The sequence below is a fragment of the Mediterranea sp. An20 genome, assembly GCF_002160055.1.
In the GTDB taxonomy this organism is placed as follows: Bacteria; Bacteroidota; Bacteroidia; order Bacteroidales; family Bacteroidaceae; genus Bacteroides; species Bacteroides avicola.
The window spans coordinates 57,672-115,342 of sequence record NZ_NFJV01000005.1 but is presented as its reverse complement, the minus strand read 5'-3'; the positions used below and the strand labels follow the sequence as shown (position 1 = coordinate 115,342).

Genomic DNA, 57,671 nt, shown 5'->3' with positions numbered 1-57,671 from the left:
GGAAACGTTTTGCCCAAAGTAGCCTACAAGGCCGAAATAGACCTCTCCGACGAGGGCCAAATCAAAATGCTGGATGCCTACGCCCGCCTCTTCCCCTTGAAAGACTTTACCATCACTGCCGGACAAATGCGCGTGCCTTTCACCATCGATGCCCACCGGTCGCCACACGAACAATACTTTGCCAACCGCTCTTTCATTGCCAAACAGGTGGGCAATGTGCGCGACGTGGGTCTGACTTTGGGTTATACGCTGCCACTCGACATGCCCATCATACTGGAAGGAGGACTTTACAACGGTACAGGACTGACCAACCAGAAGGTATGGCATAAAGACGTGAACTATTCTGCCAAGGCACAACTGTTTCCCACAGACGGTTTAAACCTGACCCTGAGCGTGCAGGGCATTGAACCGGAAGAAGTCTGGATGCACTCCTACGACATAGGTGCCTATTACGAGACAGGACGCTTCCACATCGAAGGGGAATACCTGTTCAAGCAATACTCTGATAACGCCTTTAAAGATGTACATTCGGTAGACGCTTTCATTAACTACGACCTGCCTCTGCGAAAGGTATTTACCAAGATGTCTTTCCTGGCCCGCTATGACATGATGACCGACCATAGCGACGGTGAAACCCGCGATGAAAGCACCGGAGCTCTCAGCATAACCGATTACAAACGTCACCGCCTGACGGCAGGTATCACCTTCAGCCTCAGCAAAGCGTTCCGTACGGATTTGCGCCTCAACTTCGAGAAATATTTCTATCCCGAAGGCAGCTTAGCCAAGGAATCGGAACAAGATAAGGTAGTGCTGGAATTAATGGTGCGTTTCTAAAGCATCGGTCAGCCACTTCTTATTATAAGTAGGCATTCTTTCTTCACTTTTCCGCGCCAGCACTTGCTTTTCTCATCCCAAACGGTTATTTTTGGGGATTAAAGGAAAAGAAGCAATATGGCAAACCCCATTCTACCCGGACTGACAGGGGCGGAACAGGAAGTGTTGTACCGCAAATTGTGGCAGTACAACGAGGGAAGGCCTTCTTATAAGGAGACAGGGGCCTATATTGTTGTGCTGCCCCGCCCCGGACATGTCAACTATTCCCTTTGGATTTACTCCCCCATCACCGAGCGGCAGTCTATCTTCTACATCTGCGAACTGACACCGGAAGCCGAAAGTTCTCTCCGGTTAGCCAGTTCGCTGTGTTTTTATGCACCGCGCCGGTTGTTTATGGTAAGCTACAGCGCCAAACACATGCAAAGCCGGGGTGACGACCTTATTCCGTTCGGCAAATACCGAGGACATTTCCTGCATGAGATTCTATCCGTAGACCCTGCCTATTTGTCGTGGATTGCTTTCAAGTTCACTCCCCGTATTCCTAAGCAGGAGCGATTCGTGCAGATAGCCCAAGTTTACCACACCGTACACCTTGATTTCCAGCAACGGCGGAGCCGGCAAGGTGTGCAAGGACGATTCTTGGGGAAAGAAGGCGACAAGGTGACAGACCTTTCACTGACCGTCTTGAAAGTACGCGTGGAGGATGACCCTTACAAGACACAAATAGAAGGTACTACAGCCTACTTCTATGTACGGCAAGTTCTCTGGCTGAAAGACCGGGCAGGCAATTACGTAACCTTCCGTATAGCTGCCCGCTCCGCCAGCCGTGAGTCGGGACACCTGCCCGCTTTGGAACACGCCTTCACTGCCGGAGAAACACTACATGTGGCATCGGCACGGATTGCACGCACGTATGTGACCAGAAATACAAGGTGGACAAGACTAAATTATGTAAAACTATCGTAAGAGTAACCAGCGCCCTTCTTAATTTTCTTCAAAACAGATGGAAAGGAAACGGAATGTACGTACCTTTGCAGGCAAAGCGAAAAATATATTCAAATCACCCTTATGCAGAAAGCCATGCAAAATTCCAACGACAACCAGGATATGAAACCAACGACAGACAGCGGGAAAACGGACCCGCTGAAGGTGATCTTCAACTACAACAACGTATTCTACAGCTTCTTCTACGACGATGCTGCCAGCTGCATCCACCGCTCACGCGAATACGCCATGAACTATGTCTACTCGGGCGAAATGGTGGTGGATGACGGCAAACAGCAAATACACGTGGGGAAAGGAGAATGTGTATTCATCCCTCGCGACCATCGCATCACACTCTATAAACGCTCTGCCAACGGAGAACGCTATTGCGGCATCTTCCTGATGTTTACCCGCAACTTTCTGCGCGAGAGGTACGCACAAGGCGGTCCCTACAAAGTACCGGACAATACACCGAAACTGGATACAGGTGTGCTCAAATTGCCACAGACGGTGGAAATAACCAGCCTTTTCGCTTCAATGACTCCTTACTTCGACCCGGAGGTGAAGCCGCAAGAAGACTTCATGCAACTGAAACTGCAAGAAGGATTACTCGCCCTGCTGCACATCGACCCACGGTTTGCTCCCACACTGTTCGACTTCAACGAACCCTGGAAAATAGATATTCTGGACTTCCTGAACCAAAATTACATGTACGAGTTCTCACAAGAAGAACTGGCCCATTACACGGGCAGAAGCCTGGCCACATTCAAACGCGACTTCAAGAAAATCAGCAGTCTGACACCGGAGCGATGGCTCATACACAAGCGGCTGGAAGTGGCCTATGAACTAATGAAGAAAGGGGAAAGGAAAATATCCGAAGTCTGCGACAAAGTAGGATTCAAGAATCAATCACACTTCTCCAACGCCTTTAAGAAGCAATACGGCATTCCCCCGACTGCCCTGATTCCATCCTATTGAAGCAAATCCATGAGCTTTTCAGCAATCCATTTTGAGCCTCACAACAACGACGTTGTGGGGCTTTTCTCTTACCTTTGCCCTCAGAATCAAAAAGAATTAAGCTATGACACATTTCATCCCCCGATTAAGCATGTTGCTGCTGGTCTGCCTGGCAAGTACAAGCCACATGACTGCACAAGAAAAACAAACCCTTAACACCAATAACATCATGGAAGAAAAACTGAATCTGACACAAGAGTGGGACAAGGTATTCCCACAAAGCAACCGGGTGAACCACACGAAGGTAACCTTTCACAACCGTTACGGAATCACCTTGGCTGCCGACCTCTACATCCCTAAAGACATTACAGGCCCGCTGCCTGCCATCGCCGTCAGCGGACCCTTCGGTGCTGTCAAAGAACAAGCATCCGGCCTTTACGCGCAGACATTGGCCGAACACGGATTCCTGACCATCGCTTTCGACCCATCCTTCACGGGAGAGAGCGGAGGGCAACCCCGATACGTAGCTTCACCGGACATCAACACCGAAGATTTCTGCGCCGCTGTCGACTACCTCTCTACACGCACAGATGTAGACCCCGAACGTATTGGCATTCTGGGCATCTGCGGCTGGGGAGGAATGGCCGTCAACGCAGCAGCCATCGACACACGCATCAAAGCCACCGTAGCCTGCACGATGTACGACATGAGCCGCGTCACTGCCAACGGCTACTTCGACGCCGCCAATAACGCCGATGCACGCCAATCTCTGCGCCAACAACTCAACGCACAACGCACCAAAGACTATGCCGAGGGTACGTATGCCCTGGCCGGAGGCGTGGCAGATACACTGCCGGCAGACGCACCTCAATTCGTCAAAGATTACCACGCATACTACAAGACTCCGCGAGGCTACCACCCACGCTCGCTTAACTCTAACGGCGGATGGAATGTGACCTCTTCCCTCTCCTTCCTCAACATGCCGCTACTGTCTTATGCCAGCGAAATACGCAGTGCCGTAATGCTGATACACGGTGAAAAAGCCCACTCGCGTTATTTCAGTGAAGACGTTTACAAACAACTGAAGGGCGACAACAAAGAGCTGCTCATTGTGGCCGGCGCCAACCATACCGACCTGTATGACAACTTAGAGAAGATTCCCTTCGACCGCATCGCACACTTCTTCCGCTCCCACCTGAAATGAAGTGATTTAAACTACTCTCCCCAATACGGATGCTTGTGTGCCGGACAGCTATTTCTGACAGACTCTTCCTACGAAGTAGCCAGGCAATAAGCAACGGACTGCCAAGCGCTAAGCAGTACGCTGCCAGGCGCTAAGCAATAAGCTCGTTATATATTAGAAGCGAGTCGCTGATTATCAGCATAATATAGATTGCTCCATTTCTATGGGCGGGAAAGTTTGAAACACTTCAATAAGAACCTGCACACGATTGCGGAAAGTAGACCGGATGTTCGTACAATGTGGAAGCATTGTACGAACAAAGAAGAGAGATTCATTCCCTGCATATCCGGCCAACTTTCCGCAAGCAGGAAACCACCTCCACCCTATCCTCCCCTCACACTATCCGTTTAGAAATCTTAATCTTCTGCAAGCGAACCCAAAAGAATTTCCCTTTTCGCAAAGAAATCCGTATATTTGCCCGCCAATAAGAAAAAAGAAGCAGTTCTGCGGGTTATTAACAAAACGGACGACTTATCAACCGTTTCCGCATTCTTTCTCCTTTTCAGTAGGCACAATGAGAAATAATTGCTTATTTCGCCCCCAGATAATAAAAGATAGATTATGGGAAAAATAATTGCCATGGCCAATCAGAAAGGCGGTGTGGGCAAAACCACCACCACCATCAACTTGGCCGCTTCGCTTGCCACACTGGAAAAGAAAGTGCTCGTCGTTGATGCCGACCCCCAAGCCAATGCCTCGTCGGGGCTGGGTGTAGACATCAAACAAGCCGACTGCACCATCTACGAATGTCTCATTGACGGCGCAGACGTACGGAAGGCTATCCACGGCACGGAGATAGACACCCTGAAAGTCATCTCCTCACACATCAACCTGGTTGGAGCCGAAATAGAAATGCTGAACCTGAAGAACCGCGAAAGAATCTTAAAAGAAGTGCTCGCCCCACTGAAAGATGAGTTCGACTACATTCTGATAGACTGCTCGCCTTCGCTGGGACTCATTACTGTCAATGCGCTGACGGCTGCCGACTCGGTCATCATCCCGGTGCAGGCCGAATATTTCGCGCTGGAAGGCATCAGCAAACTGCTGAACACCATCAAAATTATCAAGACGAAATTAAACCCCGGACTTGAAATTGAAGGTTTCCTGCTGACCATGTACGACTCGCGCCTGCGACAGGCAAACCAGATATACGATGAAGTGAAACGGCATTTTCAGGAGCTGGTGTTCAACACAGTCATACAGCGCAACGTCAAACTGAGCGAAGCACCCAGCTACGGATTGCCCACTATCTTGTATGATGCAGACTCGACGGGCGCCAAAAACCATTTGGCACTGGCCAAAGAACTGATAAGCAGAAACCAACAAAAGCCACTTTAAAGAACGATTATGGTACAACGAAGAAATGCACTCGGACGCGGACTCGATGCCCTGCTCTCTATAGATGAGGTGCAGACAGAAGGCTCTTCGTCCATCAACGAAATAGCCCTCGACAAGATTTCCGTCAATCCCAACCAACCCCGACGTGATTTCGACCCGGTCGCTTTGCAGGAACTGGCCGACTCCATCGCAGAAATCGGCATTATCCAACCTGTCACCCTGCGGCAGATGGGCGATGACACTTACCAGATTATCGCTGGCGAACGACGTTTTCGCGCTGCACAACAAGCCGGACTCCACACAATCCCCGCTTATATACGTACGGCCGATGATGAGAATGTGATGGAAATGGCCCTTATTGAAAACATACAGCGCGAAGACCTCAACTCAGTGGAAATAGCTCTGGCTTACCAACATCTTATAGAACAATACGGCCTGACACAAGAACGGCTAAGCGAACGAGTAGGCAAAAAACGAACGACCATAGCCAACTACCTGCGCCTGCTGAAACTGCCTGCCCCTATCCAGATAGGCATCCAAAACAAGCAGATAGACATGGGACACGCACGTGCCCTGCTGACATTGGATGATCCCAAACTGCAAGTAAAAGTATATGAAGAGATACTGACACATGGATACTCCGTGCGCAAAGTAGAAGAAATAGTCAAAGCCCTGAGCGTAGGAGAGGCCGTGAAAAGTGGCAGCCGGAAAATAGCTCCCAAACAAGCTAAACTGCCCGAAGAATTCAACCTGCTGAAACAACAGCTTTCCGGTTTCTTTAACACAAAAGTACAGCTGACTTGCTCAGAGAAAGGGAAAGGAAAAATCAGCATACCTTTTAATAACGAAGAAGAATTAGAACGTATCATCGGCATCTTCGATACGCTAAAGAACAAATGACAACGAACAGAAGCACATATCGCATTCTAATAGCCTTGCTATTCTGCTTCGTGCAAATGGCAGGAATGACTATGTATGGCCAAGACCGCCCGCGCGCAGCTCTTAAACGTGCCCACGCATTGCAGACAGACAGTCTGAATCCTGTATTGCACCTGCAAACCGACTCCATAGACAGTCTCAACACTCCTGCCCTTATGGAAACGGCAGACAGTCTGGCCGTAGCCGACAGCATTGCTGCTTCCAACAAAAACAAGATGCTGGAACTTACAGCATCGCCCAACCTCGCAGAACCGACCTCCCCCACCGATAGTCTGTCTAAGGAGATGAAACGCAAACTGTGGGTGCCTAATCCTGTCAAAGCAACGTGGTTAGCACTCATAATACCGGGAGGCGGACAGATTTACAACCGCAAATATTGGAAACTGCCCATCTTTTACGGTGGATTTGCCGGATGTGCCTATGCCCTCACATGGAACGGGAAAATGTATCGCGACTATTTCAATGCTTATCGGGATGCAGCCAACGGCAACTGGAACTCAACCAACATCACGGAACTGATTCCACCGTCTTACATGGAGCAAGTATCGCAATCGCAACTTATAGACCTGCTGCGCCGACGCAAAGACACTTTCCGACGATACCGCGACCTGAGTATCTTTGCTTTCATAGGCGTATACCTGCTGTCTGTCATAGATGCCTATGTAGACGCTGAACTGTCCAACTTTGACATTACCCCCGACTTGAGCATGAAAGTGGAGCCGGCTGTCATCGATACACAAACGACGTCGCGCGGGACTAACCGCTCCGTAGGTCTGCAATGTAGTTTCCGATTTTAAGAAATATCATATCATAACCTTAGAAAAACAACCGATATGCATTTAAAAGACATACGCAATCATCTGCTTACCGCCCCTTTGTTCATGCTGTATAGTGTACTGGCCATACAGCCTGCACACGCACAGGAAAACATGAATATCGTCATCAACGAAAATGGCACACAACATACAGATACCATTGATTTACCAGCAGGCATGACCTACCCGCTTGACAGCCTGCTCAATGACTGGAAAGCCAAAACTTATATTGATTTGGGGAAAGACTGCAGCACTTCCACCACCAACCCTCTCTTCAGCGATTCGGTGTATATTGACCGCCTGTCGCGCATGCCTGTCATCATGGAAATGCCCTACAATGACATCGTACGCAAATTCATAGATACTTATACTAACCGTTTGCGTGGACAAGTGGCATTCATGCTGAGTGCCTGCAACTTCTATATGCCTATCTTTGAAGAAGCTCTGGATGCATATAATCTTCCGTTAGAATTGAAATATCTACCCATCATAGAGTCGGCATTAAACCCTTCAGCCGTATCCCGTGCAGGTGCCACGGGTCTATGGCAATTCATGTTAGCCACAGGAAAACTATATGGTCTGGAAAGCAACAGCCTGGTAGATGAACGGCGTGACCCCATCAAAGCGACCTGGGCCGCTGCCCGATACCTGAAAGACATGTACGACATTTACAAGGACTGGAATTTGGTGATTGCTGCCTATAACTGTGGCCCAGGAAATATCAATAAGGCTATCAGACGGGCAGGAGGAAAAACGGACTATTGGGAAATATATAACTACCTGCCACGTGAAACCCGTGGGTACGTACCGGCATTTATTGCAGCCAACTATGTAATGACTTACTACTGCAAACACAATATTTGTCCGATGGAAACTAATATTCCCAAGTCTACAGACACCATTCAGGTGAACCAGAAACTCCACTTCGAACAAATAGCAGATATTTGCCATATACCCGTTGAAGAAATCAAAAGTCTGAACCCGCAATATAAACGCAACATTGTGCCAGGCGACAGCAAACCCTGCATATTACGACTTCCCACCGAAACTATCAGCACTTTTATAGACAACCAAGACACCATTTACGCGCACCGCAGCAAAGAATTGTTTAAAAATCGCCGCACGGTAGCCTCTGTCGATGCCAAGACGAGCAGCGGTAGTGGAAAAGTCGTCTACTACAAGATACGCAATGGAGATACATTAAGCAACATAGCCTCCAAATATGGCGTATCTGTCCGCCAATTGCGCCAGTGGAATGGCTTGCGCAATAACAAAATCCGAGCAGGAAAACGATTGAAGATTTACAGATAAACGGACTTAAGGCCACCTTCAAAGCAAGAGGCTGCCTCAGCATGAATTCAGACTGTCATTCTGCCTTGTCATACCGATGAGGGGAGGGAGTTTGCGATGTTGAGACAGCCTCTCATCTGTATCCGTTGCACCTGGCACAGACTGCTGAATAAAGTTTAAACTGGTTTTAAGAGAAGATTCGAACAATTGCCGACTCATTGGCTCAAGAATAGAATATTCCTTCTGACTATCTGAATTTCAAAGAGGTATATCCCTCATAGAGATTTACAAATCATACCTTATTTACGCTTCACGCATTTTCCGGCTCCTGTCTGTTTACTCCTTGTCTATTACAAGCCCGCTTCAGACGTATTAGAAATCCGGTGCTTATATATAAGAAGTCTGCTTCGTAAAAACAAGACAGAGAACCCAACAAGCAGATAATCCCCAAAGCAATCCACACCTTATCACAGTCAAGTGCAGCACAGAGGAAAAGCGTCTCATTAATAGAGAATTAAGGACCAAGCTAAGCGAAAGTAACCCATTTATATCAAACACAAGCGCAGAGGCACAGAGCATGTGAATTGGTCCTGCGTGAAAAGAGTTCACAAAAGTATCCCTCTTTCCCGTATGGCAGAGGCATTCCAAACCGAAAGCCTATACTGCACCATCATCACTCCAGAGCAGGCAAACACAAATGTTCAGTGCCTTTGCGCCTCCGTGTTCGATTATCCATTCAGCGGAGCACTTGCTTATCGTCCCTCAACGCTCAATATATCCTGGCACAGTCCATAGCCATACATCATCATGCGTGGTATATGGAAAGGCCCTTTAAAAATATTTCCCTTCGCCGGTTGAGCTACCGTGCCATCTCGATGCAGGTAACCGTACCATTCTCCATATTCCTTATCCGGGAAATGAGCGTATGTCCAGTCACTGACCCTCTTGTGCATTTCCAAATATTTTTCATCCTTCGTAGCCAAATAAGCATAAAGCGAGGCAATAATAGTTTCAGTCTGCGGCCACCAGAATTTCATATCCTGCGAATAGTCCTGTACAGGAAGATGTCGGCAATCACGGAAGTTGATAATACCTCCATACTGCTCATCCCACCCCCATTTCCACGACCAGTCAAGAATCTGCAGAGCCAATTCGGTCAAGCCCTTTTCCCAATTACGGTGACGAGCTTCTTCCAGCAAGAACCATGAGGTCTCGATACAGTGTCCGGGATTAATCAGACGACCGTTACACGTATCAATAAACTCTCCTTCCGGTCCTACCATTTCGAGCAGAGCTTCAAACTCGGGATGAACGAAGTAACGACGGATGGCATCAATAGACTCATCAATCTGCGCATCCAATTCTGGAGCCTGGATTGCTTCCCGAATACGCGATGCCGTATTGATGAGAATCATCGTGACAGAATGTCCCCGCGCCTGCAAAGTCGGCAAATACTTGGGTTCCAATATCCCCGGCGTATTCAAATAATGACGGATGCGTCCAAACAAATCCAATGCCTTTCGAGCATACAATTCATCGCCCGATGCTATGGCATATTCAGACATGGCAATGGCAGCAAAAGTCTCGGAGAATACATAACGCCGTTTGCGCAACGGACGGCCATCGGCTGTCACCTCAAAGAACATACGTCCATCCGTATCAGTACAATGCTGTTCTATAAAATCAATACAACTTTTAGAGGCTGCCAACCACTCCGGGTTCTTCTCGATGTGATTGTAGGCATAAGAGGTAATAAATCCGAACCTGCCTTGAAACCAGACTGACTTGGTGCTGTCTATCAGACTACCATCCCGGTTCACGCAAGTATATACCCCTCCGTTCTGCCTGTCTAAGCCATGTTTAAGCCAGAAAGGCAAGATGTCATTGGTCAGGCTCTCCCGATAAGAAGCAGCCCAGGCATTCAAATAATTGTCAACATTCATAACAGGAAAGTTTTAAAATTGGTTGCAACGCTCAAAGAATCCGATGGCTTCAAGTTGCTCCCTCATACGTATCTCCTCCTCATCGGTCATGTTCTGGAAAGGTGTACGGTTTTTGCCCAGATCAAGACCAATCAGTTTCATAATGCGCTTGCCAGCCACGATGTTTCCACGATAATTGCAAATGACATTGATAACTTCCTGTGCAAAGTTCTGACGTTCACGGGCCAATGCCAAATCTCCATTTTTCCAAGCATCCAAAATACCTACCAGCTCCCGACCGTTATAATTCGTTGTTCCTCCAATGCCACCTTGGGCACCTCCCATGGCCAGACAAGGCAATATGGTTTCATCTTGTCCATGCAGCATATCGTACTTGCCATTCTTATACAAACGGCACTGGTTGTATTCATACAGACTTTCAAAAGTATATTTGATACCGGCAAAATTAGGCACACGTCCGTCTACTGCCTCCAAGAACTTGACCATGGACAAATATGCGCCATTGAAAGCCGGAATATGATAATAGTAGAAAGGCAGGTCGGGAGCACCGGCAGCTATCTCCTCAACATATTTCACCAATTCTTCTACCCGATTGATTTTCGGAAAAGGAGGAGCCATGGCACCTACCCCCCAAGCTCCCATCTTCTGGGCATGCTCGGCCAGCTTACGGCTGGACTTGACACAACAACTGCCTACATGCACAATGACTTTAAAACCTTCCGGAGCTGCTTCCAGCCAACGCTCGGTCAACTTCATACGTTCTTCTTCGGTCAGCATATACCCTTCACCCGAAGAACCATTGATAAAAACGCCCTTCAGGCCATTCTTCTGCAACATCTTTGCGTATGTTCCGATAGGTTCATAATTCACTTCGCCATTCGCATAAAACGGAGTGAACGGCGCATCAATCAATCCGACAATTTTCTCCATAAACTTGTTGATTTTATAAGTAAACAAATATTATACAATAATTAGCATATAGAACAAGGGAAGCCTTTCTGAAGAAGCTGGCTGTTTTCATCATACGCGACATCCCCACTTACCACCCTATTCCATATTGTCTGTCTTCGGCCGCAAGAAGTAAAGCTGCAACCCCAAAGCTATCAATACCACTATACTAAGCAAAGCAAAGCCTTGCCCCAGATTACCTCCGTCTGTCCATTTTCCAAAAACCTCAGTAACCGCTGCTCCGGCAAACACACCAGTCATATTCATCAACCCATAAGCCGTACCGCGGTATTTGGCTGAGACAAACTGGCAAAGAATGGGCATGTTGTTTGCATCAAAAATGCCATAGCCTATCCCAAACAGTAGTCCCGCCCCTACTACGGCTGGCAAACTATGCCCGAACCCCAGCAGCAATAAAGCAGGAACGGTCAGACCTAACCCTATGGCACCTGTATAAACACGGCCACGTATGTTGCGCTGTACCCAACGGTCGCTCAATATTCCTCCCATAATCACTCCTATGAAAGAAGATACTGCTATGGTGATGGTTGAAATAGGTCCGGCTTCAGACATGGGAATACCCAAACTCTCCGAAAACAAGGTAGGAGACCAATTCTTGATGGCCCACCCCGGAAGACTGGGAGCTGCAAAATAGAATAGGATAATCCAGAAAGCCAGCGTGGAAAACAATACCCCCAAACCTGCAAACAAAGAAGGCTTCTTTTCCTGACTTTCCTTCACGCTCCGGGACACCACGGCATGATGAGGATTTTCATGAAGCAGAACAACCAGCAACAAGGAATAGACGACCCCGATAATGCCAAACCAATGGAAAGTGGAATGCCAAGAAAACAAAGCGGCGATTGTTGCACCAAAGCCACCAATAGCCTGTCCTACGTATAAGCCTGTCATGTGAATTCCAATGGCCAAGGAGCGGGATTTCCCTTCATGCCAGTCTGCGATGAGAGACAAAGCGGAAGGTATGTAAAGAGCCTCACTGATGCCCATTATGGCACGAAGCCAATAAAGTTGGTGGAAGGTTTCGGCATATCCCATCATCCAGGTAACAAACGACCAGACAAACAGGCTTCCCACTACCAGCCACTTGCGGCTGACACGGTCGGCCACCATACCGGCAACAGGGCTCAAGAAACCATATATCCACAAGAATATGGCCATCAATGCGCCAAAAGCCTCTGCTTTATTCAATTCCACAATATCCACTTTCATGGCTTCCTGCATAGTAGAAAGCATCTGGCGGTCCATATAATTCAACAGGGCAACTACCCACAAAAGACCTACTACAATCCAAGGATAAAATTTACTGTTCTTCATGGCCATACTCCATTATAATTTAACCTTCGCTATTAATTTCCTTATTTTACCCTGCCCGATAAGAGGAGCATGCGTATCTTCGGGATAAACAATCACATATTCTCCCGGACGAAGATCTATATAAGTGGTGGCCCGGTCAGAATACAAGGCACAATCGCCTTCTTCACTGTAAGATTTTATTTCCTCGGTTACGTCTTCCAAAGGCTTCCAGCCTATCCGTTCTGCCCCTTCCAAAAGGATGTGCACATCAATATAAGCCCGATGCACTTCCAAAGGCTGCTTATCGGCCGATACTCCATCGGCTGCTACATTGTTTATATACAGGTTATCACCGGCAATATCAATGCGCCCCAAGTCTGCATGAAGCAAATCGTGAGACTTTACATACTCAAAAAGAGTCCTGAACAAGGGATGAAGAGACTCTATCCGACTACTGTTTTTCAAATTAGATACTATCATTTTCCAAATTTTAATTATATTCAACCATTGCACGACAAAGATATGCCTAATTTTACAAACAGCCAAGAAAATAATTAATTATTTAATTTACAAAATCCATCATTAACGCTTGCGTTTAATTAATGGTACTCTGTCTCAATAAGACAACATCTCCGTAGTTTCACCATTGATGCACTGACACTGCATCTGTTATGGAAAACTACGGAGAGACAGTTGTTGTAAGCTGATGTTTAGAACCTGCAAAATTTTTCCTCGTAAAGATCTTATTCAGCCGCTTATCAGGTCAATTTTCAATCATACGGCTGCGCGCCATCAGGCAAGCTCCCACTACACCGGCTTTTTCCCTCAGTTTAGAAGCAATGATTACCGTGTCTTTGTTGACAAGATTCAGCGAATATTTCCGCACGGCAGTCTTAATGGGCTGAATAATATAATCTTCTGTCTGCGAAAGCGTGCCACCGATGACTACCATTTCCGGGTTGAAAATATTGATAAGTCCCGCTACATGCTTACCCAACTTTTGCCCTATCTCCTCCAGAATATCAATGCACAATAAATCTTCTCTACGGATAGCCTCCATTATCTCATCCAATGTCAACGGTGTAGACGTATTCAGCACTCGTTCCGACAGAATAGAACGCTCTCCACTTTTGATGCGTTCAATCAGAATGCGGTGCAAGGCCAATCCCGAAGCCTCCGTTTCCAGACATCCTTTTTTACCACAATGGCAAATCACTTCATTATCGAAGGCATTGATATGTCCGAACTCACCAGAAAATCCAGACTTGCCTACATACATTTTTCCGTCAATGATAATGCCCAGTCCCAATCCCCAACTGATATTGACAAAAAGGACATTCTTTTCACCCTTCACACCACCTTGCAGATATTCTCCGTAAGCCATCGCACGCGTATCGTTATCTATGCTTACCGGATAGCCTATCTTCCGACTCAGCACTTCTGCCAATGGCTGCTCAGAAAAATTGAATACGCTGTAACTGTATCCGGAATCAGGATTAACACGGCCGAAAATATTGATGCAGATGTTCAGAATCTTTTCAGCCTCCTGCTTATCCACCCGCTGAATAAAGGTACGAACCGTTTCACACAACAGGTCGAGTGATTCCGGAGTATTGTCAAATTTATAAGGCACATTCATCTTTAAATCCACCATGTCTCCCTTAAAATTGACAAGACCGATATCCAGGCAATAATTCTTTATATCTACCCCTACAAAATAGCCCGATTCAGGATTTAATCCATACATAATGGGATGACGGCCGCCTTCTGTTTCGAGCTTTCCATAATCTTTAATATAGCCGTCCTCACACATTTCGTTAATGAATTTAGCTACAGTCGGTACGCTTAAATTCAGTTCTTTAGACAAATCTACAATGGTAGAGCCGCCATTATATATATAATAGGTAATAATCTTTTTCTTCAAAATGGCATTCTTACTACCTTGTTCAATTTCTTTTAATAAATCATGTGCCATAAAACTTGTTTTGGTAATAACTTGGACAAATATACGCAAATATATTCACTTTAGAACATTTTATATCTAAAAAAAGGAATGGCAAAGTGATTTAAACTTTTTATGCACAACACCGGCACACCGTATACAGGGCGGTTCCTCTGATAAGCCCTTCGCTGAAAGCAGCCAAGCGATAAGCAGCCGGCTTCCAAACGATAAGCAGCAAGCCTGCTATATATATGAAATAGTATACTGATTATCAGCAGCATACCACTCAGCTTATTCATTGGTCGAAAAGCGCAAGTCCGTTCGACAAGGAGGTATTTTAACCCGATAAAGCATAACGACTTATCCGGCTTTTATGGAAGAAAGCGTTGCATGTATGAATATTTTATGTAAATTTGCCCGTAAAATTCTATCTGAACAACAAAAACTTATGCTGACTTTCCCCAATGCCAAAATCAACCTGGGACTGAACATTACCGAAAAACGTCCCGACGGATACCATAATCTGGAAACGGTATTCTATCCCATCCCCGTGACTGATGCACTGGAAATCATACCGGCAAAAACAACCGGCGGAACCTCGAAATGCACGCTGCATCTTTACGGCCAAACCGTTGAAGGCCGCCCGGAGGACAATCTCGTATGCAAGGCATACCACCTGCTGGATGCCGATTTTGATTTGCCTCCAACAGAGGTGTATTTGAGCAAACACATTCCTTCGGGAGCCGGATTAGGCGGTGGATCGGCAGATGCAGCTTTCATGCTGAAGATGCTGAATGAGGTGTTTGAGTTGGGAATAACAGAAAACGAACTTGAGGCCTATGCCACCCGTCTCGGAGCCGACTGTGCTTTTTTCATTCGCAACCGCCCTACCTTTGCCCAAGGCATAGGCAACATCTTTTCGCCCATCGAACTCTCACTGGCAGGCTACCGGATTTGCCTCGTCAAACCTGATATTTTTGTCTCCACGCGCGAAGCCTTTGCCCGGATCACTCCCCGGCGAGCCACGACCTCTCCGAAAGACATCATACGCCTTCCCGTGGAGGAATGGAGAAACTATCTGGCCAACGATTTCGAAGAAAGTGTCTTTCCGCAATTTCCGCCTATTGCCGAAATCAAGCAGGAAATGTACCGTCTGGGAGCGGTATACGCTTCGATGAGCGGCTCCGGTTCATCGGTTTTCGGATTATTCAAAGCAGGAACCGAGTTACCGGAAATGGACTTTGGAAAAGGGGTTTTCGTTTATCAGGGAGAATTATCATAACAAAAACATAAAGACACACCGATGCAAAAAGGCGGGAAAAGCACTCCGCATTCTTACATCGGTGTCGTCATTTTATCGTCACTTCTCTTAATACACCTCTACCTTATCGGCCAGTCTCTTGGCCTTATCCCGGAGGGCATCAAGATTGCCACCTGCCGGCGCATAGCACAGCACTACGCCCATACGCCGATTCAAACGGGTAGTCGGCTTACCGAAAATGCGCAAATACGTATCTTCTTCCTTCAACACTTCTTCTACGCCGCGGTAATTGGGAGTTTTCTGACTGGAAATGCCAGACAGTATAACGGCACTGGCTCCCATACGCTCCAGTTTAATGCCCGGGATAGGCAAACCTAACACAGCTTGCAGGTGAAGTTCAAACTCATTCAGGTTCTGAGTACCAGCCAACGTTACCATGCCAGTATCGTGCGGACGGGGAGATAGCTCGGAGAAGTACACTCCATGTTCATGGCTCAGGAAAAATTCCACTCCCCACAACCCTGCACCGGTCAAGGCGCGGGTCACTTTTTCTGCCATGTCTTGCGCTTCCTTCAGATGGGCAGGATCGATACGTGCAGGCTGGAAACTCTCCCGATAATCGCCATTCTTCTGTACATGCCCAATGGGAGGACAAAACAGAGTAGGCCCCTCCTTCTGTGTCACTGTCAGCAACGTGATTTCGCTGTCGAACCGGATGAATTCTTCCACAATCAACTCTTTGATGTCACCCCGGCTACCACTACATCCGTATTCCCATGCATAAGCCAAATCTTCAGGACCTTTCACTACAGACTGTCCTTTGCCGGATGACGACATCAAAGGCTTCACCACACAAGGATAGCCTATTTTCCCGGCAGCTTCCGTCAATTCCTCCAACGACTTGGCGTAAAAATAGCGTGCCGTTTTCAACCCCAGTTCCTTGGCTGCCAAATCACGGATAGCCTTACGGTTCATCGTGAAGTTAACGGCACGTGCACTGGGCACCACCTGTATGCCTTCCTGCTCAAAATCATACAACCGCTCAGTACGGATAGCTTCAATTTCCGGCACAATAATATCGGGACGATACTTACGGACCGCCCGTTCGAGTGCCTCACCATCGAGCATACTGAACACTTCACACTCGTCGGCCACCTGCATAGCCGGCGCCCCTTCGTATGAATCGCACGCTATGACATACTGTCCCAGACGCTGGGCAGCTATAACAAATTCCTTGCCCAGTTCTCCTGAGCCTAACAACAAGATTTTCTTCATACTAATTGAGTTATGAATACGACAAAAAAGTAACCGAAAAAGGCAGATACCCTCTCCGGTTACTTCAATTGGATTATTCTTACTGATGTTGTTCGCGCAACAAATCATTCACGGTCTTCACCGGATTGAAAGTGCTGAGGGGCACTTCAACAAAGACGGTATTCCAATCGCTCATTGCCCCGTTCCACAAACCAGGCAACTCAAGCGCCTTCAAGTCTTTGCCATTTTTCGACTTCCGCGAGATAAAGCCTGTGGCTTTGTCTACATAGCGGGTCAGGTCGAACTTATGTCCCTTATAGTCACGCACTGCACAAACCAAATCTACCGGATTGAAATGCGTGCCTTTCTCGAACATTTCCTTCTTCTGAGGGTCGTTCATGTCTATCTGCGAGCTTTCCAGTATCTGCAATGAGATTGTGCCGTCAGCATTATAAGCCAGGAACGGACCTCCACCCGGTTCGCCTACATTCTTTACCATACCGCAGACACGCATCGGACGGTTCAGTTTCTTCTTCAGGTAGATGACCAGCTCGGCATCTTCCAGATTCTTCACCTCTGGATTCTTGCAGTGAAGTTTCTTCTGAAGGAACTGAAGGATTTCCAACACCTGCTCGTGGGTGTACTTACCACTGTCCAGCAACTGGAGGTAGGCAAAAGCCTGCTGCTGGAGACCTACCAGCACACCGGCAATAACCTTCTTGTAGAGCACCGTGTCACCCTTCAGCTTGTCGGGCACCACATTGTCAATGTTCTTGATGAAGATGACGTCTGCATCCAAGTCGTTCAGGTTCTCTATCAGAGCGCCGTGCCCGCCCGGACGGAAGAGCAACTTGCCATTGTCGCGGAAAGGCTGGTTATTCATGTCTGCGGCAATAGTATCGGTACTGGGTTTCTGCTCGGAGAAGGAGATATTATAGTCCACCCCGTAATGTTTGGCATAGATAGCGGCTTTCTCATCCACCAATGCCTTAAACAAGGGACGGTGTTCGGGCGAAACCGTGAAGTGCACGTTCACCTTGCCGTTCTTGTTAGCAGCATAAAGGGCACCTTCCACCAGATGCTCTTCCACAGGAGTGCGGTTGCCATCTTCATATTTGTGGAACTTCAGCAGTCCCTTGGGCAGAGCACCATAGTTCAGTCCTGCCGCTTGAAGCAAGGCAGCCACCACTGCCTTGTAGTTACCGTCGGCCACCAACGAAGCTATATTCTTACCCTCAGCCTTCTGGCAGGCAGCATCCAGGTCTTGGTAGAAAGCAAAGTCCGTGATACGGTCGAAGAACTTCTTCTCAAAGTCAGTAGTAGGAACGTCATAATCCGCTCCCAGAAACTCGAACAGATTCTTAAACATGCGGCTGGCTGCACCCGAGGCAGGCACAAACTTCACCACCGTCTTATCCGTCTGTGTATAAGCCTCCCACGCATCCAAATACTTCTTCTGCTCGTCGGCGTCGGGAGCCAGGATTCCGTTGTCCACGGAAGCGGCAGCATAAAGTTTCAGATAGGGAAATCCCTTCTCAAAGCAGGCCAACTGCTCAGCAATCTGTGCCTCGCTGATACCTTTCTGGGCCAGCAAGTCTTTGTCTTCTTGTGTCATCATGATGTTGTACAATGTTTATAGGATGAAATTTGCCCAAAAGTACATATATTTCCTGATACAGACAAACTTTTAGAAAGAAGAAGTTGAACATGAAAGGAAAAAACCTGCATATTTGCCACATCTTATTACCTTGTTATGCAAGCGCGAACTCCTCTGGCAAACTGATGCCAGCTCAAAGCCCCCAGAGCTTTCTGCTTAAGAGCGGCACACCATGCACCAATGGCCTTACATCCATCTCCTGCCGGAAAATACGGAGAAGGGCATATTTTTTATACAAGAAGCCTGCTCCATGTAACAAGAAATTCATACCTTTGCACCATATTTACAATTTAGGTTACATACTATCTACTACACAATGAGCGAAAAAGCACCTTTCATGGTCTTCTCGGGCACCAACTCGAGATACCTGGCAGAGAAAATCTGCAATCACCTCAACTGTCCGTTGGGCAAGATGAACATCACCCACTTCGCCGACGGCGAGTTTGCCGTGTCTTACGAAGAGTCTATCCGCGGACGACACGTCTTTCTGGTACAGTCCACTTTCCCCAACTCGGACAATCTTATGGAGTTGCTCCTGATGATTGATGCCGCCAAGCGAGCATCAGCCAAGAGCATCGTAGCCGTTATCCCCTACTTCGGTTGGGCACGCCAGGACCGCAAAGACAAACCGCGCGTATCCATCGGTGCCAAGCTGGTGGCCGATCTGCTTTCAGTAGCCGGCATCGACCGACTCATCACGATGGATTTGCATGCCGACCAGATCCAGGGATTCTTCAACATCCCCGTTGACCACCTCTACGCTTCGGCAGTGTTCCTGCCCTACATCCAGTCACTGAATCTGGAGAATCTGGTCATCGCTACCCCCGACGTGGGCGGCTCGAAACGTGCCAGCACATTCTCAAAGTATCTGGATGTACCTCTGGTACTTTGCAACAAAACGCGCGAGAAAGCCAATGTGGTGGCCAGTATGCAAATCATCGGTGACGTACAAGACAAGAATGTTGTGCTCATCGATGACATTGTAGACACTGCCGGTACTATCACCAAGGCAGCCAACATCATGATGGAAGCCGGAGCACGCTCGGTACGCGCCATTGCCAGCCATTGCGTAATGTCCGACCCCGCTTCGTTCCGCATTCAGGAATCGGCTTTGACAGAAATGGTTTTCACAGACAGCATTCCCTACTCCAAGAAATGCGACAAAGTAAAACAACTGAGCATTGCAGCCATGTTTGCAGAAACCATCCGTCGTGTGATGAACAACGAATCAATCAGTTCACAATACATTATCTGACATAGAATCCTAACATAAAAAAGGGCGCATCATTCTTTCGTGATGCGCCCTTTTTTATGGATTGGCAAAACCGAAGTTATTCCACGGACGAGATACGCCCCATCTTATAAGTACCCTTCCGTGTAATACGCCCGTACTTATCTGTTTCCACAAAAGGCCCGTCTTTCTTTCCCTGCTTAAAGAAACCTTCGTAACGGCCTCCATCTTTGCTGGTCTGCACGCCGCTTCCTTCTTCCGCTCCATCTACAAATCCACCGCGGTATTCCGATCCGTCAGCCATCTTCAGAATGCCCTGCCCGTTGAACTTGTCGTCTTTCCATTCTCCTTCGTAAGAATCTCCGGCACTCCAGCGGTATGTGCCCTGTCCTTCGCGCAAGTTGTTTTTCCAGTCGCCTTCGTACACGGCTCCATTGGCCCATGTAAAGGTTCCGTAACCTTCCTTCAAGCCATTCTCAAAATGCCCCACATACTTGTCGCCGTTGGCATAATAGTAAATTCCTTCGCCCGTACGCTCTCCCTGCACATAATCACCCTCATAACGTTCTCCCGTATGGAAGAAATAGATGCCTTTTCCATCTTGTATGTCATTTACCCAACGGCCCACATATTTGTCACCATTGGCATATTCAAACGTGCCTTGTCCATTGCGAACATCAGCTTTCCACTCTCCGTCATATTTGCTTGAGTCATTCCAAACAAGGACTCCCTTGCCCTCTTTCTTGTCGTTTTTCCAGGTACCTACATATTCAGAACCGTTTTTCCATGTATAAGTACCCTGCCCTTCACGTTTATCATTCAACCAATTGCCTTTGTAAATATCACCATTATAATAATACATGACACCCTCACCGCTCTGGAAGTCCTGATACCACATACCATCATAGCGGTTGTTATTCATAAAGTAGAAAATGCCATGACCATGCTGCTGGTCCTGATACCAGTCTCCGTCATAACGTTCACCATCGGCAAAAGTATAAACGCCATGCCCTTGACGCTTGCCTTTGACATACTCGCCTTCGTAGACATCGCCGTTTTTAAAAACAGTCTTTCCTTTGCCATTGGGCCTGCGACCTTTCATCTCACCGGTATAAACCGAGCCGTCTTTAAACGTATATGAACCTATCCGAATTTCGGATGAAAAAACTCCTTTCAGTTTTCCCCAAAAACCTTCCTTTTCCTGCGCCTGCAAGGGGGATTGAGCCGCACACAAACAAGTGAGGGTAAACGCCAATATATAAATTTTTCTCATAATCAATGAAATTCAAGCTTTTTCCGGTATATCTTCTCAATAGACGAAATTTGCGAGGACAAAGTTACAACTTATCCTCAATAATCGGGATGGAACCACTCCTTTTAGGGATTTTTTTCTCCACACACCACGACTTTTAAAGTTTCTTTACATAAATACTTCTGCGCCAAATCACGCAGTTCCGAGGGAGTTACCGTGTTTATAGCTTGAGCGACCTCAGCAAAATAAGACCTGCGAAGGCCGGAAACCTGAAGGAAAATCCAAGCATCGGACAGAGAAAATACCGACTCATAACTGCGGCATGTGTCTCCCAACATATAATGGCGTACCCGTGTAAGTTCGTCGTCTGACACCAGTTCCGTCTGCAAACGATCCATCTCAGCATAGACTTCATGCACCAGAGGTCGCACATACTCACACGCCGTATCGGCAGCAATATTCAGGACTCCCTCGCCGATATAAGGCAAAAGTCCGGCAGAAATGCCATAAGTATATCCTTTGTCTTCGCGTATGTTAGACATAAGACGGCTTCCGAAATACCCGCCGAAGAGAGTCAGCAAGACACGGAACTTCAAATAGTCGGGATGGTGCTGGCTCAGCGACAATGCCCCCATGCGTACAGCGCTCTGGGCCGCCCCTTTACGTTCGATAAAGAAGTCCGACCCGGTAGCGGAAACGGGTTGAAACTCCAGATGCCCAGCACGCTTAAAACCGACTCCGAAAGGTTCGGCACCAAAACGTTCCTCTACCAACCGCAGGCTATGTTCATCTATGCGCCCTGCCAGATAAACCGTACAATTGGAACTATGATAATAGCGTCTGTAAAAACTCCTCAATACATCGGGGCAAATACGGCGGTAATCGTCTTCACAAAGTTGGTGTCCCAGAGGATGGGCAGAGCCGAAAAGCACGTGCATCAGTCTGCGGCTGGCCTGGGTATCGGCTTTAGAAGAGTTGACTTGGAATTGCCGGAGATTAGTTTCCAGCACCACCTCGAACTCTTTCTGCGGGAAAAGAGGCTCCTTAACAATAGATTCCAGCACATCAAGCGTCTGCGGCAGATATTTGCCCAATGAATAAAGAGTAAGATAGGTATATTCGGCAGCACAAGCCAACTCCAGCCAGGCACCGTAATAATCAAGTCTTCTGGCTATCTCATCGGAAGAGAAACGGTCGGTGCCTTCGCGCAGCATACGGTTGGTAAAAAGTGCCTGCAAAGGTTGCTCCTGATGCCAACGCCCGCCTTCAAACAACAAATCAATGCGCACCACATCGCTCTCACCGGCATTCAACACATATACAGGAATACCGTTGGGCATATCGTAGCGAAGGGGTTCACGCACTACGAAAGATGCGGGAGCCTGAATATCCGGTGGGGTAGTTCTGTCTAAAATACTGCTCATGGCCTTGTTCCGAATGAGATCATGTGAATTTTTTCTTCCCCCTTGGCATTGCATCCGCATTCGATACGCACATCTTCTTCCAACCGTGTGTCATAATCAGAATCATTACTGAATAAGGGAATATAAAATTTATCCGTCTCTTTATCTGATTCTAATAACCTTTTATCTATTTCTCCCCAATTCTCTACCCGCGCATTGTTCCTTTTATTTTTCTCCTGTTTCTCCCGGATTATTTCAGCCATATCAACAGCATTTTTCGTAGACAAATCTTTGTTGGAATCCAATATTCCCTCTGTGCCTTGCTTTCTATCTTTCCAGATATGGTTCATGACTTTCAATATCTCAAAAGACAAATAATCTGGTTTGAAACGCAGGGTTCCAAAATCGCGCCGCTTGGTCGCATCATCAATTAACGGATCCGCTATGTGCTTCATAGCAACTTCTATCTCCGTATTATAATTGCGGAAAAGCATCTCCAGTTCATGCAACAGGTCAAACTTGGCAGGTTCTTTATAAAACTGTTCCAGATACAAATCCTTTGGCAATAACTGCAATTTCAGGAAATGTTCTTCCGAAGGATATGTACCGGGAGCTTTCTCAAACTTCATCTGCATGGCTAATGTACAGACCTTATTGCGATACAAGTGACGGATAATATCCATCAGCAAGCGCCGCTGACATTCCTTGTCTATGCGTTCTACGCCTTTCACCGTTTTCCACGAATACCATAAAGAGCCTACTGAGACCAGGAAGCTAAGGATGACCAATACATTCCATTGATCCAATCCCGTACTGATCCACAACTCATATATAGTATCTCCTACAGTTATCAACATTTCCAACATGCCATTACATTATTTTATCCAATTCCTCAATACCTTGTTTCACATACGTCCTCCCCCAATCTTGCGGTTTATACACCTGACCGTCACACGAGAGCAAATCCACATCCAGGCGGATGATTTCGCCTGCGCGCTCCTGGCGCGTCGACCCAGCTTCGCGCTCGATGCTCTTCAGGAAGAAAGATACATCAGCTGGATTCATTTCCGATTCAAAACGAGCCACCTGGTTGGCAAAGAGAGAGGCACGTTGCAGGTTCAGCGGCAAGGTATCGACTTCATGCGAAAAGCGGATACCCGGAAAGCACTCCGACAACCGCTTGCGGGCAAATGCCAAGTTGACATGCCGCTGCTCGTTGCTTCCTATGCAAACTGTATAAATCATTTTCCTTCGCAACGGTATTCTTATTCGAAAAACTCATCCAACCCCTCTACAGGTTCATCGCCCTCGAAAAGATTCTTGCCAGCCACATCGTCCGCACAAGGGTCGTAATCGGGCGGGAGCTGGAAAGTTTCGTTCTCGTCATATCCCAGACTCTTGTCGGCAAAGACCTTGTTCATAAACTTCGTCCAGATAGGCAGAGCCGTCGAAGCGCCCTGGCCATGCAGCATGGTGTCGAAATGGATGTCGCGGTCTTCGCCGCCAAACCAGCAGCCGGACACCAGCGAGGGGGTGAATCCCATGAACCATCCGTCGGAGTGAGCATTGGTCGTACCCGTCTTGCCCCCCATATCAGCTTTGATGCCATAGCGGCGGACACGCCCTCCGGTCCCCTCGTTAATAACGGCGCGGAGCATGACAAGCATCTTGTAGGCGCTGGAAACACTGATAACTTCCTGCATATCGGGCGCAAAAGTAGCCACTACGTTGCCTTCGCTATCCTCGATGTGGGTAACAAACAGGGGCGCCACGCGGATACCTTTGTTGGGAAAGGCCGTATAGGCACTCACCATTTCGCCTACAGACACCTCGCAAGGACCAAGGCAGAGGGAAACAGAAGGGAAGATGTCTTGGTTGCGGAGACCGAAGTTGTGGAGCAGGCGCTTCAGTTCGTATGGATTGAGCTTGCTCATCAGGTAAGCGGTTATCCAGTTGTCGGAATTGGCCAAGCCCCACTTCAGGGTGACCATCTCGCCCAAGCGTTTATGATTGGCATTACGGGGTGTCCAAGGTATGCCATTTTCATCCATCAGCGTATATTGCACGTGCCGCACTTCATCACAGGGCGAGAATCCGTTCTCCATAGCCAAGGTATAGACATAGGGTTTCACCGTAGAACCTATCTGGCGGCGGCCCACCATGGCCATGTCATACTGGAAATAATGATAGTTAGGTCCGCCGACATAGGCTTTGACATGTCCGTTGTGTGGATCCATAGACATAAAGCCTGCACGCAGGAAATACTTGTAGTAACGTATGGAGTCCATCGGTGTCAGCACGGTATCCTTCACCTGAGCGTTGTTCTCCCAGGTGAAAACAGACATCTCCTGCGGAGTATTGAAGGCCCTCTTGATTTCCTCTTCACTCTTACCCAACTTCTTCATCGTACGATAGCGATCGGATTGCCGCATGGCGCGGTTCAGTATTTCGTCCACCTGCTCCGGGGTAAGATTCCTGGTATATGGTGCAGTCTTCGATTTCTTCTTGTCACGGAAGAAATATCCCTGCATCTCACTAAGGTGCTCACTGACGGCCTCTTCTGCATACTGTTGCATGCGCGAGTCGATGGTAGTATGGATTTTCAACCCGTCTGTATAGAGATTATAGGGCTTGCCGTCTTTCTTCAGGTTTTTGTTGCACCAGCCATAGAGGGGATTGGTTTCCCAGTCGATGGAGTCTTCATAGAACTGTTGCCGCTGCCATCCCCGGTAATTGGCACGGTCGGGTTTCTTGGCTGTCATCACGCCACGCAGGTATTCGCGGAAGTAAGTGGCCAGGCCTTCTTTGTGGTCTACCCGGTTGTAGTGCAACGTGAGAGGCAAAGCCTGAAGCGAATCACACTCGGCCTGAGTGAGGAATCCGGCCTTGCGCATCTGGTCGAGCACCACATTGCGGCGTCCGCGCGTCTGTTCCTTGCGGCGCAAAGGGTTGTAAAGCGAAGGGTTCTTGCACATGCCCACCAGCGTGGCAGCCTCTTCAGTCTTCAGGTCGCGGGGCAGGCAACCGAAGTAAGTATGTGCAGCGGTTTTGATGCCCACGGCGTTGTTAAGGAAGTCAAACTTGTTGAGATACATCGTAAGGATTTCCTCCTTGGTATAGTAGCGCTCCAGCTTGACGGCAATAACCCACTCGATAGGTTTCTGGAAGAGGCGTTCCATCACGTTGTCCGCACTGGGCGAATAAAGCTGCTTGGAAAGTTGCTGGGTGATGGTACTACCCCCACCGGCGTTTTTCTGCATCAGGATACCACGCTTGAAGATGGCGCGGAACAGAGCCTTGGCATCAATGCCCGAATGACGGGCGAAACGCACATCTTCCGTAGCAATAAGAGCATGAATGAGATTGGGAGACAACTCGTCGTAGCCCACATAGACGCGGTTTTCCTTGCTGTAAGAGTAAGTACCCAGCACCTTGCCGTCGGCAGACAGGACTTCCGTAGCAAACTTATAGTTAGGGTTCTCCAGGTCTTCCACCGGAGGCATATAGCCTATCCATCCTTTTGAGATAGAATAAAAAAGCACCACGCACGCCAAGACGCACAGAGCGAGGAATATCCAGAGGGTCAGTATGATTTTCTTTATCATTGTCTGTCATTGTTGTTTTTAACCGGACAAAGATACAAACTATTTTCTGAATACCCAAAACGGGAATGGCGATTTAAGCGCCCGCACATCCGGCTGTTTGCTTCTTATATAGATGCAGTCTGCTTCCAAGCTATAAGGAAGCCGCTCCCAAAGTATAAGAAAGAACAGAGGAAAGCATCGGCACATCAGGAACAGAGCACCCCCCTCCGGCATCACACATCTGAAACATCCCGGTAACACATCGCTCCCCCGACCATGCTTGGAACGACAGCAAAGAAGCATCACCAACACATATATCTATAGTACAGAAGAAACCGATGTGTGAAAGCAAAAGACCAACTATCGTGGGATGATGGTGAAAAGAAAGACAAGACATTTCGAGCTTTAATCCGAGACTTTGTCTGCTCATGGCCAAGGCTTTGCAAAAGGAAGGATTTTCCTTGCCCCAACACACCAATTCCCGCCAAAAAATTTCCATATTCCAAAGGAAATACGTACCTTTACGCTCTCGAAAAAAGACAATCACACCAACAATATGGAAAACAGAAGTTTAGTCACCATCGCCAAACACAGCAAAGAGAAAATCCTCTACATGCTGGACATGGCCAAGGAATTTGAAGCACGCCCCAACCGCCATCTGCTGGACGGGCGGGTCGTAGCCACCCTATTTTTCGAACCCTCCACTCGCACGCGCCTCAGCTTCGAGACAGCCGCCAACCGCTTGGGCGCCCGTGTTATCGGCTTTACCGACCCCAAGGCCACCAGCTCGTCGAAGGGCGAAACACTGAAAGACACCATCAAGATGGTAAGCAATTATGCCGACATCATCGTTATGCGACACTATCTTGAAGGGGCCGCACGCTACGCCAGCGAGGTGACCAACGTACCTATCGTCAACGCCGGCGACGGAGCTAACCAGCACCCCTCGCAAACCATGCTGGACCTCTATTCTATCTACAAGACGCAGGGCACGCTGGAGAACCTCGACATTTGCCTGGTAGGCGACCTGAAATACGGACGAACCGTCCACTCCCTGCTAATGGCCATGCGCCACTTCAACCCTACGTTCCACTTCATCGCGCCCAAGGAATTGCAAATGCCCGAGGAATACAAAATCTATTGCCGTGAGCATGGCATCCGCTTTGAGGAACACACGGACTTTACCGAAGAGACCATCAACCGGGCAGACATCCTCTACATGACGCGCGTGCAACGCGAACGCTTTACCGACCTGATGGAGTACGAGCGTGTGAAAAATGTCTACATCCTCCGCGCCAAAATGCTGGGCCATACACGCCCCAACCTGCGCATCTTACACCCGCTTCCCCGCGTAAACGAAATCGCCTACGACGTAGACGAAACCCCGCAGGCTTATTACTTCCAGCAAGCGCAAAACGGCCTCTATGCGCGACAGGCTATCTTGTGCGACGTACTGGGCATCACACTCGACGACGTGCGACGGGACACTATCCAATAAAAGACTCATCATGAAGAATGAAGAATCGGTGCGTGGCATCGGAAGCTATCCGCGCAGAGAATTTCTTCATTTCGCACGATATTCTTCATTCTTCATTTTATTTGATTCTTCATTCATCATACTTCATTTAATTTAGACTCTTATGAACGACAAGAAAGAACTACAGGTAGCCGCACTGGAGAACGGCACTGTCATTGACCACATACCCTCCGAGAAACTTTTCACCGTGGTGTCTCTCCTCGGCTTGGAGCACATGAGCAACAACATCACTATCGGTTTCAACCTCCAAAGCAAGAAACTGGGCAAGAAGGGCATCATCAAAATTGCCGACAAGTTCTTCACGGATGACGAGATAAACCGTATAGCTGTCGTAGCTCCCAACGTCAAGCTGAACATTATCCGTAATTATGAGGTAGTGGAAAAACGCGAGCTCACCTTGCCAGACGAACTCATCGGCATTGTGAAGTGTGCCAACCCACAGTGCATCACCAATAATGAACCTATGCCTACGCGCTTCCACGTCATCGACAAAGACAAGTGCATCATCCGGTGCCACTATTGCGAAAAGGAACAGGAAAGGAAGGACATCACGCTGCTATGAAACAAGACTGGAAACCAGGCACCATGATATACCCCCTGCCCGCCGTTCTGGTGAGTTGTGGAAGTACACCCGACGAGTATAACCTCCTGACCGTGGCATGGACAGGCACGTTATGCACCAACCCGCCGATGTGCTACATTTCCGTGCGCCCCGAACGCCATTCCTACGACATCATCCGGCGCCGCATGGAGTTCGTCATCAACCTCACCACCACCGACATGGCACGGGCCACTGACTGGTGCGGCGTGCGCTCCGGACGAGACTACAACAAGTTCCATGAAATGGGGCTCACCCCTGGCCGATGCACCGTGGTCAGTGCCCCCTTAGTGGAAGAATCTCCGTTGTGTATCGAATGCCGCGTCAAGGAAATCCTTTCGCTCGGTTCGCACGATATGTTCATAGCCGACGTGGTAAACGTGCGCGCCGACGAACGCTACCTCAACCCAGATACTGGCAAGTTTGAATTGTCCGAAAGTCACCCGCTGGTTTACGTACACGGCAATTATTACGAACTGGGCAGCCGTATCGGTAAATTTGGCTGGTCGGTAGAAAAGAAAAAAGACCGTTAACCCCATGCGCACCTCACCATTTCTGTTAAACCTCTGCCTGCTCCTGCTATGCTCTCCTCTCCTGTGGGGGCAAACGAAGCCGGGAAATGACGGGAAAAAAGAAGAACAACCCGTCACCGCCAACTTCGGCGCAAAAGCGGGCTTCACCGCTGCTCTCTCGCTGCTGAATGACTTCAGTATAGGCGGTACGCCTGTCGAGCAGGTGCAAAACAACTACAAAGTGGGGTATTTCGCCTCGTTGTTCATGCGCATCAACTTCGGCAAGCATTTCCTGCAACCTGAAGTTTCGTACAACGTCAACCAGTGTGACGTGTCATTCAACAAACCCGGACTACCCAGTGCAGCCGGGTCCGTTGCAACCACAACGGCTTCCATTGAGTCGAAGATACACAGCATCGACATACCTGTCATCTATGGGTATAATTTTATCAAGACGGGCCCCTACGCCATGTCGGCGTTCGGAGGTCCTAAAATACGATATATCTGGCGGGACAAAAGTGACGTCACATTCAGAAACTTCGACCAGACCAACATCCACGAAGAACTTCGGCCGCTCAATCTGAGTTTTACATTGGGCGTGGCCGTCACAATATCACGCATCTTTTTCGACTTCCGCTACGACATCGGTTTGCTTGACATGTCCAAAGGAGTAACTTGCCAACCGGCTGATGAAAGCGAAACAGATAATACCATCCGCTTCCGCCGACGCGACAACATACTGAGTTTCTCGCTGGGGGTATTCTTTTAATGGCATAAATTCCCGCCGATTCTTTCCCGGAATTCATTAATTTATCCTACCTTTGCAAACGAAGCGGAAAAGAAAAATTAGCGGGGCAAAACCCTACAGCTACGGATGACAGGCTCCTACAGTCTGCACCTGCCGCCCGCTACTGTTTATTGTTAAATTATTCATTTAATATCCATACAAATGAAAAGAGACGACCTGATTTTCGACATCATCGAAAGAGAACACCAACGTCAGTTAAAGGGCATCGAACTGATTGCCTCCGAGAACTTTGTAAGCGACGAAGTAATGCAGGCCATGGGCTCCTGCCTGACCAACAAATATGCCGAAGGCTATCCCGGCAAACGCTACTACGGCGGATGCGAAGTGGTGGACGAAAGCGAACGCTTGGCCATCGAACGTATTAAGCAGATATTCGGCGCCGAATGGGCCAACGTGCAACCCCACTCGGGCGCACAGGCCAATGCTGCCGTTTTCCTGGCTGTACTCAACCCGGGAGACAAGTTCATGGGCCTCAACCTGGCTCACGGCGGACACTTGTCGCACGGCTCTCATGTCAACACTTCCGGCATTCTCTACACGCCTTGCGAATACAATCTGAACAAGGAAACAGGCCGTGTAGATTATGACCAGATGGAGGAAATCGCCTTGCGCGAACGCCCCAAGATGATTATCGGCGGAGGTTCGGCTTACTCCCGCGAATGGGATTACCAACGTATGCGCGACATTGCCGATAAGGTGGGCGCCATTCTTATGATTGACATGGCTCACCCGGCCGGACTTATTGCTGCCGGCCTATTAGACAACCCGGTGAAATATGCCCACATCGTCACTTCTACCACCCACAAGACATTGCGCGGACCCCGCGGAGGCATTATCCTGATGGGCAAAGACTTCCCCAATCCCTGGGGCAAGAAGACACCAAAAGGTGAGGTGAAGATGATGTCGCAACTGCTCGACTCTGCTGTCTTCCCCGGCATACAAGGCGGACCGCTGGAACATGTCATCGCAGCCAAAGCTGTAGCTTTCAACGAGATTCTGCAACCGGAGTGGAAAGAATATGCCACGCAAGTGAAGAAGAATGCCGCTGTATTGGCTCAAGCACTCATCGACCGTGGATTCAGCATCGTCAGCGGAGGTACGGACAATCACTCGATGCTGGTGGATCTCCGCACGAAATATCCTGACCTGACGGGTAAGGTGGCAGAAAAGGCGCTCGTATCAGCCGACATCACGGTGAACAAGAATATGGTGCCATTCGACACCCGTTCGGCTTTCCAAACATCGGGTATCCGCCTGGGCACGCCTGCCATCACCACACGCGGCGCCAAGGAAGACCTCATGCTGGAAATTGCCGAGATGATTGAAACAGTCCTCAGCAACGTAGACAACGAGCAAGTCATTGCACAAGTCCGTGCCCGCGTCAACGAAACGATGAAGAACTATCCGCTTTTTGCCTATTAAATGAAGAACTGACAATGAAGAATGAAGAATTTGCAGGCCATCCATCCGGCTGCGGTTCTTCATTCTTCGTTTGTTTGTTCATCATGCTCCGTTCTTAATTCTTTATTTGACAAGTGAAACGCACAATCTACATTTGCCTCTCCTTGCTGGTGATAGGGGGTATCACCTACTTCTCCTTGCCCTACTACGCCCGCCAGGCACTTATCCACCTGATGCCTGTCGTAGACGATTTAGAGACTTTCCACCACGACACCGTGCGCCATAATTCTGCCAACGTCTGGCACTGGCCCCACGACAGGCAATACAATCAATACCGACTCACCGCGGATGATGCTGCCTACCTCGACTCACTGCACACCCTCTCCTTCCTTGTCATCCGTCATGATAGCATTCTATTCGAATCGTACCGCGATGGGTGGAACGACACCCTGACCTCTAACCTTTATTCTGCCACCAAAACTATCGTTGGCCTGCTCACTGGCATTGCCCTCGATGAAGGAAAAATACAAAGCCTCGATGATCTTGTATCGAGCTATATACCTACCTATACCCAAGGGCGCCAGGCCGATGTCACCCTGCGCCACCTCCTGACCATGAGCGGGGGCATGGCATGGGACGAAGCCTATGCCTCGCTCTTCTCCGTCACCACTCACGGATACTATGGCAACGACCTCTACGAACTGGTAACCAATCTGGATGTAACAGAAGAACCTGGCGTGCAATTCTCCTACCGCAGCGGCGAGACCCAGTTATTGGCATTCGCACTCGAAGCTGCCACGGGACAGACCTTAAGCAAATACGCCGAAGAAAAACTATGGAAACCGATGCAGGCCGAACGTGATGCCTACTGGCTGCTCGACAAAGAAGGAGGCGATGAAAAAGCCTTCTGCTGCTTTCACACCACAGCACGCGACGCTGCCCGCTTCGGACGACTCTTGCTCCACCATGGCAATTGGAACGGAAAACAATTGGTGTCAACTGGCTATATGGACGAACTGATGCACCCCGCTTCCTACCTCCGCGACCAGTGGGGAAAGGACTCTCTCTCCTATTACGGACTCCAGACGTGGCTCTTCCCTTACCGGGGCGAGCAGATTCCTTGCCTCCGGGGAATGTTGGGACAATACATCTTTGCCATCCCCTCACGCCAGGCCATCGTTGTCCGCTTGGGAAGAAAACGGCATGATGTCTACTGCGGACCTTTCACCGTAGACATGACACGCTATCTGGACATTGCCATGAAGATATTGGATGCCGATTCACCGTTACACCTTTAAACTCCCTACAAAACAAGCTGAAACAAATAAGCAAGTATGCAAAATGATTTATCGGAGTATTTGTTGTCGAGGATATTTCACGCCCATCTTACAGTTTACCACTCTCCCCTGAAAATGAGGAGAAAATAGCATTTCTTACCAAGGGGTTCAGAGCATCTTTCATGGATACGGCATACCCTAGGCATTCCGGAAAAAACGTTTATACTTTGGAAGCCGACTCCCTATAGCTGGGAAGTCGGCTTCTAAGCGCCTGAAAACAAACTAGTTTATTAGGGGAAAGGCACTCTGAAGGAACAAGTTTGTATTTCGAACATATAAATATGAAATTGTTTACTCCCCATTATTACAAACTTGAACCTATATCCCGTTGGTCAAAAAACAATAATCAGCTACTCCATATTTTGATACATCGATAGCGAACAGCCTACGGCTTTCTTGAAATAGACCCCGAAGAACGATTGGTTGGGAAAATTCAACATATCGCTTACTTGCAGCACCGTGTACTGCCGGCTTCTCAGCAGGGCTTTTGCTTCCAGTATAACGTAATCCTGCACCCAATCTTTCACATGACGACCGCTGGCGGCAAGCACCATCTGCGAGAGGTACTTGGGTGATAGGCACAATTTGTCAGCATAAAAACCGATATTACGCTCAGAAGTATAATGTTCCTTGAGCAGTTGCATGAAACGTTCGAAGATACGGTCTTTCCGTGAGGATGGAAAAGCGGCGATGAGCGCATCTCCCTCTATGTGAACGAGGATATAAAAGACGAGGAAGACATACGCAACCTGCTTATAAAGACATTGGACGGTAAACAGTTGCGCATCGGTGATATAGCCCGTGTGGAACGGGAGTATTCAGAACCACAACGCAACGGTTTTTTCGTGAATGGTAAACCAGCGTTGGCCATTTGCATGGCATTGGAGCAGGATGCCATTGTGCCCGATGTGGGCAAGGCTGTGGACGCTCGTCTGGCAGAAATAACAAGGGATATTCCAGCTGGTTTTCATACGGAGAAGATATTTTTCCAACCCGACAAAGTGGATGATGCCATATCATCGTTCATGTGGAATACATATGAGAGAGTATTTGTTGCTGAATATCAGCAATATAAGAAAATAAAGGTACAAAAATCCGGCAAAGGAGAAACGGGGTATATAAGCTGTCTTTTGAGAGAGTGAGTGGAAAGGAAGAAGATGCGTGCGAAGATGAAGATTTAACAAAAACTTAACAATCAGTAGGCATTTTTGTCTTTTTACGCAGGTCTGTCGGAACGGGGGCAAAACAGCAGAGGACTTGTCGGGGAATTATTGATTATCGGTGAAAACCATAGCTTTATGTGTGTTATGAAGCAATAGAGGTACAAATGGCGTATGAAATAAGTCTTAAAACTCTGATTTTTGCTCTGCGAAGAAGGTCATTGATAGGAAATTCACTACCTTTGTATTTGGATTGTGGATTGGAGCAACTTTATTCAAGACATACGAAATAAAAAGTGCATTCGAGATGCAATGTTTTTATAGTTTTTGCATTTTTATAATAGCTAACAATTAAAAAGATAAAAATGAATACGAAAGACTTTTTCGGAATACTGCTTATGGCTATGTTTGCAGTGGTAGGACTAACAGCATGTAGTAACGATGATGAGCCTAAAGATTCTGTCAAAGAGATTAGAATGCAGATTTCAGCAGAAACAGGCGTGATGTATGCATGGGGCGACGACAAGAAGGAGAATCCCATCGAGTGTATGCTTGTCATGTCGGAAGATAATCCTGGAGTATGGGAACCTCTCGGTTTTGGAAAAATTGAAGGTTTTACCTACGAAAGAGGGCATGAGTATTATCTCTCGGTAAGGCGGACAATCCTTGCAAATCCACCTGCGGATGCTTCCGACCGTACTTATTCGCTTATCCGTATTCTTGAGGACAGAGTTGTCACGGAACCAGAAGTTCCGGTTGATGAAGAGATAACATCGGAAGAAGATATCGAATACCATGATTTGTGTCCTTTCGAGAAGTACGCAACCAGCAAGGGATATATTGTCGATGCGAATGGTAAAATATTCTATGATGACGGTTATGGCTCATCGCTGCCGTCATACGACAACGCCCGTATTTGGTTGGAAGATGTCCTTGACAAAGGAGACCCCAATTGGGTGAAATTCGAGTCCGTGCCTTACATGGCAATGTATTCGTTTGTTCTGTCTCCGTTCACCGATGACATTCGATTGGTAAGCAACGGTTCACATGGTCCGATGTTTAAGGATGTTGTACCCGAAGATGAGTTTACCCGTATTCAATCCATGCAATCCGGTGAAGAAGTCCGTTACGCACTCATCCTTGCCAATGTTTATAAAAAGGGACTTCAAAAGTTGGAATTTACAATAAAAAAGCAATAACCATTATAGGGTGACTCCACCTCGCCCTCTTTCAATCTTCCAATCATACCGACCTTCCGCGACATCGCCAACCTCTTTGAGTGTATGGCGATGTTTTATTTCGTCAAAGGGCTGTCTCTCCGCATAGTCACAATACCATGGAAAGAAAAAATGCTTATTCTTCTTTTCGTTCGTTTTATTTGTGTACATTTGCATCAAATAAAAGTTGTTTGACAGAAATACACCACACATCACAGAATTTGTGACTATTCCCAAGTCATTACCTCGTTCTATGAGAAATACTCATAAGTAGCTCATTTTTAATATATTCCTATTTTAATATCGTTTTTTCTTCATAAGAACGACACTTTTTATATTTTTGCGGATACATAAAAATAAGATATAAATATATGCATCAAGGTAGAATTATTATAATTACCGGTTCTCCCGGAACAGGAAAGACTACAATAGCGTCAATTGTTGCACACGAATCTGATTTTGCAAAGTCTGTACATATGCATACAGATGATTTTTATCATTATTTGAGTAAAGGTGCAATACCCCCACATTTACCTGAATCACAAGAACAGAATTTGGTTGTTGTCGAAGCATTTTTAGAAGCCGCAAAACGTTATGCGCATGGTGGGTATGATGTAATTGTAGATGGAATAATAGGACCTTGGTTTTTAGCTCCTTGGATGAAGATTGTACAGGAGGGGTATGAGGTTCACTACATTGTATTAAGAGCAGACAAAGAAGAAACGATGAAACGCGCAATTGAACGAACGAAATTAAGCAAAGAAGCAAATATTGAGTTAGTAGAAGTAATGTGGGAGCAATTCGCCAAGATTGGTGATTATGAATCATTTGTAATAAATACAACTGATTATTCTATTGGAGAAACCGTTTCAATAATAAAAGAACATATAAAGGGGAAAAAGCATTTACTTACATTATAAAAGAGAATATCACCGTGAAAGCCCGTTGCTCTGTGTAGAGTTGATTTTCAATGACTTTTATCGCTGAATATCAGCTACATGAGAAAATAACGGTACAACTATCAGTTAAGGAAAGGTGGGAGTGAAAAAATTGCTTTGAGGGAATGAAAAGTTTAGGAAAGACTTGAGTTTGAGCTGTAATATTTAACTAAATATTGACAGTTGATAAGTGTTTTTTGTAGGTGGTGGACGCCTTGAGGTAAAAATGTCGGCTAATACGAATTTAGGTGACTAACAATCCACCAAGTGAATAGAGAACGAGGAACCTACAAGCACAATAGCTTCAAATATCATTCATGGAGAGTGTGTATTCACCTGATTATTACTACTTTTGCAGAGAGAAAAAAATACCTAAAATAAATCGCGTTTATGAAACTTTCGGGGCTAAATCTGCATCTAACGAGGCAAAATAAAAAAAAACGAAGTATGACAGACCCACCAACTAACGAAAGGGATTTTGCCTCGCTCATAAAGCAGCACTCCCGAATTATCAACAAGGTCAGCTATTTCTATGCTACCGACAAATTGCCGTTTGATGACCTTCGGCAAGAAATCTATGTCAACATCTGGCTGGGATTAAAACAGTTCCGAGGTGACAGCAAAATATCTACATGGATTTATCGGGTAGCAGTAAATTCGGCACTCATGGCCTTGCGTTCGTCAAAATCAAACATAGAAACCGTATCGGTTGATTTTGGTCTGCTCGACCTCTCTTCCGAGAATGACGATGCGCAAAAGGAGAATCTTCAAGTTCTACACTCACTAATTAATAGACTTGAAGATATGGAGAAAGCTATCATACTCCTTTGGCTTGATGAGTATTCGTATGATGAAATAGCTGATACACTTGGCATTAAACGCAATACTGTTGCAGTTAAAATCCACCGTATTAAAGACAAACTTTCAAAACAGATGTAATATGAAACTCAACGAACTTAAAAAAAGCATGTCAACGCTTGAGCAGGTGCTCGCCAAGACAAACACCGATATAAAGATAAACGTGTCAGCCTCCAAAACAGCGCAGACCAAGATACTAAAAGAATTCCGCAAGGCATATACATCTTTGCTCTTACTAGCTATTATATTTGTGGCTGCGGCAATCTACAACATCAATCCAATCGCGTTTCCTCTCTATCTGAAAATATACCTGTCTTCGTTCCTCGCTATCGGTGCAATATGGTACATTTATCTGTACCGCAAATTAAAGAGCATCAACATAGCCGTCCTCTCTCCCAAACAACTTTTTTCAAAAACTGCAACTATCAAGTTGCTGACTTTATCGGGTGAAATATTCATCGGCATGTGTCTTGTTTTCTTTTTCGCCCTTCTTTTGCCGAGCGTATGGACTTTTCACCGTATTGGCTTCTGGATAATGACAATTGGACTGATTTTAGGCATTGTTTACAGCATATTCCATTATTGGCCGCAATACGTAATACTGTTCCGTGACCTCAATTCCATAAAGGAATAAATCCAGTCTATTTATACTCTTCAAGTAAGCCGCTCACAATCCGAGCGGCTTTCTTATATCGTAAACCACCTATTTTTGCAGGATGTGAAAGATGCGTGAAACCGCCATGTTTCACAACAATCATCTGACATACAACAAATTAATACAGCGTGAAAGCGTGAAGGATATAGGCAGAAAATCTTATATAGAGAGTGTGAAACATCGGATGCAAAGGCATAACCGCAACATCATACACCGCAAAGGGACATCTGGAGCATCAGAAAATACTGAAAGTGACACCCTCTTATTGTCAGGAGAGGAAGCGCTACCACCAGTCATCTGAAGAATGCCAACCTGCATCCGGGCGACGTAAAATGGCACTTTAGCAGCGTAAAGTGCCATTTTAGCCACATAACTCTAAGGTTTACTTACCTCAATTTCCAACCGGAACTATTTTTCCTGTATTTCCCATAAATGAGCATAAAGCCCTTTCTTCTGTCCCGCAATTTCAAACAGCCGGGCCAGACCTTCTTTTTTTTCTGTCTTGTTCATTGTGAAATGTTATTTTGAGATGATTCTGTATCCAAGTAACGAACTGAACTTATAGCACAGCCAAGGGATGCGACCTAATACCTGTCCAAAGAAGAATCCCCAGCGTGAGCGGAAAAACTTCATGTAATTGGCTTGGTCGATGAGTTGTAAGGCCGGCTCCCATTGCTCCACCAAATGTCCGTCGCTCAATCCCGACCGGATTTGTGCTTCGTGATGGCGGAGTGAATCCGGTTTTACACCGTGCCGGCTCATCATCGTACCGCACACATCAAACCACAGTTCACCTCCTCCGAAACGACTTGCTACGTGGTGCAGAAAAGCTCTTACCTGCTTCTCGTAAAAATACATCAGCACACCCTCCACAATAAAGATAAAATCCGCATCGGGATGTTTCTGCCGCAAGTCATCCATCCATTCGGTTTCCAACAGCGAAGCCGCGATATATACATTGCCTGGCTGTTCGGGTATCAACCCACGGCGTAACACAATGACTTCCGGCAAATCCATGTCATAAAACACTGCTTTCTCATTTCCTATTCGCTGGAAACGGGTATCCAATCCGCATCCTACGTTTACAACTACCGGGCAGGAATGAATGTTGATGAACCGTTTTACGGCACAGTCGAAATACCATCCGCGCACCACACACCCAACTTCACTCAGCCTTGCTCCGTCGAATTGGGAATAATCGTATTCCAGACTGTCTGCCAACTGTTCCGCAGCTTTGTCATTCAGAATGGGATTGGTACGACGGCTTTCTTTCGCTCTCATGTATAGCGGAATAAGCAGTGTTTCCGCTACAATGTTTTTAAATTCATGTTTCTGTTTCATTGTATGTATTGCAATTTAATAGTGAACTTTCGATTGAGTGAGAGCAAAGCGGCTTTACTTGCTTTGCCGAGCGTGAGAAAGGAGTGCAATAGTGAACAATATTCAGAATGGTTCATAAAAAAGGAGGGAACCTCCGTGAAGATTTCCTCCTTTCCAGCCGTCCTATGGCGGCTGTATCTCTATATGTCCGTTGTCTGTCTCTCATATTTTAATGATTGCCCTCCAACCCTGGATTTCAAAAAGAATATAGTCATGCAAGATGGCTTCCATCTCCTGCCTGGCTACTGAATGCATCAGCAGTTCCTCAAACATCGTGAACATCCATACCGTATGCAGGTGGATAATGAAATCGGAAACTGCCGTGTTGATTTCAGGATGTCTCTGCTGCATGGACGAGAACCATGCCTTGACCACTTCCGTAGAACGGTCAGTATAGTTTTCGCGAAAATGCTCCAACGAAGAGCCCTGTGAGCGGAACAGCAGAATTTCCATCAGTTCGCGGTGCGTGTCAACCAGTGAAACATATTCATCAATACATGCTCTCAGATACTTTTCCGACCGCATCATCATAATGTCCTCGCCCCGTATGCCGTGATGTTCCTGCAACATGGCCTCCAACGCATATAAAACCGGATGAACTACTTCACAGAACAGTTCGTCTTTGTTTGCGAAGTAATTGTAGATATTACCCACCCCTACACCAGCCAGCCCGGCTATTTCGCGCATGGTAGTTTTAGAATATCCCTTCTGCCCGAATTGCAGCTTGGCAACCGCCAATACACGACTGCGTATGTCTTCTTTCAGCACTTGCATTTGCAACAAACGATGTATTTTGTTTCTGCAAAAGTACAAGGCTTGAAATTATCCGACAATACCCATTTTAAGGGATTTTGCATTCTCCATATACATCCTCCCCGACTCCAGTACCGGTTACGTAGAGTCTACCGGCACCCTGCAAAAAAGAATGGCTGAATCATCAGCCCATCAGGTACACTGCCCTGCGCCCCATAGCTTTCTTGACTACACTCACCAATATCCACGAGAAAGCAAATATCAGTAAGGCCGAGGCCGGTATCCGCAAGCATACGGGCAGGGCAAACGTCTGGATAATCTGGTAACACAGCCCTACGAAGAAATAATGTACCATGTAAATGCCAAAACCACAGAAAGTAAGGTTGGCTAACATTCTTCCAGCCTTCGATTCGGCCGGAAGAGAAACGTGCTTCAACAGCAGGAACCAAGCTGCAGACATGCAAGCCACGTTGATAGTATTATAGGTCCAGAACAATTCTATCATCTCCGGCGTCTTGTCTGGCAGCGACATGATGTAGCCATAGCCCAGATAAGTGACCAGGAAGCCTGCTACCAACAAGACCAGTGCCACGGGCCATGTCCGGCTCCAACTCCAGTTGACGTGATAACGCAGGTAATGCCCCAATAGCAGATAGCCATTGAAACCTGCAAAATAATAGAAAAGCCCAAAGGAGTTCCACGTACAGGTGCCGAAAGCATAAGTGCTGACAAACTGATGGAAGTAAGGCAGGAACGTGCTGAGTCCCCATAAGCCCAGAACCACCTGCATCTGCCGTTTCGTGGCACGCTCCACCCAAGCCGAGAAGATGGGCATATAGAGGTAGAGTCCTATCAGCATGTAAATGTACCACATGTGCTGCGCAATGAAACTGAACGTATAAGGAATGCGCAGGATATTGGCCAGACTGGATTGGAAAGACTGACTGTCGCTCTCTGCCCAGATGAAGCACGTATAGACAATGCTCTTGTCCAGCCCCAACAACCCCGTAATCCACGGGAAAAGGTAGTAGAGCACAGACCAAATCAGGAAGGGCCACAGCACACGCAGGATGCGTTTCTTGTAAAATGCCCCCATCGATTGACGGACAGGAAACATCAACGCTCCAGTTATCATCACAAACAACGGCACGCAAGGGCGCACAAAAGCCATCCAACGCTCACCCCACGTCAACATGGCAGGGTCTACGGGACCTCCCACATCGGCGTTGGCATAGGTAGCCGTAGCATAAAAAGGGTCTGCAGCATGGCAGCACAACAAAAAGAAAAAAGCAAACAGCCGGACCGCATCCAACCAAACGATTTGTTTCTTCATTTCAACATTTTTTTCTTGGTGACAAAGATAAGAATTCTAATTGAAACGCAATGTATCTTCAATCAACAGAAAAATCAGAAAAGGCATATCAAGTCTGTTGTTCACTTCCAGATAAAAAGAAAAGCTAATGCTGACGTACCAAATGCAAGCGATGGTCGATGCAAGGCGGTAATTCCTCTTCATAATGTGTCACCATCACCAAAGTTTTGTTTTGTCTGCGACAAAAGGCTTCAATAACCTGACGCGCCAACCAACGCCGTCCACTATCCAAACCGTGTAAAGGTTCGTCAAGAATAAGCAACTCCGGGTCTTTGACAAAAGCACGTGCCAACAGACAAAGGCGTTGTTCTCCGCTGCTGAGAGAAAGAAATGGCCGGTCCTGCAAAGCACTGACACCTAACGTATCCATCCACCACCGGCATACATCCAGCTCGTCTGCCTTAGGACGGCGATAAAGTCCGATGCTGTCGTGCAAACCACTGGCCACAATATCCACAGCCGGCAAATTTTTCTGATAAGCACGGTGCATTTCAGGGCTGACATAACCAATATGCCGCTTAATATCCCAAATGCTTTCCCCTGAACCGCGCTGACGTCCGAAAAGTCTGATATCACAAGCATACGACTGAGGGTTATCGGCACAGACAAGACTGAGAAGAGTAGACTTTCCGGCTCCGTTCTCTCCACTCAATGCCCAATGTTCTCCACGATGTACAGTCCAATCCAAATCTCTCAGAATAGTACGGTCATCGTAACGGATACTGACCCGGTTAAGCAGTATCACTTCTTCCGACATATAATCCGTATGCCTATAGGGCAACTCTGCAATACGCCTGAAAAGGTCTCTGTCTGCTGTTTCCGGTAATACCCGGCTGCATTGCCGATAGACTTCTGCGGGCAGTTTCTCTCCCACCCGTTTTCCTCCGACAGGAACTACATGAGTGATAAAAGACGGAATATCACGCTCTACAGAAAGTACCAGCACCAGTTGCAACGAACCGAGCGTAGAAAGCCGATTCAGCAAATCGGTCAACAAAGCACGGGCAGAAGCATCTAAGCCAATGAAGGGATTGTCCAGAATCAGCACCCGAGGCATGGTAAGTAAAGCCTTGGTCAATTGAAATTTGCGCAATTCACCACTGGAAAGAAGTATGACCCGCTTGTCCAGCAAAGGGCGCAGGCCGAACATATCGAAAAGGGTACATACCTCTTCCGTCTCTTCATAATTGCCCAGCAAATCGCGCACCAGCGGAGCTTCTTCCTGGTCGTGCGCATTCCACCGCTGCTGGTAATAATAGTTGGCATCGGCACTGCCATAAGTGTCACGAAAAGCAATATACCTGATGTTTTCATAAACAGTCTGCCTTTCCGAAGGACGGAAATCATAACAGACACTGCCACTGAGCAATGGATATCTGCCGGTCAGCAAGTCCACCAACAAGCTCTTGCCTGCACCGTTAGGTCCGACAATAGCCACGTGTTCAGCGGGCTTCAGTTCCAGGCTGACAGGAGCCTCCAATCTCACCTGAGGATTGCGTGCCACGGCATCGGTCAACGCGATAGTGTATCTTTGTTCAGTCATATCTATGGTTTGCTAAGTGCGCGCAAAGATACGGAGTAATCAGACAAAAGCAACAAAAAGACCAAAATAGTTCGCCGATTGCGTGAGATTGCCTATCTTTGCCCACCCCTAAGGCAAGCTTTAGGGAAGTCAACCAAGTATTAACCCATAATAAAAAAGAGGAGAAAACTATGCCCATGCATACATGGTTCGAATGCAAGATTCGATACGAGAAGACAATGGAGAACGGAATGAACAAGAAGGTGACGGAACCTTATCTGGTGGATGCCCTGAGCTTTACGGAAGCCGAAGCACGCATCATCGAAGAAATGACCCCGTTCATCACGGGCGAGTTCATCGTATCCGACATCAAACGTGCCAACTACAGCGAACTGTTCCCCTCGGACGAGGAAGCTGCCGACCGTTGGTTTAAATGCAAGCTGGTATTCATCACACTGGATGAAAAGAGCGGAGCCGAAAAAAAGACCTCTACACAAGTATTGGTACAGGCAGCAGACCTGCGCGATGCTGTAAAGAAACTGGATGAAGGCATGAAAGGCACGATGGCCGACTACCAGATAGCCTCTGTGGCCGAAACCGCCATCATGGATGTCTACCCCTTCAGTGCAGAGAAGGATGACAAGCCGGAGGTACAGTCATGAGCAGCATTGCCGACAACCTGAAACAAGTTTGGAACGAGCTACCCCAGGGAGTACGGCTGGTAGCTGTTTCCAAATTCCACCCGAACGAAGCCATACTGGAAGCTTACCGAACCGGACAACGCATCTTCGGCGAAAGTAAGGTACAGGAAATGACAGCCAAGCACGACAGCCTGCCACAGGACATTGAGTGGCACTTCATCGGACACCTGCAAACCAATAAGGTGAAGTACATAGCCTCGTACGTGTCGCTCATCCACGGCATCGACTCACTGCGCCTGCTGGTCGAGGTAGACAAGCAGGCTGCACGGGTGGGGCGCGTCATCGACTGCTTGTTGCAGATACACATCGCACAGGAGGAGACCAAGTTCGGCTTCACACCCGATGAATGTCGCGAACTGTTGGACGGAAAAGAATGGAAGAGTCTGACCCATGTCCGTCTTTGCGGACTGATGGGCATGGCTACCAATACCGGTAATTTAGCACAAGTGCGGCATGAGTTTGACTCACTGCACCAATTGTTCCGGGAAATACAGAACAATCAGATGAGCGGCACATCCTGGTTCAGCGAGCTGTCGATGGGCATGAGCCACGACTACCACGAAGCCATCGAAGCGGGAAGTACGCTGGTGCGCATAGGTACACACATCTTTGGCGAGAGAGACTACTCCGCTGCAAAATAACCCTGCGGGGCAGGACGATACGGCTGAACAAGCGCTCTCTCCTGCCCGCCATCTCTTGCACAAAAGCACAGAACCATAAAAACATACGACAAAAAGTCGGCATAATAAAGTTTTTAATTACCTTTGTGCTACTAAAACCAGAAGACTATGACTACAGATGAATTCTTCACGAGAGAAGAGAAAAAGCAACTCTTCGCCCTCTACCGCAAACTGCTGCAACTCTCGGGTGATACGCTGCAGAAGGAAGACTGCCGCAACCTGAAGCAGCACCTCATCCGTTCTATGCAGACCCGCCCCGCCCCGCGTGACGTGTTTGGGTTGAACCCCATTGTCAAAGATATGCAGACAGCCGTCATCGTGGCTGAAGAAATAGGTATGAGACGGGCCTCCATACTGGGTATCATGCTACACGACCCCGTGCGCTGCGGAGCCTGCACAGCTGAAGATGTAGGACGTGAATTCGGCGAGGACGTGGCAGGTATCATACGAGGACTCATCCGCGTGCAAGAGCTTTATACAAAAAGCCCCAGCATTGAATCGGAGAACTTCCGCAAGCTGCTTCTGTCGTTTGCCGAAGACATGCGCGTCATACTCATCATGATTGCCGACCGTGTCAACATCATGCGCCAAATAAAAGACGCAGCCGACGACGAGGCACGGCGCCGCGTAGCTAATGAAGCAGCCTACCTCTATGCTCCTTTGGCACACAAACTGGGACTGTACAAGCTGAAGTCTGAACTTGAAGATCTGTCGCTGAAATATACCGAGCACGATGTCTACTACCACATCAAAGACAAGCTTAACCAGACCAAGGCGGCACGCGACCAATACATAGCCCGCTTCATCGAGCCTATTCGACGCAAACTTGAAGAAGCCGGTCTGCACTTCCACATCAAAGGCCGCACCAAGTCCATACACTCCATCTATCAGAAGATGAAAAAGCAGAAATGCCCCTTCGAAGGAGTGTATGACCTGTTTGCCATACGTGTCATACTCGACTCGCCTCTCGATAAAGAAAAACAGGAGTGCTGGCAGGTTTACTCCATCGTCACCGACATGTACCAGCCCAACCCTAAACGGCTGCGCGACTGGCTCTCTGTGCCTAAGAGCAATGGCTACGAATCGCTGCATATCACCGTCATGGGGCCTGAAGGACGCTGGGTGGAGGTTCAGATACGCACCGAACGCATGGACGACATAGCAGAGCGCGGACTCGCCGCCCACTGGCGATACAAGGGTATCAAGGGAGAAACGGGTCTCGACGAATGGCTGACCTCCGTGCGCGAAGCTTTGGAGAACTCAGAAACTGACCTTGAAGCCATGGACCGCTTTAAGCTGGAGCTGTATGAGGATGAAGTATTTGTCTTCACCCCCAAGGGCGACCTCTTCAAGCTGCCCAAGGGAGCTACGGTGCTCGACTTCGCCTTCCATATACACACCTCGCTCGGATGCCGCTGCACAGGTGCCCGCGTCAACGGCAAGAACGTGCCCCTGCGCCATCGCCTCCAGAGCGGCGACCAGGTGGAAGTGATGACTTCGGCTACACAGACCCCCAAACAAGACTGGCTTGCTATCGTCACCACCTCGAAAGCACGCACGAAAATACGCCAGGCTCTCAAAGAAATGACTGCCCGGCAGACTGCTTTCGCCAAGGAAACTGTAGAACGGAAATTCCGCAACCGCAAACTGGACTACGATGAAAGCCTGATGATGCGCCTCATCAAGCGCATGGGCTACAAGGTGTCTACCGACTTCTACCAGGCCATAGCCGATGGTAGCCTCGATGTCAACGCCCTGCTTGACCAATATCAGGAGATGCAACGACGCGAAGCCGACACGCACGACACCATAAGCTATCGCAGTGCCGAAGGGTATAGTCTGCCAATGGCACAAGCCGATGAGGGAGGAACAAAGGAAGATGTGCTCGTCATCGACCAGAATCTGAAGGGATTAGACTACCGTCTGGCACGCTGCTGCAACCCTATTTACGGCGATGAGGTCTTCGGATTTGTCAGCGTCAACGGCGGCATCAACATCCACCGCACCGACTGCCCCAACGCTCCCGGCTTGCGCCAACGCTTCGGCTACCGCATTGTGCGTGCCCGCTGGGCAGGCAAGGCTGCAGGTGCCCAATATCCCATACGGCTCCGGGTGGTTGGACACGACGACATAGGCATCGTCACCAACATCACCTCCATTATCAACAAAGAAGAAGGCATTACCCTGCGCAGCATCAGCATCGACTCGCACGACGGGCTCTTCGGAGGTACCCTCACTGTCATGGTAGCCGACACCGGACGGCTTGAAGCTCTTCTGCGCAAACTACGCACTGTCAAAGGAGTCAAGCAGGTAGAACGAAGCTGACACAGAACGGGACGGTTCTCAAGCGGCTCTGCGTCTGTGATGAATTTAATATCCACGGCTATCAAGCTATTTGGTTTGCTTGAGCAATTATCCTATACAAGAAGGGAGGCAACTATTCAATAGATATGTATCTACCGGATAGCAGCCTCCCCTCTTTCTTTCACATTTTTCACATACCAAACCGACGAAAGTCCGAAAGAAATCCTATCTTTGCACCTGACTAACTAACAGAACCAACCCAATGGACCAACTCCAAGACATCAGGGACATGCTCCGCGACAACCGGGTAGACCGCGCCATCAGCGCCCTCAACGCCCTCATAACGGGTGACTTCCCTCATAAGGATCAAGCCTACTACTTGCGCGGCAACGCCCGACGCAAACAATCGGACTGGAAAGGCGCCCTCGACGACTACCAGCGTGCTACAGACCTCAACCCCCAAAGTCCTGCCGCCGAAGCACGGCGTGCCCTCATCGACATCCTGGAGTTCTATAACCGAGACATGTACAACCAATAATATAATAATGTAACAAGATTATGGCAAAGATAAAAGGAGCAATCGTGGTAGATACCGAACGCTGCAAAGGCTGCAACCTTTGCGCCGTGGCCTGCCCCCTACATGTGATAGCCCTCGCCAAAGAGGTCAATCTGAAAGGATATAACTACGCCCGACAGGCACTTGACGATACGTGCAACGGCTGCGCTTCGTGCGCCACCGTGTGCCCCGACGGCTGTATCAGCGTATATAAAATAAAAGTAGAATAAACAACAGCAATATGGATATGGCAGAAGAAGTAGTATTGATGAAAGGAAACGAAGCCATCGCCCACGCCGCCATCCGCTGCGGCGCCGACGGATATTTCGGTTATCCCATCACCCCCCAATCAGAAGTACTGGAAACCCTCGCCGAACTCAAACCCTGGGAGACCACCGGCATGGTCGTTCTCCAGGCCGAAAGCGAAGTGGCTTCCATCAACATGGTCTACGGCGGAGCCGGCAGCGGAAAAATGGTCATGACCTCCTCCTCCAGCCCCGGCGTCAGCCTCATGCAAGAAGGAGTCTCCTACTTGGCCGGAGCCGAACTGCCCTGCCTCATTGTCAACGTCATGCGTGGCGGACCCGGACTGGGTACCATACAACCCAGCCAAGCCGACTATTTCCAGACCACCAAAGGTGGTGGCCACGGCGACTACCGCCTCATCACCCTCGCACCTGCCTCTGTGCAAGAGATGGCCGATTTTGTGGGGCTTGCCTTTGACCTTGCTTTCAAGTACCGCAATCCCGCCGTCATTCTCGCCGACGGTGTTATCGGACAAATGATGGAAAAGGTCGTACTCCCTCCCCAACGACCCCGCCGCACCGAGGAGGAAATCATCGCCCAATGCCCTTGGGCCACTACCGGCCGCGCCCACGGACGACGCCCCAACATCATCACTTCCCTCGAACTCCGACCCGAAGCCATGGAAGTAAACAACCTCCGCTTTCAGGCCAAATACAAACAGATTGAAGAGAATGAAGTGCGCTTCGAGGAAATACAATGCGATGATGCCGATTATCTCATCGTAGCTTTCGGTTCTATGGCACGCATCGGACAGAAGGCTATGGAACTGGCCCGTGAGCAAGGCATACGTGTAGGCATCCTGCGTCCCATCACCCTTTGGCCTTTCCCCACACATGCCATTGCCAGACTGGCCGACCGCGTGAAAGGCATACTCGTCACCGAGCTTAACGCCGGACAGATGGTGGAGGACGTTCGCCTGGCCGTCGACGGGAAAGTCAAGGTAGAACACTTCGGACGCCTTGGAGGAATCGTCCCCGACCCCGACGAAATAGTAGAAGCTCTCCAGTCGAAAATCTGCCAATAAAGCCAAAGACATGGATACCGACAAGATAAGAAACATTCTGAACCTCTGCTTCATGCTGCTCGCCCTGCTCGCTGTCATCTTCTACTTCACGAAGACCGATGACCAGCGATTCTTCCTCTACACCTGCGGGGCAGCCATCGTAGTGAAGATTGCCGAATGCTTCATACGTTTCACCAAAAGATAAGGAACCGAGATATGACCAAAGAAGATATCATCAAACCCGAAAACCTGGTTTACAAGAAACCGACACTGATGAACGACAACCCCATGCACTACTGCCCGGGATGCAGCCACGGCGTGGTACACAAACTCATAGCCGAAGTCATTGAAGAAATGGGCATGGAAGATAAAGCTATCGGCATTTCGCCCGTGGGCTGTGCTGTCTTCATCTACAATTACCTCGACATCGACTGGCAAGAAGCTGCCCACGGACGGGCTCCTGCACTGGCCACTGCCATCAAACGTCTCTGGCCAGACCGGCTTGTATTCACCTATCAGGGCGACGGCGACCTGGCATGCATAGGTACCGGCGAAACCATCCATGCCCTGAACCGTGGCGAGAACATTACCATCATCTTCATCAACAACGCCATCTACGGCATGACCGGTGGACAGATGGCCCCCACAACCCTCGTGGGACAAAAGACCTCCACTTGTCCTTATGGCCGCGATGTCCATCTGCACGGCTACCCGCTGAAGATAGCCGACTTGGCAGCCCAGCTCGAAGGAACCGCCTATGTCACCCGTCAGAGTGTGCAATCTGTCCCTGCCATCCGCCGCGCCAAGAAAGCCATCCGCAAGGCTTTCGAGAATTCCATGGCTGGCAAGGGGAGTAATCTGGTAGAAATCGTATCAACCTGCAACTCCGGTTGGAAGATGTCACCCGAAAAAGCCAACAAGTGGATGGAAGAGCACATGTTCCCCTTCTATCCATTGGGCGACTTAAAGGATAAATAACGTGTTAAAAACAGCAACGACAATGAAAGAAGAAATTATCATAGCAGGTTTCGGCGGACAAGGCGTCCTCTCCATGGGCAAAATTCTGGCCTATTCCGGTCTGATGGAAGGCAAAGAAGTGACTTGGATGCCCGCCTACGGTCCCGAACAGCGCGGTGGTACAGCCAACGTGACTGTCATCATCAGCGACGAAAGAATCTCCTCACCCATTCTCAGCAAATACGATGTAGCCATCATCCTGAACCAGCCTTCGCTGGAAAAGTTCGAGAGCAAAGTAAAGCCGGGCGGCATCATCATCTATGACGGTTACGGCATCATCAATCCGCCTACCCGCAAAGACATCCTGGTCTATCGCATTGATGCCATGGATGCAGCCAACGAGATGAACAACAGCAAGGCTTTCAACATGATTGTATTAGGCGGTCTGCTGAAAGTAAAACCCATGGTATCTTTGGAAAATGTCATCAAAGGCTTGAAAAAGACACTGCCCGAACGGCATCATCACTTGATTCCGATGAATGAGGAAGCCATCAGACGGGGCATGGATCTGATACAGCTTATGTAAGGCATCCTTGTCACCAACTTACACAAACGGCCGCTTGTTACTGATATACAGGCGGCTGTTCTTTTATCCATACCCGCATCCACATTCTAAAAGAGCATAAAAAAGATTGAATCGGGCAAGCTAATCATTATTTTCCTTATCTTTGCGTCCGATTATGAGACGAATTTTACTGACATATATACTCTTATCCGTCATCGGCCTGCTGAACATACAGGCCCAGGTAGCAACGAACACCCTCAACCAGGACGGAACCATGCGCGACCAGTATGGCAACCAGATAGACCCGGCTACCCAGCCCGACAATCTGGACAGCACTCATGTGGATATACAAAGCCTGCCACCTAAACTCTATATGTGGACCATAAGCGAAACATTGGGAGAGCGCACTATCATACCGGCTGATACAGCCAGCCTGAATTTCCAAAGTACCAACCTGGTAGAAGGAATGCAGGGACACTACAATTACCTGGGCAATTTAGGAGCTCCCCGTCAGTCACGGCTGTTCTTCGAACGGAGAAACGACTACCCCACCATATTCATTGCTCCGCTCTCTTTCTTCTATTTCCGTCCGGACCAATTCAAATTTACCAACAGTAATGTGCCTTTCACCAACCTGACTTACTACAAGGCCGGCAGCAGAATCAACGGAGAAGACCGCTTCAAGTCTTATTTCTCGGTAAATGCCAACAAACGATTGGCTTTCGGCTTCAATATCGACTACCTGTATGGACGTGGCTATTATTCCAACCAAGCTACCTCCCACTTCAATGCCGGAATCTTCGCCAGCTACATAGGTGAAAAATATCAAATGCATGCCGCCTATAACAACTTCTTTTTCAAGATGAACGAAAATGGAGGCATCACAGACGACCGCTACATCACCCGTCCTGAAGAAATGGAAGATGTAGGCGGCAACCAATATATTCCAGTACGTTTAGAAGAAACCTCTAACCGTAATCACGATTTTTTTGTTTATCTCACCCACCGATACAGGTTAGGATTTCACCGCGAAGTCACCAAAATAGAAGAGACACAAGATCCTGTAGCACGCCGGAAAGCCGAACGGGACAGCACTGCAATTCCCAAAGACACACTTATCGTAGAAGAGTTCGTGCCTGTGACAAGCTTTATACATACATTCAAAATAGAACGTTCGAACCACCGTTTCCGGTCGGGAAGCGAACCAACCGGTGCTGATGCCATATACGACAATACATATCTGCAAGAAGGATTCAGCAGGGATTCCACCCTCGCGCTAAGCGTAAAAAACGTGTTGGGCATTTCGCTGCTGGAGGGATTCAACAAATATGCCAAAGCCGGACTGACAGCTTACATTTCGCATAAGTTCAGCCGCTACACATTGATGAATATGGACACGACCATAGCCAATCCACGCCCTGTACACTACGATGAACAAGAAGTGTTCGTGGGGGGAGAGCTATCCAAGCGTCAAGGAAAATTGCTGCATTACAATGTCAACGGAGAAATCGGTTTGGCAGGAGAGGCCATCGGCCAATTCAAAGTAAATGGAGATATAAACTTGAACTTTCGCTTAGGAAAAGATACTGTCAACTTTTATGCACGCGGACATGTAAGTAATCTGTTGCCCTCATTCTACATGAGACACTATCATTCCAACCATTTTACATGGGACAATGATGATATGAAAAAAGAATTCCGCACAGGTGTAGAAGGTGAACTGAATATTGACCGCTGGGGCACAAACCTGCGTGCTGGCATGGAGAACATCAAAAACTATACCTATTTTGACCAGAACGCGTTACCGGCACAACACAGTGGAAGCGTACAGGTACTCTCAGCCACATTGAACCAGAACTTCAAATTAGGCATCTTCCACCTGGACAATGAAATAACCTGGCAAAAAACCAGCAATGCCAGCATTCTTCCTCTCCCGGACTTTTCACTCTATCATAATTTCTACCTGCTGACCAAACTGGTAAAAGTACTGACTGTCCAACTGGGTGCCGATGTACGATATTTCACTTCTTACAATGCTCCCGCCTATATGCCTGCTACCCAGCAATTCCATCTCCAACCGGAAGATGACCAGGTAAAAATCGGCGGTTACCCCATCGTAAATGCCTATCTCAACATCCATTTGAAACGTACACGCATCTTTGTCATGATGTATCACGTAAATGCCGGTATGGGTAACAGACAATCGTTTTTGGTGCCGCACTATCCGATTAACCCCCGTCTGTTAAAGATTGGAATTTCTTGGAATTTCTACGATTAATTAAGTGATACCGAACAGACCTTATGAAAACCTACCTCAAAAAGCATCAGTCATGGGTTTATGCAGGAATCAGTGTCATCGGACTATTCGTACTCCTGATAGCCACCTTTACTTTCAGACAACCCGGCGAAAGAAGCAAGAACCGAACCAGAGACTACGCCGAAATAGTTGCGTCAGACACAATCCGGGCTACCACGGAATACAATTCCATCAGCTATTTTGTAGAAGGTGACACGATGGCCGGTTTCAATTATGAATTACTGCAGGCTTTTTCACGCGATCACCACCTGAAGGCTGACATTCACCCCCAGATGGCTTTCGACAAATGCCTGGAAGGACTTGCACAAGGAAGATATGACATCATAGCCAATGGAATTCTGGGCACCAGTGAATTAAAAGATTCATTGCTTCTTACTGTCCCCATAGCCCTGAGTCGCCAGGTGCTGGTGCAGCGCAAACCCGTATCGGAACAAGACACCATGTATATAGAAAGCCTGTTGGACTTGGGTGGAAAAACGGTGCATGTAGTCAAGGATTCGCCCTGCATCCTACGTATCCGTAATATAGAGGACGAGATTGGCGATACGATTTACATAAAGGAAATAGAGAAATATGGTGCCGAACAGCTGATTTCTCTGGTTGCCTATGGCGACATCGACTATGCCGTATGCGAAGAAAACATAGCTGAAATCGTAGCCGATAGCATACCTCAAATTGACATCAGCACTGCCATAAGTTTCACCCAATTCTACTGCTGGGCAGTCAGCAAGAACTCACCGGTCCTGCTGGACACACTTAATACCTGGATAGAACAATTCAAAAAGGGAAAAGAATACAAAAAGATTTACCGCAAATACTATAAGTAACTTTCCTCTTCAAGATTAAGGACTACACAGCCCAAGTTAAAGGTCAACGCCAACAGGATAAACGAATCCATAGAAGATTAAAATGAAAGATCACTTCTTCCCTTCTTATGGAGTAGGAAGTGACCTTATTGTATGAGTTTTTCCGTCAACGGCACATAATACTCCCGCACTTCTTCTGCCGTAGGTGTATGCCCGCCGGGAAAGTGATGAGCGTGCGTATAGTATTGCAGGAACAGCGGTTCAAAGTGTGCCAGATGGTCATTTTCGCCAAACAATCCCCAGATGCGGTCATTCTGTTCCGTTCGGAAATTGTCCCACTGATGGGCTTGTACCTCGGCAAATTCGTCTATCAGCGGTTGGTCTATCACGAAATGTTGCCGTCCGTTTGCCCGTGGGGATTTGTATTCATGCACTCCGATTCGTTTAATGAGAAAGCGGGTCATTTCCAAGTAAGGATTGCCCAATAGAGCAGGTATTCCCAAACGTGATGCCACTATCTGTGCTAAGAATGCTCCATTGCTGTTGCCAACCAGCACGCATGGCTTTTCCTGTTTGCAGATGTCCTCAATAAATGCAAGTGCTTCATTCGGGTGCAAAGGAAGGTCGGGCGTGAGGACTTCTGCCTTGCCCGCAAATGCTTGCCTCAATGCTTGGGCAGGTATACAACAGCCTGATGCGAAGAAGCCGTGCAGAAAAAGTATTTTCCTTGCCATTATTGTCCGTTTGTTATATTTGTTATAATTTCCCAGTGCCCGTCTTTGTCCGAGCCGATACGTTTGATTATCGTTCCATTCAATTTTTTGATGTGGCGTGCTACGATAGCCCGACCAATGTCCAGTGTTTTGGCGTATTCATCGTAGGTATATTCCGGATGTGCCTTAATCAAGGCAATAAACCGCATTGCAGTATCATTTACAGTATCACTTTCATCGTTTACAGTATCATTTATGCTTTGCTGATACTGTAAAACCCGGCTTTCAAGGTTGGTGATATGCTGGGCAAGCATGACATCTTGAATAATCGTGCTGTCTTCTTGCTCTCGGCTATCAATCAAGGCTTGAATATATTCACCTTTAGCATCTTTCGTTACAATTACAATGGACGGGATAAGACCCAGCTGTCGTTGTATGATGTTCATCAGAAGCCTTGTGGTGCGCCCATTGCCATCCACCCACGAATGAATGGTTACCAGACGAAAATGAGCTTCAAAGCTCAGACGATAGCAGGCTGCTGCATTATTTTTATCCACAGAAGCAAGTGCATCGTTTAACCATTGGCAGAAATCAGCGGTGGCTTGTGGAACTTTCTGAAATGCCATATAACTTCTTCCTCCAATGCCTGCACTTACGTTGCATCGACGCAACTCGCCTTTTGAGGAATCAAAGTTGCCGCCCAATGTGGAGTATTCAGAGTCCATACGCCGCATAACCTTAGCTGACAACTCACATAAAAAATCGACTGTATAGGGCTTGGATGTTTTTACCCATTCAAAACCGAAAAGATAAGCGTTTTTAAGGTCCACATTCATCATCTGCTCAACAAGACTTCTGCCTTTGGCTACAATACCTTCATCGAACAACAATTGATTTTCCACCTCCGTTACAGTAGAGCCTTCAATGGCGGTTGAGTGCGTGATAAGCGAATAGAGGTAGAATTTCTCATAATCCACCTGTTGCTCAATCCCCGAAGCAGCGTATCGGTTGATGGTTTCTATCAGTTTTTTATCAATATCTTTCATTTCTTACTTTCCTTTCAATTACTTCTGCTCTTTCTCAAAGATTTACAAGAAATATGTGTCATTATTGGGAAACTGTCGATTACCTTAAACAATTTCGGTGCGATACCCAAAATCAACCACTCGTCTTCTGTATTTAGAAATGCACACGCTGAGTGCATACCGTCTTTCAAGTCACAGGTATTTATCTTCGGTTCTAAAGTCTTTGATTCATTGGCAGAAATAAGTTTTTTATATCTTTAATTGTTATTTATTAGTTTATATTTTATAATTCAGGCATCTCTTGAATAATCTCACCATTAAGAAGTTTTCCATTGTCATGTTTATTGCGCTTAATACCGTCGGCACCCCATGTTCCCCACTGCTTAAAGAAGAATCGTATCCCTTGTTCCTCCACTTGTTTGCGGATATTAAGCACCCACGATTCTTGCATTGGACGCGCTTGTGGACCGCTTTCTCCACCAACAATGACCCAATCAATTCCATCCAAATCAATTTCGCCAAGATCTTCCACTAATGGTTCACATGAAAGGAATTTGACTGTGGCTTGTAAATTGCGCAGGCAATCTATTCTGGAACGATTTTTTTTGCCTCTACCGTGACACCAAGCCAAACATTTTCTGGTATGTCATGTGTCGCAAAATATTCAGCCATTCGTTCCGCTCTTTTTGTAAGAATCTGGTATCGATGTTGAGGCGTTTTCTTAATTACAGTGAATATTTTATCAAAAGCGTCGAGTTTCTCTTCCGTCCATGTTCCACCCCAATTCTTTTGAGGTTCGCAAACCATCAAATCGTTCTTTTCTGGTAACTTGTATTCTTTAAGTTCTTCCATATTTGCTTTATTTCACAAATTATCTTTTAAGTATTTATCTAAAATAGCTTGCTTGCGTTCTGCACTGCCATTAATAATGGCTTTGGCTACAGCTATCTTTGTCTCGTAGACTGAGATTTCCTTCACTATTTGCCGCTGTATTTCTGGCAGGGGAACAGGAATAGCGTAACGTATGATATTATCTTTATTACCACGTGGCATCTTCATTCCTTTGACATCGCTCATTACATAATCAATAAATGCTTGGCGACGAAGCATGTAATAGACAAACTCTGGTATGACTTCAGACGTTGGACGGAAAACAATAACATCAGGATTGCAACCACCATCACGATCTGCGAGCCAAAACTTCTTTAAATAAGGTCGGATGTTAGACATCAAAATATCACCACGCTTATATTCCGTAACATTGCCAGTCTGTAGTTCTCCATCGTATGGACGCACACCTTCAAAATCTTGAAGCATGTTATCCGTTGTGATGTAATCGCCTGCGGAAATCCTGTCAAAGTCTATTCTGTCTGTTGCAAATGGTGCAATCGTCCGCAATGTTTTTATTTCACCTTTTACTCCGGCAATAATTTGTTCTATCTGCTCTTTTGCTTTGGCAATTTGCACTCTTGCCTCTTCTACTTTTTTATCGATCGCATCACATTCAACAACTACTTTTTCCTGGATATCCAGTGGAGCCAGTGGAAGTTTGAAAGACGAATATTGTTGTGCATTAATGTTAGGCTGTGCTGTTCCGCTTCGATGAGCCAATACCCATGTACGATATTCCTCAGCGAGACAGAATTGGAAAACATATTCAGGAATTACTTTCTCTGTAAATCGGAAACGGATTAAATAGCCTGCAAATAATGCTTTACCAAATTTCTTCCGATATAGGAATGGCTTACCAGCCGTTGCACCAGAACGTGCAAACAGCAAATCTTTGTCTGTTAGGATATATTGTTCATCAATTCTTTCTGCAGTTTTCCAATCATTATTCAATTCGCCAGAGTCGGTGATGTCGGTTATTCTGATATAGCGATAATCTGTCAATGGATTTCCTTCTGTTGCAGCTACATTTGCCCCATATTGTGGAGGAGTAGAAACCAAGTTTCCAAGTGAAACCAATGGCCATTTACTATGTACAAAATCTATATTAGTAAAAGCACTCGTCTTTATTGCCTTATCAAAAGCTGTCCGTTTAAAATCAATCATATCCACAAGCCTTGCCTGTGAAACGAACTCAGACAAATCTTCCGGAATAACAACATCCTCGCCTAAAAAGTTTTGGCGAATCAATGTGTTTATCTTTTCAGGGTCATATAAATTTTCGGGGCTGAACAACGGCGTGCGTATCCCGTTAATTCCTCGAATCTGCTGTACAGTATCATCTTCGTCACCCTCGTCATCATTTTCTGATTTTGATTTCGTCAAGTGCAGGTATTCTATCCCTTCATTACCTTTGCTGTCGCTCCATTCATAACCGAGGAATTTTTTTATCGCAGCTGTTGTTGTTGGAGACTTGACAATAAGCACAGGGGTATCTACGGTAAATGCCAGCAAGAAAATATAGACTTTTTCCCGCTCTATAGAGATAATGAAATTGCGCAGAGCTTTTTCTTTTTCGGCTTTCTTCTGCTCATCACTTTGTCTGCGGAAAGCCTGTGTTTTGCTTCTTGTGCGGAAACGGGTGCGAATATCTTTTGCCGCATCGCAAACTCCCTTCATGGCATTGCGATCGGTGCTGTCAAATGACTCACAATAAGCTTTGAACACTTCTGTTTCAGACAGGGCTTCATTGATGATTCCATCTTTAAGGAATGTGCGGTAATTATCCAATCTATATCCACAATGATCGCAATATGCCTGTAGCAAGTATTCATCTTGATAGATTTCTTCCGTATGGTCGTTTGTCGCAAACCAGGTTTTGACACGGTTGCGATAATGCTCTGCTGCCGGAGTATTGGTTTCTTTCCGGCGTAAAAACAAAACTACAGTATTTGTGCCTGTCTTTCCAAATGTACCACTGCCGAACTCAGCAAGTGAAACAATATCGAAGTTTTCCAAAATTATTTCTCTTGCACGAGCATAGATTCCTCCCTTGTTGAGCACAGAAACCGGCAACACAATACCTGCAACTCCACCCGCTCGCATAAGTTGCGTTGAACGCTCCATGAAGAAAGTCTCTATGGCATTGTTCTTTGCTGTATTGATATTATTAGTAAAGAGGGAGAATGCTGCGCGGTCGTTGTCGTTAAGTGTTTCAAGGAAACCTGTCACAGCGTACGGAGGATTGGCGACAAGTACGTCATAACTGTTGGGTTGCAGCGCAGCGTGTGGCTGAAGGGCATCGGCATAAATGATGTTTGTCTCATCGTGCCCGTACATAAATGCAGAGACCTTCGATACTTTAGACAAACGGTATTCTTTTTCTATACCGGTGATATGCTTGTAATACTCGTGGATATCAATATCTGGGCGGTACTTCTCTACAAATTCTTTAATCCTTACGGCGTACTCTGTCAGGAAATGACCGGCACCACAAGCATAATCAATACACGAAGGTATTCTCTCGCTTTGACTTACAATCTGTTCCAAAGGAAGAGAAGAAACAATGAAGCGGACAATCGGCATTGGCGTGAAATACTGACCTTCGCTTTG

52 protein-coding genes and 1 pseudogene (2 of these 53 cut by a window edge) are annotated in these 57,671 nt (G+C 47.4%); 32 read left to right on the top strand and 21 right to left on the bottom strand.

The annotated features are described in order from the left end of the window. The 8 genes from B5F34_RS04750 to B5F34_RS04715 all read left to right on the top strand — a co-directional run. Positions 1–834 carry the 3' portion of a porin gene (locus B5F34_RS04750; RefSeq protein ID WP_087335598.1) on the top strand. Its footprint begins 222 nt before the window's first position, so 834 of the gene's 1,056 nt are visible here — the last part of the coding sequence; its start codon lies off the left edge, out of view; the stop codon is at positions 832–834. 117 nt (positions 835–951) lie between these two features. Then, positions 952–1,800: a hypothetical protein gene (locus tag B5F34_RS04745; RefSeq protein WP_087335596.1), complete on the top strand. Its 849-nt coding sequence runs from the start codon at positions 952–954 to the stop codon at positions 1,798–1,800. 141 nt (positions 1,801–1,941) lie between these two features. Then, positions 1,942–2,796, top strand: coding sequence for an AraC family transcriptional regulator (locus tag B5F34_RS04740; RefSeq protein ID WP_087335665.1), 855 nt, complete (start codon positions 1,942–1,944; stop codon positions 2,794–2,796). Positions 2,797–2,962: 166 nt separating this feature from the next. After that, positions 2,963–3,979 carry an alpha/beta hydrolase gene (locus B5F34_RS04735; protein ID WP_239448809.1) on the top strand — a complete coding sequence of 339 codons (1,017 nt, stop codon included), beginning with the start codon at positions 2,963–2,965 and terminating at the stop codon, positions 3,977–3,979. Between the two features lie 600 nt (positions 3,980–4,579). Then, complete coding sequence (locus B5F34_RS04730; RefSeq protein WP_087335594.1) at positions 4,580–5,356, top strand: AAA family ATPase; 777 nt, start codon at positions 4,580–4,582, stop codon at positions 5,354–5,356. A 6-nt stretch (positions 5,357–5,362) separates the two neighbouring features. Further along, positions 5,363–6,256 (top strand): ParB/RepB/Spo0J family partition protein, encoded by an 894-nt coding sequence (locus tag B5F34_RS04725; protein ID WP_087335591.1) that lies wholly within the window; start codon positions 5,363–5,365, stop codon positions 6,254–6,256. Beyond that, positions 6,253–7,092: a DUF5683 domain-containing protein gene (locus B5F34_RS04720; protein WP_087335589.1), complete on the top strand. Its 840-nt coding sequence runs from the start codon at positions 6,253–6,255 to the stop codon at positions 7,090–7,092. Before B5F34_RS04725 ends, B5F34_RS04720 begins: the two co-directional genes overlap by 4 nt. 84 nt (positions 7,093–7,176) lie before the next feature. Continuing rightward, positions 7,177–8,421 carry a lytic transglycosylase domain-containing protein gene (locus B5F34_RS04715; RefSeq protein ID WP_239448807.1) on the top strand — a complete coding sequence of 415 codons (1,245 nt, stop codon included), beginning with the start codon at positions 7,177–7,179 and terminating at the stop codon, positions 8,419–8,421. Positions 8,422–9,152: 731 nt separating this feature from the next. Here B5F34_RS04715 and B5F34_RS04710 read toward each other — a convergent pair. From B5F34_RS04710 to B5F34_RS04690, 5 genes are all read right to left on the bottom strand, one after another. Beyond that, positions 9,153–10,343, bottom strand: a complete 1,191-nt coding sequence (locus tag B5F34_RS04710) for an AGE family epimerase/isomerase (protein WP_087335585.1) — start codon at positions 10,341–10,343, stop codon at positions 9,153–9,155. A gap of 12 nt (positions 10,344–10,355) precedes the next feature. Beyond that, entirely contained in the window at positions 10,356–11,273 is a 918-nt protein-coding gene (locus B5F34_RS04705) for a dihydrodipicolinate synthase family protein (protein WP_087335583.1), read from the bottom strand. Between the two features lie 117 nt (positions 11,274–11,390). Beyond that, positions 11,391–12,626 (bottom strand): MFS transporter, encoded by a 1,236-nt coding sequence (locus B5F34_RS04700; protein WP_087335661.1) that lies wholly within the window; start codon positions 12,624–12,626, stop codon positions 11,391–11,393. 12 nt (positions 12,627–12,638) lie between these two features. Beyond that, on the bottom strand, positions 12,639–13,085 hold the full coding sequence (locus tag B5F34_RS04695) for a YhcH/YjgK/YiaL family protein (protein ID WP_087335659.1): 447 nt from the start codon (positions 13,083–13,085) through the stop codon (positions 12,639–12,641). A gap of 283 nt (positions 13,086–13,368) precedes the next feature. After that, complete coding sequence (locus B5F34_RS04690) at positions 13,369–14,580, bottom strand: ROK family transcriptional regulator (protein ID WP_087335581.1); 1,212 nt, start codon at positions 14,578–14,580, stop codon at positions 13,369–13,371. A 415-nt stretch (positions 14,581–14,995) separates the two neighbouring features. Here B5F34_RS04690 and ispE point away from each other — a divergent pair, with 415 nt between their 5' ends. After that, positions 14,996–15,829, top strand: coding sequence for a 4-(cytidine 5'-diphospho)-2-C-methyl-D-erythritol kinase (gene ispE / locus B5F34_RS04685; RefSeq protein WP_087335579.1), 834 nt, complete (start codon positions 14,996–14,998; stop codon positions 15,827–15,829). An 87-nt stretch (positions 15,830–15,916) separates the two neighbouring features. Here ispE and purT read toward each other — a convergent pair whose 3' ends face one another. Both purT and B5F34_RS04675 read right to left on the bottom strand, forming a co-directional pair. Then, positions 15,917–17,083 carry a formate-dependent phosphoribosylglycinamide formyltransferase gene (gene purT / locus B5F34_RS04680; RefSeq protein ID WP_087335577.1) on the bottom strand — a complete coding sequence of 389 codons (1,167 nt, stop codon included), beginning with the start codon at positions 17,081–17,083 and terminating at the stop codon, positions 15,917–15,919. A 79-nt stretch (positions 17,084–17,162) separates the two neighbouring features. Beyond that, a complete protein-coding gene (locus B5F34_RS04675; protein WP_087335575.1) occupies positions 17,163–18,680 on the bottom strand; it encodes a DUF4301 family protein in 1,518 nt (505 codons plus the stop codon). A gap of 355 nt (positions 18,681–19,035) precedes the next feature. On the opposite strand from B5F34_RS04675, the gene B5F34_RS04670 reads away from it, so the two are divergent. After that, entirely contained in the window at positions 19,036–19,974 is a 939-nt protein-coding gene (locus B5F34_RS04670) for a ribose-phosphate pyrophosphokinase (protein ID WP_162609285.1), read from the top strand. A gap of 76 nt (positions 19,975–20,050) precedes the next feature. Here B5F34_RS04670 and B5F34_RS04665 read toward each other — a convergent pair whose 3' ends face one another. From B5F34_RS04665 to B5F34_RS04645, 5 genes are all read right to left on the bottom strand, one after another. Beyond that, on the bottom strand, positions 20,051–21,223 hold the full coding sequence (locus B5F34_RS04665) for a phosphatidylinositol-4-phosphate 5-kinase (protein WP_087335570.1): 1,173 nt from the start codon (positions 21,221–21,223) through the stop codon (positions 20,051–20,053). Between the two features lie 104 nt (positions 21,224–21,327). Then, entirely contained in the window at positions 21,328–22,626 is a 1,299-nt protein-coding gene (locus B5F34_RS04660) for a pitrilysin family protein (protein ID WP_087335568.1), read from the bottom strand. Beyond that, positions 22,623–23,288 carry a hypothetical protein gene (locus tag B5F34_RS04655; RefSeq protein ID WP_140392954.1) on the bottom strand — a complete coding sequence of 222 codons (666 nt, stop codon included), beginning with the start codon at positions 23,286–23,288 and terminating at the stop codon, positions 22,623–22,625. Before B5F34_RS04655 ends, B5F34_RS04660 begins: the two co-directional genes overlap by 4 nt. Before the next feature lie 187 nt (positions 23,289–23,475). Next, positions 23,476–23,850: a 2-amino-4-hydroxy-6-hydroxymethyldihydropteridine diphosphokinase gene (locus B5F34_RS04650; protein ID WP_087335564.1), complete on the bottom strand. Its 375-nt coding sequence runs from the start codon at positions 23,848–23,850 to the stop codon at positions 23,476–23,478. A gap of 20 nt (positions 23,851–23,870) precedes the next feature. Continuing rightward, the gene (locus tag B5F34_RS04645) at positions 23,871–26,210 is read right to left on the bottom strand and encodes a transglycosylase domain-containing protein (RefSeq protein WP_087335562.1); all 2,340 of its coding nucleotides are present in this window, start codon (positions 26,208–26,210) and stop codon (positions 23,871–23,873) included. Positions 26,211–26,745: 535 nt separating this feature from the next. Between B5F34_RS04645 and pyrB the strand changes: the two genes are divergently transcribed. The 6 genes from pyrB to B5F34_RS04615 all read left to right on the top strand — a co-directional run bounded on the left by pyrB (position 26,746) and on the right by B5F34_RS04615 (position 32,343). Then, positions 26,746–27,687 (top strand): aspartate carbamoyltransferase, encoded by a 942-nt coding sequence (gene pyrB, locus B5F34_RS04640; RefSeq protein WP_087335560.1) that lies wholly within the window; start codon positions 26,746–26,748, stop codon positions 27,685–27,687. Positions 27,688–27,829: 142 nt separating this feature from the next. Further along, positions 27,830–28,288: an aspartate carbamoyltransferase regulatory subunit gene (pyrI, locus tag B5F34_RS04635; protein WP_087335558.1), complete on the top strand. Its 459-nt coding sequence runs from the start codon at positions 27,830–27,832 to the stop codon at positions 28,286–28,288. Next, positions 28,285–28,857 (top strand): flavin reductase family protein, encoded by a 573-nt coding sequence (locus B5F34_RS04630; protein WP_087335557.1) that lies wholly within the window; start codon positions 28,285–28,287, stop codon positions 28,855–28,857. Before pyrI ends, B5F34_RS04630 begins: the two co-directional genes overlap by 4 nt. A 4-nt stretch (positions 28,858–28,861) precedes the next feature. Then, positions 28,862–29,605 carry a porin family protein gene (locus B5F34_RS04625; RefSeq protein WP_087335555.1) on the top strand — a complete coding sequence of 248 codons (744 nt, stop codon included), beginning with the start codon at positions 28,862–28,864 and terminating at the stop codon, positions 29,603–29,605. Positions 29,606–29,785: 180 nt separating this feature from the next. Next, positions 29,786–31,066: a serine hydroxymethyltransferase gene (glyA, locus tag B5F34_RS04620; protein WP_087335553.1), complete on the top strand. Its 1,281-nt coding sequence runs from the start codon at positions 29,786–29,788 to the stop codon at positions 31,064–31,066. A 113-nt stretch (positions 31,067–31,179) separates the two neighbouring features. Continuing rightward, entirely contained in the window at positions 31,180–32,343 is a 1,164-nt protein-coding gene (locus tag B5F34_RS04615) for a serine hydrolase (RefSeq protein WP_204245583.1), read from the top strand. 389 nt (positions 32,344–32,732) lie between these two features. On the opposite strand, the gene B5F34_RS04610 is transcribed toward B5F34_RS04615, so the two are convergent. Beyond that, positions 32,733–33,026 (bottom strand): helix-turn-helix domain-containing protein, encoded by a 294-nt coding sequence (locus B5F34_RS04610; protein ID WP_087335550.1) that lies wholly within the window; start codon positions 33,024–33,026, stop codon positions 32,733–32,735. A gap of 54 nt (positions 33,027–33,080) precedes the next feature. On the opposite strand from B5F34_RS04610, the gene B5F34_RS04605 reads away from it, so the two are divergent. From B5F34_RS04605 to B5F34_RS04580, 5 genes are all read left to right on the top strand, one after another. After that, the gene (locus B5F34_RS04605) at positions 33,081–33,524 is read left to right on the top strand and encodes an efflux RND transporter permease subunit (protein WP_140392953.1); all 444 of its coding nucleotides are present in this window, start codon (positions 33,081–33,083) and stop codon (positions 33,522–33,524) included. Positions 33,525–33,907: 383 nt separating this feature from the next. After that, on the top strand, positions 33,908–34,741 hold the full coding sequence (locus B5F34_RS04600) for a DUF4377 domain-containing protein (RefSeq protein WP_239448805.1): 834 nt from the start codon (positions 33,908–33,910) through the stop codon (positions 34,739–34,741). A gap of 389 nt (positions 34,742–35,130) precedes the next feature. Next, a complete protein-coding gene (locus B5F34_RS04590; RefSeq protein WP_087335545.1) occupies positions 35,131–35,679 on the top strand; it encodes an AAA family ATPase in 549 nt (182 codons plus the stop codon). A gap of 465 nt (positions 35,680–36,144) precedes the next feature. Then, positions 36,145–36,636 carry a sigma-70 family RNA polymerase sigma factor gene (locus B5F34_RS04585; RefSeq protein ID WP_162609284.1) on the top strand — a complete coding sequence of 164 codons (492 nt, stop codon included), beginning with the start codon at positions 36,145–36,147 and terminating at the stop codon, positions 36,634–36,636. A gap of 1 nt (position 36,637) precedes the next feature. Further along, entirely contained in the window at positions 36,638–37,189 is a 552-nt protein-coding gene (locus B5F34_RS04580; protein ID WP_087335540.1) for a hypothetical protein, read from the top strand. A 540-nt stretch (positions 37,190–37,729) separates the two neighbouring features. Here the strand turns inward: B5F34_RS04580 and B5F34_RS04575 are convergent. The 4 genes from B5F34_RS04575 to B5F34_RS04560 form a co-directional block, all read right to left on the bottom strand. Further along, the gene (locus tag B5F34_RS04575) at positions 37,730–38,551 is read right to left on the bottom strand and encodes a class I SAM-dependent methyltransferase (protein WP_087335538.1); all 822 of its coding nucleotides are present in this window, start codon (positions 38,549–38,551) and stop codon (positions 37,730–37,732) included. A gap of 201 nt (positions 38,552–38,752) precedes the next feature. After that, positions 38,753–39,364, bottom strand: coding sequence for a TetR/AcrR family transcriptional regulator (locus B5F34_RS04570; protein WP_087335536.1), 612 nt, complete (start codon positions 39,362–39,364; stop codon positions 38,753–38,755). A 163-nt stretch (positions 39,365–39,527) separates the two neighbouring features. Further along, complete coding sequence (locus B5F34_RS04565) at positions 39,528–40,676, bottom strand: acyltransferase (protein ID WP_087335534.1); 1,149 nt, start codon at positions 40,674–40,676, stop codon at positions 39,528–39,530. Positions 40,677–40,800: 124 nt separating this feature from the next. Next, positions 40,801–42,258, bottom strand: a complete 1,458-nt coding sequence (locus B5F34_RS04560) for an ATP-binding cassette domain-containing protein (protein ID WP_087335532.1) — start codon at positions 42,256–42,258, stop codon at positions 40,801–40,803. Between the two features lie 170 nt (positions 42,259–42,428). Here B5F34_RS04560 and B5F34_RS04555 point away from each other — a divergent pair, with 170 nt between their 5' ends. The 11 genes from B5F34_RS04555 (at position 42,429) to B5F34_RS04505 (ending at position 52,453) form a co-directional block, all read left to right on the top strand. After that, positions 42,429–42,899 (top strand): DUF4494 domain-containing protein, encoded by a 471-nt coding sequence (locus tag B5F34_RS04555; protein WP_087335530.1) that lies wholly within the window; start codon positions 42,429–42,431, stop codon positions 42,897–42,899. Further along, the gene (locus B5F34_RS04550; RefSeq protein WP_087335528.1) at positions 42,896–43,579 is read left to right on the top strand and encodes a YggS family pyridoxal phosphate-dependent enzyme; all 684 of its coding nucleotides are present in this window, start codon (positions 42,896–42,898) and stop codon (positions 43,577–43,579) included. Before B5F34_RS04555 ends, B5F34_RS04550 begins: the two co-directional genes overlap by 4 nt. Positions 43,580–43,726: 147 nt before the next feature. Next, positions 43,727–45,943 (top strand): RelA/SpoT family protein, encoded by a 2,217-nt coding sequence (locus tag B5F34_RS04545; RefSeq protein ID WP_087335526.1) that lies wholly within the window; start codon positions 43,727–43,729, stop codon positions 45,941–45,943. 241 nt (positions 45,944–46,184) lie between these two features. Then, positions 46,185–46,460: a tetratricopeptide repeat protein gene (locus tag B5F34_RS04540; protein ID WP_087335524.1), complete on the top strand. Its 276-nt coding sequence runs from the start codon at positions 46,185–46,187 to the stop codon at positions 46,458–46,460. Positions 46,461–46,480: 20 nt separating this feature from the next. Next, on the top strand, positions 46,481–46,708 hold the full coding sequence (locus B5F34_RS04535) for a ferredoxin family protein (RefSeq protein ID WP_087335522.1): 228 nt from the start codon (positions 46,481–46,483) through the stop codon (positions 46,706–46,708). A gap of 17 nt (positions 46,709–46,725) precedes the next feature. Then, entirely contained in the window at positions 46,726–47,808 is a 1,083-nt protein-coding gene (locus tag B5F34_RS04530; protein WP_087335654.1) for a 3-methyl-2-oxobutanoate dehydrogenase subunit VorB, read from the top strand. Positions 47,809–47,818: 10 nt separating this feature from the next. Beyond that, positions 47,819–47,992, top strand: a complete 174-nt coding sequence (locus B5F34_RS17705; RefSeq protein ID WP_087335521.1) for a hypothetical protein — start codon at positions 47,819–47,821, stop codon at positions 47,990–47,992. 11 nt (positions 47,993–48,003) lie between these two features. Further along, on the top strand, positions 48,004–48,765 hold the full coding sequence (locus B5F34_RS04520; protein ID WP_087335518.1) for a thiamine pyrophosphate-dependent enzyme: 762 nt from the start codon (positions 48,004–48,006) through the stop codon (positions 48,763–48,765). A gap of 22 nt (positions 48,766–48,787) precedes the next feature. Beyond that, positions 48,788–49,330 carry a 2-oxoacid:acceptor oxidoreductase family protein gene (locus tag B5F34_RS04515; protein ID WP_087335516.1) on the top strand — a complete coding sequence of 181 codons (543 nt, stop codon included), beginning with the start codon at positions 48,788–48,790 and terminating at the stop codon, positions 49,328–49,330. Between the two features lie 154 nt (positions 49,331–49,484). Further along, the gene (locus tag B5F34_RS04510; RefSeq protein ID WP_087335514.1) at positions 49,485–51,587 is read left to right on the top strand and encodes a putative porin; all 2,103 of its coding nucleotides are present in this window, start codon (positions 49,485–49,487) and stop codon (positions 51,585–51,587) included. Positions 51,588–51,610: 23 nt separating this feature from the next. After that, positions 51,611–52,453 (top strand): transporter substrate-binding domain-containing protein, encoded by an 843-nt coding sequence (locus tag B5F34_RS04505; RefSeq protein ID WP_087335512.1) that lies wholly within the window; start codon positions 51,611–51,613, stop codon positions 52,451–52,453. 125 nt (positions 52,454–52,578) lie between these two features. Here B5F34_RS04505 and B5F34_RS04500 read toward each other — a convergent pair whose 3' ends face one another. The 4 genes and pseudogenes from B5F34_RS04500 to B5F34_RS04485 form a co-directional block, all read right to left on the bottom strand. After that, positions 52,579–53,166 (bottom strand): YqiA/YcfP family alpha/beta fold hydrolase, encoded by a 588-nt coding sequence (locus tag B5F34_RS04500; RefSeq protein ID WP_087335510.1) that lies wholly within the window; start codon positions 53,164–53,166, stop codon positions 52,579–52,581. Beyond that, the gene (locus B5F34_RS04495) at positions 53,166–54,191 is read right to left on the bottom strand and encodes a Fic family protein (RefSeq protein WP_087335508.1); all 1,026 of its coding nucleotides are present in this window, start codon (positions 54,189–54,191) and stop codon (positions 53,166–53,168) included. The genes B5F34_RS04500 and B5F34_RS04495 overlap by 1 nt, the downstream gene beginning before the upstream one ends. A gap of 262 nt (positions 54,192–54,453) precedes the next feature. Beyond that, positions 54,454–54,977: pseudogene (locus B5F34_RS04490) on the bottom strand (DUF5131 family protein). Positions 54,978–55,034: 57 nt separating this feature from the next. Next, on the bottom strand, positions 55,035–57,671 hold the 3' portion of the coding sequence (locus B5F34_RS04485) for an N-6 DNA methylase (RefSeq protein ID WP_087335505.1). The gene runs 1,293 nt beyond the window's last position; only the last 2,637 of its 3,930 coding nucleotides appear in the window; its start codon lies beyond the right edge, outside the window; it ends in the stop codon at positions 55,035–55,037.

Coding starts and splice junctions, on each gene's coding strand:
- B5F34_RS04745 (WP_087335596.1), top strand. CDS start 952: ATGGCAAACCCCATTCTACCCGGACTGACAGGGGCGGAACAGGAAGTG.
- B5F34_RS04740 (WP_087335665.1), top strand. CDS start 1,942: ATGAAACCAACGACAGACAGCGGGAAAACGGACCCGCTGAAGGTGATC.
- B5F34_RS04735 (WP_239448809.1), top strand. CDS start 2,963: ATGACTGCACAAGAAAAACAAACCCTTAACACCAATAACATCATGGAA.
- B5F34_RS04730 (WP_087335594.1), top strand. CDS start 4,580: ATGGGAAAAATAATTGCCATGGCCAATCAGAAAGGCGGTGTGGGCAAA.
- B5F34_RS04720 (WP_087335589.1), top strand. CDS start 6,253: ATGACAACGAACAGAAGCACATATCGCATTCTAATAGCCTTGCTATTC.
- B5F34_RS04715 (WP_239448807.1), top strand. CDS start 7,177: ATGCTGTATAGTGTACTGGCCATACAGCCTGCACACGCACAGGAAAAC.
- B5F34_RS04710 (WP_087335585.1), bottom strand. CDS start 10,343: ATGAATGTTGACAATTATTTGAATGCCTGGGCTGCTTCTTATCGGGAG.
- B5F34_RS04705 (WP_087335583.1), bottom strand. CDS start 11,273: ATGGAGAAAATTGTCGGATTGATTGATGCGCCGTTCACTCCGTTTTAT.
- B5F34_RS04700 (WP_087335661.1), bottom strand. CDS start 12,626: ATGAAGAACAGTAAATTTTATCCTTGGATTGTAGTAGGTCTTTTGTGG.
- B5F34_RS04695 (WP_087335659.1), bottom strand. CDS start 13,085: ATGATAGTATCTAATTTGAAAAACAGTAGTCGGATAGAGTCTCTTCAT.
- B5F34_RS04690 (WP_087335581.1), bottom strand. CDS start 14,580: ATGGCACATGATTTATTAAAAGAAATTGAACAAGGTAGTAAGAATGCC.
- ispE (WP_087335579.1), top strand. CDS start 14,996: ATGCTGACTTTCCCCAATGCCAAAATCAACCTGGGACTGAACATTACC.
- purT (WP_087335577.1), bottom strand. CDS start 17,083: ATGAAGAAAATCTTGTTGTTAGGCTCAGGAGAACTGGGCAAGGAATTT.
- B5F34_RS04675 (WP_087335575.1), bottom strand. CDS start 18,680: ATGATGACACAAGAAGACAAAGACTTGCTGGCCCAGAAAGGTATCAGC.
- B5F34_RS04670 (WP_162609285.1), top strand. CDS start 19,036: ATGAGCGAAAAAGCACCTTTCATGGTCTTCTCGGGCACCAACTCGAGA.
- B5F34_RS04665 (WP_087335570.1), bottom strand. CDS start 21,223: ATGAGAAAAATTTATATATTGGCGTTTACCCTCACTTGTTTGTGTGCG.
- B5F34_RS04660 (WP_087335568.1), bottom strand. CDS start 22,626: ATGAGCAGTATTTTAGACAGAACTACCCCACCGGATATTCAGGCTCCC.
- B5F34_RS04655 (WP_140392954.1), bottom strand. CDS start 23,288: ATGGATATTATCCGTCACTTGTATCGCAATAAGGTCTGTACATTAGCC.
- B5F34_RS04650 (WP_087335564.1), bottom strand. CDS start 23,850: ATGATTTATACAGTTTGCATAGGAAGCAACGAGCAGCGGCATGTCAAC.
- B5F34_RS04645 (WP_087335562.1), bottom strand. CDS start 26,210: ATGATAAAGAAAATCATACTGACCCTCTGGATATTCCTCGCTCTGTGC.
- pyrB (WP_087335560.1), top strand. CDS start 26,746: ATGGAAAACAGAAGTTTAGTCACCATCGCCAAACACAGCAAAGAGAAA.
- pyrI (WP_087335558.1), top strand. CDS start 27,830: ATGAACGACAAGAAAGAACTACAGGTAGCCGCACTGGAGAACGGCACT.
- B5F34_RS04630 (WP_087335557.1), top strand. CDS start 28,285: ATGAAACAAGACTGGAAACCAGGCACCATGATATACCCCCTGCCCGCC.
- B5F34_RS04625 (WP_087335555.1), top strand. CDS start 28,862: ATGCGCACCTCACCATTTCTGTTAAACCTCTGCCTGCTCCTGCTATGC.
- glyA (WP_087335553.1), top strand. CDS start 29,786: ATGAAAAGAGACGACCTGATTTTCGACATCATCGAAAGAGAACACCAA.
- B5F34_RS04610 (WP_087335550.1), bottom strand. CDS start 33,026: ATGCAACTGCTCAAGGAACATTATACTTCTGAGCGTAATATCGGTTTT.
- B5F34_RS04600 (WP_239448805.1), top strand. CDS start 33,908: ATGAATACGAAAGACTTTTTCGGAATACTGCTTATGGCTATGTTTGCA.
- B5F34_RS04590 (WP_087335545.1), top strand. CDS start 35,131: ATGCATCAAGGTAGAATTATTATAATTACCGGTTCTCCCGGAACAGGA.
- B5F34_RS04585 (WP_162609284.1), top strand. CDS start 36,145: ATGACAGACCCACCAACTAACGAAAGGGATTTTGCCTCGCTCATAAAG.
- B5F34_RS04580 (WP_087335540.1), top strand. CDS start 36,638: ATGAAACTCAACGAACTTAAAAAAAGCATGTCAACGCTTGAGCAGGTG.
- B5F34_RS04575 (WP_087335538.1), bottom strand. CDS start 38,551: ATGAAACAGAAACATGAATTTAAAAACATTGTAGCGGAAACACTGCTT.
- B5F34_RS04570 (WP_087335536.1), bottom strand. CDS start 39,364: ATGCAAGTGCTGAAAGAAGACATACGCAGTCGTGTATTGGCGGTTGCC.
- B5F34_RS04565 (WP_087335534.1), bottom strand. CDS start 40,676: ATGAAGAAACAAATCGTTTGGTTGGATGCGGTCCGGCTGTTTGCTTTT.
- B5F34_RS04560 (WP_087335532.1), bottom strand. CDS start 42,258: ATGACTGAACAAAGATACACTATCGCGTTGACCGATGCCGTGGCACGC.
- B5F34_RS04555 (WP_087335530.1), top strand. CDS start 42,429: ATGCCCATGCATACATGGTTCGAATGCAAGATTCGATACGAGAAGACA.
- B5F34_RS04550 (WP_087335528.1), top strand. CDS start 42,896: ATGAGCAGCATTGCCGACAACCTGAAACAAGTTTGGAACGAGCTACCC.
- B5F34_RS04545 (WP_087335526.1), top strand. CDS start 43,727: ATGACTACAGATGAATTCTTCACGAGAGAAGAGAAAAAGCAACTCTTC.
- B5F34_RS04540 (WP_087335524.1), top strand. CDS start 46,185: ATGGACCAACTCCAAGACATCAGGGACATGCTCCGCGACAACCGGGTA.
- B5F34_RS04535 (WP_087335522.1), top strand. CDS start 46,481: ATGGCAAAGATAAAAGGAGCAATCGTGGTAGATACCGAACGCTGCAAA.
- B5F34_RS04530 (WP_087335654.1), top strand. CDS start 46,726: ATGGCAGAAGAAGTAGTATTGATGAAAGGAAACGAAGCCATCGCCCAC.
- B5F34_RS17705 (WP_087335521.1), top strand. CDS start 47,819: ATGGATACCGACAAGATAAGAAACATTCTGAACCTCTGCTTCATGCTG.
- B5F34_RS04520 (WP_087335518.1), top strand. CDS start 48,004: ATGACCAAAGAAGATATCATCAAACCCGAAAACCTGGTTTACAAGAAA.
- B5F34_RS04515 (WP_087335516.1), top strand. CDS start 48,788: ATGAAAGAAGAAATTATCATAGCAGGTTTCGGCGGACAAGGCGTCCTC.
- B5F34_RS04510 (WP_087335514.1), top strand. CDS start 49,485: ATGAGACGAATTTTACTGACATATATACTCTTATCCGTCATCGGCCTG.
- B5F34_RS04505 (WP_087335512.1), top strand. CDS start 51,611: ATGAAAACCTACCTCAAAAAGCATCAGTCATGGGTTTATGCAGGAATC.
- B5F34_RS04500 (WP_087335510.1), bottom strand. CDS start 53,166: ATGGCAAGGAAAATACTTTTTCTGCACGGCTTCTTCGCATCAGGCTGT.
- B5F34_RS04495 (WP_087335508.1), bottom strand. CDS start 54,191: ATGAAAGATATTGATAAAAAACTGATAGAAACCATCAACCGATACGCT.